The organism is Micromonospora sp. CPCC 206061, from assembly GCF_036906915.1.
GTDB lineage: Bacteria > Actinomycetota > Actinomycetes > Mycobacteriales > Micromonosporaceae > Phytohabitans.
In genome coordinates, this window is the sequence record NZ_JBAKHX010000001.1 from 229,127 (window position 1) to 286,797 (window position 57,671).

Annotated in this window: 46 protein-coding genes (2 of these 46 running past the window's edge); 31 read left to right on the plus strand and 15 right to left on the minus strand. The window is 71.5% G+C overall.

All coding sequences use genetic code 11. The features are described 5' to 3' along the window. The 5 genes from V6V89_RS01055 to V6V89_RS01075 form a co-directional block, all read left to right on the plus strand. On the plus strand, window positions 1-561 hold the end of the coding sequence (locus tag V6V89_RS01055) for a DNA-3-methyladenine glycosylase 2 family protein (RefSeq protein WP_334617202.1). 744 nt of this gene lie to the left of the window's left edge; the window shows 561 of its 1,305 coding nt (coding positions 745-1,305); its start codon lies beyond the left edge, outside the window; its stop codon occupies window positions 559-561. Next, window positions 562-1,776 (plus strand): MFS transporter, encoded by a 1,215-nt coding sequence (locus V6V89_RS01060; protein ID WP_334616937.1) that lies wholly within the window; start codon window positions 562-564, stop codon window positions 1,774-1,776. A gap of 266 nt (window positions 1,777-2,042) precedes the next feature. Next, window positions 2,043-3,086 (plus strand): LacI family DNA-binding transcriptional regulator, encoded by a 1,044-nt coding sequence (locus V6V89_RS01065; RefSeq protein WP_334616938.1) that lies wholly within the window; start codon window positions 2,043-2,045, stop codon window positions 3,084-3,086. A 293-nt stretch (window positions 3,087-3,379) separates the two neighbouring features. Continuing rightward, a complete protein-coding gene (locus V6V89_RS01070; RefSeq protein WP_334616940.1) occupies window positions 3,380-4,714 on the plus strand; it encodes an extracellular catalytic domain type 1 short-chain-length polyhydroxyalkanoate depolymerase in 1,335 nt (444 codons plus the stop codon). A 269-nt stretch (window positions 4,715-4,983) separates the two neighbouring features. After that, a complete protein-coding gene (locus V6V89_RS01075; RefSeq protein WP_334616941.1) occupies window positions 4,984-6,081 on the plus strand; it encodes a S1 family peptidase in 1,098 nt (365 codons plus the stop codon). Here V6V89_RS01075 and V6V89_RS01080 read toward each other — a convergent pair. Then, window positions 6,078-7,007 carry a DMT family transporter gene (locus V6V89_RS01080; protein ID WP_334616942.1) on the minus strand — a complete coding sequence of 310 codons (930 nt, stop codon included), beginning with the start codon at window positions 7,005-7,007 and terminating at the stop codon, window positions 6,078-6,080. The genes V6V89_RS01075 and V6V89_RS01080 overlap by 4 nt on opposite strands. Before the next feature lie 35 nt (window positions 7,008-7,042). Between V6V89_RS01080 and V6V89_RS01085 the strand changes: the two genes are divergently transcribed. Genes V6V89_RS01085 through V6V89_RS01095 form a run of 3 tightly spaced genes read left to right on the plus strand, consistent with a single transcriptional unit; the run spans window position 7,043 to window position 9,352 of the window. Further along, window positions 7,043-8,041: a LysR family transcriptional regulator gene (locus V6V89_RS01085; protein WP_334616943.1), complete on the plus strand. Its 999-nt coding sequence runs from the start codon at window positions 7,043-7,045 to the stop codon at window positions 8,039-8,041. Next, on the plus strand, window positions 8,038-8,535 hold the full coding sequence (locus tag V6V89_RS01090; RefSeq protein ID WP_334616945.1) for an SRPBCC family protein: 498 nt from the start codon (window positions 8,038-8,040) through the stop codon (window positions 8,533-8,535). Before V6V89_RS01085 ends, V6V89_RS01090 begins: the two co-directional genes overlap by 4 nt. 25 nt (window positions 8,536-8,560) lie before the next feature. Further along, window positions 8,561-9,352, plus strand: a complete 792-nt coding sequence (locus V6V89_RS01095) for a class I SAM-dependent methyltransferase (RefSeq protein ID WP_334616946.1) — start codon at window positions 8,561-8,563, stop codon at window positions 9,350-9,352. On the opposite strand, the gene V6V89_RS01100 is transcribed toward V6V89_RS01095, so the two are convergent. From V6V89_RS01100 to V6V89_RS01115, 4 genes are read right to left on the minus strand one after another with little or no spacing between them, the layout of a single operon-like run. After that, window positions 9,342-10,166, minus strand: coding sequence for a carbohydrate ABC transporter permease (locus tag V6V89_RS01100; RefSeq protein WP_334616947.1), 825 nt, complete (start codon window positions 10,164-10,166; stop codon window positions 9,342-9,344). The two genes, V6V89_RS01095 and V6V89_RS01100, sit on opposite strands and share 11 nt — an antisense overlap. Continuing rightward, the gene (locus V6V89_RS01105) at window positions 10,163-11,104 is read right to left on the minus strand and encodes a carbohydrate ABC transporter permease (RefSeq protein ID WP_334616948.1); all 942 of its coding nucleotides are present in this window, start codon (window positions 11,102-11,104) and stop codon (window positions 10,163-10,165) included. The genes V6V89_RS01100 and V6V89_RS01105 overlap by 4 nt, the downstream gene beginning before the upstream one ends. Further along, complete coding sequence (locus V6V89_RS01110) at window positions 11,097-12,398, minus strand: ABC transporter substrate-binding protein (protein ID WP_334616949.1); 1,302 nt, start codon at window positions 12,396-12,398, stop codon at window positions 11,097-11,099. The genes V6V89_RS01105 and V6V89_RS01110 overlap by 8 nt, the downstream gene beginning before the upstream one ends. Window positions 12,399-12,435: 37 nt before the next feature. After that, window positions 12,436-13,602, minus strand: a complete 1,167-nt coding sequence (locus V6V89_RS01115; protein WP_334616950.1) for an ROK family transcriptional regulator — start codon at window positions 13,600-13,602, stop codon at window positions 12,436-12,438. A gap of 51 nt (window positions 13,603-13,653) precedes the next feature. Here V6V89_RS01115 and V6V89_RS01120 point away from each other — a divergent pair, with 51 nt between their 5' ends. The 6 genes from V6V89_RS01120 (at window position 13,654) to V6V89_RS01145 (ending at window position 19,234) form a co-directional block, all read left to right on the plus strand. After that, window positions 13,654-15,705: an alpha-N-acetylglucosaminidase gene (locus V6V89_RS01120; RefSeq protein WP_334616951.1), complete on the plus strand. Its 2,052-nt coding sequence runs from the start codon at window positions 13,654-13,656 to the stop codon at window positions 15,703-15,705. Between the two features lie 12 nt (window positions 15,706-15,717). After that, window positions 15,718-16,617: an N-acetylmuramic acid 6-phosphate etherase gene (locus tag V6V89_RS01125; protein WP_334616952.1), complete on the plus strand. Its 900-nt coding sequence runs from the start codon at window positions 15,718-15,720 to the stop codon at window positions 16,615-16,617. Beyond that, on the plus strand, window positions 16,607-17,542 hold the full coding sequence (locus tag V6V89_RS01130) for an N-acetylglucosamine kinase (RefSeq protein ID WP_334616953.1): 936 nt from the start codon (window positions 16,607-16,609) through the stop codon (window positions 17,540-17,542). Before V6V89_RS01125 ends, V6V89_RS01130 begins: the two co-directional genes overlap by 11 nt. 294 nt (window positions 17,543-17,836) lie before the next feature. Continuing rightward, window positions 17,837-18,334, plus strand: coding sequence for a hypothetical protein (locus V6V89_RS01135; protein WP_334616955.1), 498 nt, complete (start codon window positions 17,837-17,839; stop codon window positions 18,332-18,334). A 70-nt stretch (window positions 18,335-18,404) separates the two neighbouring features. Further along, on the plus strand, window positions 18,405-18,950 hold the full coding sequence (locus tag V6V89_RS01140; protein ID WP_334616956.1) for a hypothetical protein: 546 nt from the start codon (window positions 18,405-18,407) through the stop codon (window positions 18,948-18,950). Between the two features lie 5 nt (window positions 18,951-18,955). Continuing rightward, window positions 18,956-19,234: an SCO4848 family membrane protein gene (locus V6V89_RS01145; protein WP_334616957.1), complete on the plus strand. Its 279-nt coding sequence runs from the start codon at window positions 18,956-18,958 to the stop codon at window positions 19,232-19,234. On the opposite strand, the gene V6V89_RS01150 is transcribed toward V6V89_RS01145, so the two are convergent. After that, window positions 19,199-20,167, minus strand: a complete 969-nt coding sequence (locus V6V89_RS01150; protein ID WP_334616958.1) for a phosphotransferase — start codon at window positions 20,165-20,167, stop codon at window positions 19,199-19,201. The two genes, V6V89_RS01145 and V6V89_RS01150, sit on opposite strands and share 36 nt — an antisense overlap. Window positions 20,168-20,305: 138 nt before the next feature. Here V6V89_RS01150 and V6V89_RS01155 point away from each other — a divergent pair, with 138 nt between their 5' ends. After that, a complete protein-coding gene (locus V6V89_RS01155; RefSeq protein WP_334616959.1) occupies window positions 20,306-21,112 on the plus strand; it encodes an alpha/beta fold hydrolase in 807 nt (268 codons plus the stop codon). On the opposite strand, the gene V6V89_RS01160 is transcribed toward V6V89_RS01155, so the two are convergent. Beyond that, window positions 21,059-22,705, minus strand: a complete 1,647-nt coding sequence (locus V6V89_RS01160) for an ABC-F family ATP-binding cassette domain-containing protein (protein ID WP_334616960.1) — start codon at window positions 22,703-22,705, stop codon at window positions 21,059-21,061. The two genes, V6V89_RS01155 and V6V89_RS01160, sit on opposite strands and share 54 nt — an antisense overlap. A 198-nt stretch (window positions 22,706-22,903) precedes the next feature. On the opposite strand from V6V89_RS01160, the gene V6V89_RS01165 reads away from it, so the two are divergent. Beyond that, window positions 22,904-24,331, plus strand: coding sequence for a cellulase family glycosylhydrolase (locus V6V89_RS01165; RefSeq protein WP_334616961.1), 1,428 nt, complete (start codon window positions 22,904-22,906; stop codon window positions 24,329-24,331). 18 nt (window positions 24,332-24,349) lie between these two features. Here V6V89_RS01165 and V6V89_RS01170 read toward each other — a convergent pair whose 3' ends face one another. Genes V6V89_RS01170 through V6V89_RS01180 form a run of 3 tightly spaced genes read right to left on the minus strand, consistent with a single transcriptional unit; the run spans window position 24,350 to window position 28,408 of the window. Further along, entirely contained in the window at window positions 24,350-24,994 is a 645-nt protein-coding gene (locus V6V89_RS01170) for a response regulator transcription factor (RefSeq protein WP_334616962.1), read from the minus strand. After that, window positions 24,982-26,214 carry a sensor histidine kinase gene (locus V6V89_RS01175; protein ID WP_334616964.1) on the minus strand — a complete coding sequence of 411 codons (1,233 nt, stop codon included), beginning with the start codon at window positions 26,212-26,214 and terminating at the stop codon, window positions 24,982-24,984. The genes V6V89_RS01170 and V6V89_RS01175 overlap by 13 nt, the downstream gene beginning before the upstream one ends. A 58-nt stretch (window positions 26,215-26,272) precedes the next feature. Continuing rightward, window positions 26,273-28,408, minus strand: a complete 2,136-nt coding sequence (locus V6V89_RS01180) for an MMPL family transporter (protein WP_334616965.1) — start codon at window positions 28,406-28,408, stop codon at window positions 26,273-26,275. Between the two features lie 118 nt (window positions 28,409-28,526). Here V6V89_RS01180 and V6V89_RS01185 point away from each other — a divergent pair, with 118 nt between their 5' ends. The 3 genes from V6V89_RS01185 to V6V89_RS01195 all read left to right on the plus strand — a co-directional run bounded on the left by V6V89_RS01185 (window position 28,527) and on the right by V6V89_RS01195 (window position 32,770). Continuing rightward, complete coding sequence (locus V6V89_RS01185; RefSeq protein WP_334616967.1) at window positions 28,527-29,096, plus strand: AAA family ATPase; 570 nt, start codon at window positions 28,527-28,529, stop codon at window positions 29,094-29,096. Between the two features lie 66 nt (window positions 29,097-29,162). Continuing rightward, entirely contained in the window at window positions 29,163-31,310 is a 2,148-nt protein-coding gene (locus tag V6V89_RS01190; protein WP_334616968.1) for a serine/threonine-protein kinase, read from the plus strand. A 215-nt stretch (window positions 31,311-31,525) separates the two neighbouring features. Next, window positions 31,526-32,770, plus strand: coding sequence for a hypothetical protein (locus V6V89_RS01195; RefSeq protein WP_334616970.1), 1,245 nt, complete (start codon window positions 31,526-31,528; stop codon window positions 32,768-32,770). A 56-nt stretch (window positions 32,771-32,826) separates the two neighbouring features. On the opposite strand, the gene V6V89_RS01200 is transcribed toward V6V89_RS01195, so the two are convergent. Continuing rightward, on the minus strand, window positions 32,827-34,005 hold the full coding sequence (locus tag V6V89_RS01200) for a hypothetical protein (protein WP_334616972.1): 1,179 nt from the start codon (window positions 34,003-34,005) through the stop codon (window positions 32,827-32,829). Between the two features lie 109 nt (window positions 34,006-34,114). Between V6V89_RS01200 and V6V89_RS01205 the strand changes: the two genes are divergently transcribed. Beyond that, complete coding sequence (locus V6V89_RS01205; protein WP_334616973.1) at window positions 34,115-35,530, plus strand: serine hydrolase domain-containing protein; 1,416 nt, start codon at window positions 34,115-34,117, stop codon at window positions 35,528-35,530. A 201-nt stretch (window positions 35,531-35,731) separates the two neighbouring features. Beyond that, on the plus strand, window positions 35,732-36,157 hold the full coding sequence (locus V6V89_RS01210) for an ester cyclase (RefSeq protein ID WP_334616974.1): 426 nt from the start codon (window positions 35,732-35,734) through the stop codon (window positions 36,155-36,157). A 19-nt stretch (window positions 36,158-36,176) separates the two neighbouring features. On the opposite strand, the gene V6V89_RS01215 is transcribed toward V6V89_RS01210, so the two are convergent. The 4 genes from V6V89_RS01215 to V6V89_RS01230 all read right to left on the minus strand — a co-directional run bounded on the left by V6V89_RS01215 (window position 36,177) and on the right by V6V89_RS01230 (window position 39,076). Further along, window positions 36,177-37,169 carry a YihY/virulence factor BrkB family protein gene (locus V6V89_RS01215; protein WP_334617203.1) on the minus strand — a complete coding sequence of 331 codons (993 nt, stop codon included), beginning with the start codon at window positions 37,167-37,169 and terminating at the stop codon, window positions 36,177-36,179. A gap of 73 nt (window positions 37,170-37,242) precedes the next feature. Then, on the minus strand, window positions 37,243-37,656 hold the full coding sequence (locus V6V89_RS01220; protein ID WP_334616975.1) for a DUF3618 domain-containing protein: 414 nt from the start codon (window positions 37,654-37,656) through the stop codon (window positions 37,243-37,245). Next, on the minus strand, window positions 37,653-38,072 hold the full coding sequence (locus V6V89_RS01225) for a phage holin family protein (RefSeq protein ID WP_334616976.1): 420 nt from the start codon (window positions 38,070-38,072) through the stop codon (window positions 37,653-37,655). Before V6V89_RS01225 ends, V6V89_RS01220 begins: the two co-directional genes overlap by 4 nt. A gap of 170 nt (window positions 38,073-38,242) precedes the next feature. Continuing rightward, a complete protein-coding gene (locus V6V89_RS01230) occupies window positions 38,243-39,076 on the minus strand; it encodes a fumarylacetoacetate hydrolase family protein (protein ID WP_334616978.1) in 834 nt (277 codons plus the stop codon). Window positions 39,077-39,273: 197 nt separating this feature from the next. Between V6V89_RS01230 and V6V89_RS01235 the strand changes: the two genes are divergently transcribed. From V6V89_RS01235 to V6V89_RS01280, 10 genes are all read left to right on the plus strand, one after another. Next, window positions 39,274-39,645, plus strand: coding sequence for a hypothetical protein (locus V6V89_RS01235; RefSeq protein ID WP_334616979.1), 372 nt, complete (start codon window positions 39,274-39,276; stop codon window positions 39,643-39,645). 306 nt (window positions 39,646-39,951) lie between these two features. After that, entirely contained in the window at window positions 39,952-40,551 is a 600-nt protein-coding gene (locus V6V89_RS01240) for a D-sedoheptulose-7-phosphate isomerase (RefSeq protein ID WP_334616980.1), read from the plus strand. Further along, complete coding sequence (locus V6V89_RS01245; RefSeq protein WP_334616981.1) at window positions 40,548-41,588, plus strand: putative sugar O-methyltransferase; 1,041 nt, start codon at window positions 40,548-40,550, stop codon at window positions 41,586-41,588. The genes V6V89_RS01240 and V6V89_RS01245 overlap by 4 nt, the downstream gene beginning before the upstream one ends. Then, window positions 41,585-43,273 carry a condensation domain-containing protein gene (locus V6V89_RS01250; protein WP_334616982.1) on the plus strand — a complete coding sequence of 563 codons (1,689 nt, stop codon included), beginning with the start codon at window positions 41,585-41,587 and terminating at the stop codon, window positions 43,271-43,273. The genes V6V89_RS01245 and V6V89_RS01250 overlap by 4 nt, the downstream gene beginning before the upstream one ends. A 1-nt stretch (window position 43,274) precedes the next feature. Further along, window positions 43,275-44,579: a glycosyltransferase family 2 protein gene (locus tag V6V89_RS01255; protein WP_334616983.1), complete on the plus strand. Its 1,305-nt coding sequence runs from the start codon at window positions 43,275-43,277 to the stop codon at window positions 44,577-44,579. Continuing rightward, a complete protein-coding gene (locus V6V89_RS01260; RefSeq protein ID WP_334616984.1) occupies window positions 44,576-45,304 on the plus strand; it encodes an HAD family hydrolase in 729 nt (242 codons plus the stop codon). The genes V6V89_RS01255 and V6V89_RS01260 overlap by 4 nt, the downstream gene beginning before the upstream one ends. Further along, complete coding sequence (locus V6V89_RS01265; RefSeq protein ID WP_334616986.1) at window positions 45,297-48,383, plus strand: condensation domain-containing protein; 3,087 nt, start codon at window positions 45,297-45,299, stop codon at window positions 48,381-48,383. The genes V6V89_RS01260 and V6V89_RS01265 overlap by 8 nt, the downstream gene beginning before the upstream one ends. After that, window positions 48,380-53,851 carry a non-ribosomal peptide synthetase/MFS transporter gene (locus V6V89_RS01270; protein ID WP_334616989.1) on the plus strand — a complete coding sequence of 1,824 codons (5,472 nt, stop codon included), beginning with the start codon at window positions 48,380-48,382 and terminating at the stop codon, window positions 53,849-53,851. Before V6V89_RS01265 ends, V6V89_RS01270 begins: the two co-directional genes overlap by 4 nt. Continuing rightward, window positions 53,848-55,323 carry a class I adenylate-forming enzyme family protein gene (locus tag V6V89_RS01275; protein ID WP_334616991.1) on the plus strand — a complete coding sequence of 492 codons (1,476 nt, stop codon included), beginning with the start codon at window positions 53,848-53,850 and terminating at the stop codon, window positions 55,321-55,323. The genes V6V89_RS01270 and V6V89_RS01275 overlap by 4 nt, the downstream gene beginning before the upstream one ends. Beyond that, window positions 55,320-57,671, plus strand: the 5' portion of a protein-coding gene (locus V6V89_RS01280; RefSeq protein ID WP_334616993.1) for a non-ribosomal peptide synthetase. Its footprint extends 630 nt past the window's final position; only the first 2,352 of its 2,982 coding nucleotides appear in the window; it begins with the start codon at window positions 55,320-55,322; the stop codon falls past the right edge of the window. The genes V6V89_RS01275 and V6V89_RS01280 overlap by 4 nt, the downstream gene beginning before the upstream one ends.

Below are 57,671 nucleotides of genomic sequence, written 5' to 3' on the forward strand. Positions count from 1 at the left end.
CTCGACGACCTTCGCGACGTGGGCACCGCCGTCCAGCGTTGCCGGGAGTTGTTCGACCTGGACGCCGACCCCGCCACCATCGACGCCGCGCTCGGGTCGCTGGCGCATGCCCGGCCCGGGCTGCGGGTGCCCGGCTGCGCCGACGGGTTCGAGCTGGCGGTGCGAACGGTCCTGGGCCGCGCCCGGTCAGCGGAGTTCGCCGCCCGCGAGGGCGGCATCCCTGATGCCGAGACGCTGTCCATCCACGCAGGCGACGCGACCGTCCGGGCGCTCGCCCGCGCCGTCTGCGACGGCGCGCTGTCGCTCGACCGCGGTGCCGACCGCGAGGCGACCACCGAGGCGCTCCGCGCGATCCCCGGCATCTCGCCGTGGGCCGTGGCCACCATCGCCATGCGTGCACTGGGCGACCCGGACGCCTTCCCCGCCGACGACCCCCGCCTGCGACGGGCCGCGCGCCGGCTCGGCATCGCCGCAGACAAGAGCGAGCTGATCGGGTACGCCGAACGGTGGCGGCCCTGGCGTTCCTACGCCACCATGCACCTCTGGGCGGAGAGCGAGTAGATGCGCCAGTACCTTCGCGTCCTCGGCCACGGCGACTTCCGTCGACTGTGGACCGGTGCCACGGTGTCCACATTGGGCGACGGCATGACGTTCGTGGCGCTGTCCTGGCTGGTTCTCTCGGCTCCGGACGGCGCCGCCCGGCTCGGCTTGCTCGGCGTTTGCTACACGGCACCGGTGCTGCTGGGCGGTCTCGCGGTGGGCCCGCTGTTGGACCGGTTCGACAAGCGCACGGTGCTGGTCGCCGACAGCCTGCTGCGCGCCGCGGCGGTGGCCTCTATCCCGCTCACCGCCGCGCTTGGCACGACGCCCGGCTGGCTGCCGTTCCTGGTCGCCGCGACCTACGGCCTGCTCAAGATGGTGCCCCTGGCCGGGTTCCCGGCTGCGATCCCGCAGCTCGTCGACGAGTCCGAACTGGACACCGCGAACGCGCTGGAGTCGTTGAGCTTCAGCGTCGCCGGTGTCGTCGGGCCGGCCGCCGCCGGGCTGCTCGTGGCGTGGATAGGAGCGGCCAACGTGCTGCTCGTCGACTGTGCGTCGTTTGTGGTGTTCGCGGTCGCGGCGGCCCGCGTGCGCCGGCCGCTACGCCCACCGGCGGCCCGCAGTTGCGCCCGGAAGGCGAGCGGTGCGCTCCGGGCCGTCATGCGGGACCGGGCCATCGTGGCCACGACGCTCGCGTTCATGGCGTTCAACGTCGCCGAGGGCATGCTCATGGTGACCGCCCCCTGGCTGGCTCGAAACCACCTGTCCGGTGGCGCCGCCGCGCTCGGCGTACTGCTGTCAGCACTGGCAGCGGGCGAGATCGTCGGTGCGACCTTCGCAGGGCAGCGGCAGCCGCGCGGCTCCCGGGTTGTCGCGATCGGCCTGGTCCAGGCGGCGGCAGCGGCGGCGTTCCTCTGCCTGCTGGCGGCGCCGCGCCAGCTTCCGGTCGTCGCGGGGTTCTTCGTCATCGGCGCGCTCAGCGCGCCGATGACGGTGTGGGCGCAGTCGCTGCGGATGCGCCGCATCCCGCCCGAGCTGCACGGCCGCGCGTTCGCCGCGCTGCGCACGCTGATGCAGGCCACTCCGCCGGTCGGCTCTGCGCTCGTGACGCCGCTGCTGGTCGGTGGGCATCTCGCGGCCGCCGCGGTCACGATGACCGCGATCGCGGGCCTGCCCGCGATCTACCTGGTGAGGGCCGTGCCCGAAAGGGATCCGGTGGCCAGCGAGCGGGGATAGGGTGCGTCCATGGCGACGCTCGACGACGTGGCACGGATGGCGGCGGACCTCCCGGAGGTCGTCGAGGGTGAGCGGTACTGGCGGAGAGCCGCGCGGGTTTCTTCACGATCTCGCACTTCGACGGGTTTCCCGCCGTATTGATCCAGCTGAGCGCCGTCGACGACGGCAAGCTCCGCCAGGCGGTCGTCGACGGCTGGCTGGCACAGGCTCCGGCGGCGCTGACGCGGCAGTACCTCGAAACGCTCGATGGCACGTAAACTGCGCGCGTGACGGCGAACGGCGCGAGTGCGGCGCGGCGGGGACGGCGCCGGGGCGAGCTGACGGTCGCCGCGATCGCCCGCCTCGCGGGCGTGTCGGCGCCCACGGTTTCCCGGGTGCTCAACGGCCGGTCCGGCGTGGCGATGGAGACCCGCCGGCAGGTCGAGGCGCTGCTGCGCGAGCACGGATACCGCCGGCCGGACGCCATCGCGCCGACCGCCGCCATCGAGGTGGTCTTCTACGGGCTCGAGGGCCACCTGGCCATCGCGATCATGCGCGGCGTGGAGGAGGTCGTGCGGCAGCACGAGCTCGCCGTCGGGTTCACCGACGTGGTGGGTCGGGCGTCGGCCGGGCGCTCGTGGGCCGAGCAGCTGCTGGCGCGCCGCCCCGTCGGGGTTATCGCCGTGCACTCGGCATTCACGGTGGAGCAGCACGCGCTGCTCGCCGCGAGCCGGATCCCGCTGGTGGCGCTCGACCCGACCGGGGAGCCACAGCACACCACACCGTCGGTCGGCGCGGCGAACTGGAACGGTGGCGTTGCGGCCACCCGGCACCTGCTGGAGCTGGGGCACCGGCGCATCGCCGTGATCAGCGGCCCGGCCAGGTACCTGTGCGCCCGCGCCCGGCTGGAGGCGGCCCGCGCGATGATGGACACCGCCGGTGTGCCGCTCGACGAGCGGCTGGTGCGCACCGGGCGGTTCTTCTTCGAAGACGGCTTCGAGCTGGGCCGGGAGCTGCTCAGCCTGCCCGACCGGCCGACCGCGATCCTGTGCGGTGACGACCTGCAGGCGCTCGGGGTGTACGAGGCGGCTCGGCAGGCCGGGCTCACGATCCCCGACGACCTGAGCGTGGTCGGCTTCGACGACATGGAGTGCACCCGCTGGTGCGGGCCGCCGATGACCACGGTGCGGCAGCCGTTCGACGAGATGGGCGCCGCGGCGGCGCGACTGGTGCTGTCGCTCGCGGCTGGTGACGCGCACGAGCAGGCCCGGATCGAGCTGGCGACCACGCTCGTCGTGCGCGGCAGCACGGCACCGCCCTACCGAAACTGACTCGAAACCTTTCAGGGCTATTTCCGCAGGTAGAGCGCTGCCGATCGGCGCCATGTAGCTAAGTGTTTCAAGCGTTGCTTGCCAACGTTCCGGTCGTTTGACATCCTGGCGATACCGATGGACAGCGGTCGATCCATGCGCTGCCGCGCGGCCGTCTGCCCGGCCACGCGACAGGGGCTCTGGTGAGCCCGATCGACGACGTCCGCGATGCGCTAGAGCCGGACACGGTCGGGCGACGGGCCGCCGCGATCAGACTTCCGTCCACGTGCCACGTTTCGGAGGACCCACGCCTCATGAGAACGAAGTTGAAAGTCCTGTGCGCCGGTCTCGCGGCCGCGGCGATCACCGTCGTCGCGGCGGTGACGTTCGCACCACCGGCGTCGGCGGCATCGCTGGTCGAGGTAACCGGCTTCGGCACGAACCCCACCAACCTGCGCATGCACCTGTACGTGCCGGACCAGGTCCAGGCCCGCCCGCCGATCCTGCTAGCCATCCACTACTGCTCGGGCTCCGGACCGGCGTTCTACTCCGGCACCCAGTACGCGCAGCAGGCCGATCGGTACGGCTTCATCGTGATCTACCCGTCGGTGACCCGCAGCAGCCTGTGCTGGGACGTCTCGTCGGCGGCGGCGCTGCGTCGAGGTGGCGGCAGCGACCCGGTCGGTCTCATGTCGATGGTCACTTACGTGCAGCAGCGGTACAACGCCGACGCGGGCCGCGTCTACGCCACCGGCACCTCGTCCGGTGCGATGATGACCAACGTCATGCTGGGTGTGTACCCCGATGTGTTCAAGGCGGGAGCCTCCTTCGCCGGCGTACCGTTCGCCTGCTTCGCCACCACCAACGGCTCGGAGTGGAACAGCACGTGCTCCAGCGGCCAGCTCATCAAGACCCCGCAAGAGTGGGGTGACCTGGTCCGCAACGCCTACCCCGGTTACACGGGCGCGCGCCCGCGGATGCAGATCTGGCACGGGACCAACGACGACACCCTGCGCTATCCGAACTTCGGCGAGCAGGTCAAGCAGTGGACCAACGTCCATGGGCTGAGCCAGACGCCCAGCTTCACGGACACACCGCAGTCTGGGTACACCCGCACGCGGTACGGCGGCACCGGTGGTCAGGCGCCGGTCGAGGCGATCAGCATGCAGGGCGTCTCGCACAACCTGCCGGTCGACGCGGCCCAGGTGATCCGCTTCTTCGGCCTCGACGGCAGCAGCACGCCGCCACCCACCACGCCTGCGCCTTCGACTCCGCCACCTTCCAGCCCGCCGCCCACGACGCCGCCGCCGAGTACCCCGCCGCCCACCTCGGGCGCGTGCCGGGTCGGCTACACGGTCAACGCGTGGAACACGGGCCTGACCGCCAGCGTCACCATCACGAACACCAGCACCGCGGCGGTCAACGGCTGGACGCTGGGCTTCACGCTCCCCAGTGGACAGACGATCACGAATGGCTGGAACGCCACCTACTCCCCGAACAGCGGCGCGGTGACAGCCCGTAACGTGTCCTACAACGGCGCCATCGCGCCGAGCGCTTCGGTGAGCATCGGCTTCCAGGCCACACATGGCGGCGACACGGCGAGACCGACCTCGTTCACCCTCAACGGGACGGCCTGCACGGTTGCCTGAGCACCTCTGGTAGGGGCGCCGTCCGCGGCGCCCCTACCGCTCACCCGTCGCTGTTAGCGTTGACTACTCTTTCAGCGGCACCGCGTGGACGCGCGACATCAGCCACGGCGAGATGATCCGCACCGGTAACGATCAGACGATGCCTATCTGTAGGAAACCTTCGGTGAAGGCATCCTCTCCGGCGGACGCCTTCACCTTGTGGTTACCTTCCGTTCACTGTGGACCTCATTGCCGATGCTACGTTTTCCGCCCCCTACCGGAAGGAAGACGTGGAAACCACACGTTCTTGGCGCCGCGTCGCGGTCGCCACCGTGGCTGCCGGCGTGGTCGCCACCGCTCTCACTGTCCCCTCCACCCCCGCAGGCGCCCAGCCCGCCGGCATCAGCGCCGCGGCCGCCGACTCACTGGTCGAGAAGCTCGGCGTGGGCCGCACCGCCGGCACCTGGCTCGACACCAAGAGCGGTCGCATGGTCGTCGCGGTCACCGACACCGACGCCCAGAAGGCGGTCGTGAGCGCGGGCGGGGTCGCCAAACTGGTCGCGCACAGCGACGCGGACCTGGCGACCATCAAGGCCCAGGTGCGCGCCACGGTCGACTTCGCCGGCGTGGCGTGGGGCGTGGAGGCCGAGAGCAACCGCGTCACCATCGAGGCGGACAACACCGTCACGGCCGCCAACTACGAGCGCCTCACCGCGATCGCCAGGCAGCACGGGGACGCCGTCCAGGTCCAGCGGGTCAATGCCCAACTCAAGCCCTTCATCCAGGGGGGCCGGTTCATCACTCCGAACAAGGGCAGCGTCTACGGGTCGTGCTCGGTCGGCTTCAACGTCCGCAAGAAGAACAACCCCAACTCGCTCTACATCCTGACCGCCGGCCACTGCACCAAGATGGCCGTCGGGGTGCGGGACTGGTTCGACAAGAACGGCGAGTACGTCGGCTACGACGCGGGCGGTGACTACCCCGGCAACGACTTCGGGCTCATCAAGCACAACAACGCCGGTCTCAGCAAGCCGGGCAACGTCTGGCTCGACAGCGGCGACGCGGTTCGCGACATCGTCTACTCCCGGGACTCCCGCGTCAACGAGACCGTGTGCTCCAGCGGCTGGCGCACCGGCTACCGCTGCGGCAAGGTTTTGAGCAAGAACTGGGAAGCCAAGTACTACGACTGGGACCAGGACGGCAACCTCGACTACGTCTGGGAGCTGGACCGCACCGACCTGTGTACGCTCGGTGGCGACAGCGGCGGCTCGGTCTTCCACCAGGACGCCGCGCTCGGCCTGGTCTCCGGCGGTCCCGAAAACCAGTGCATCACCTACGTCCAGCCGGTCAACGAGGCGCTCGCCCACTACGGCGTAGAGGTCTACTAGACCGCGCTCCCGGCCGTCTTCCGCTCCACTGTGGAACGGGAGGCGGCCACTCCGGCCAGCACGACCACCATGCCCACCACGACGCGCGGGCCGACCTGCTCGCCGAGGACGAGGGCGCCGAGAGCCACCGACACCACGGGCAGCAGGTAGCCGACCGTGGCGGCGCTAGTGGGGCCCTCGTCCTCGATGAGCCGGTAGTTCAGGTAGAACGTGGCACCAGTACCAAAGATGCCGAGCACCACGACCGCGAGCAGGCCGACCGGCTGGACCTCGGCGGAGGCCGTGCCGTCGACCGGCAGGGCGAGCATGGCGGAGCCGGCGAGGCCCGCCGCGAGGCCGAGCTGCACGGCGGAGAGCGCGGCGGGCGCGCCGCGCCCGGTCAGGTAGCGCCCCATGTAGGCGAACGCGACCGCGTAGCTGGCGGCGGCTCCCAGCAGTGCCAGCGCGTCCCAGCCGAACAGACCGGACTCCCGCCAGGGCGCGAAGATGAGCAGTACACCGGCGAACCCGAGCAGCAGCCCGCCGAGCCGCACCGGCCGCATGCCGCGCTCCGTGCCGACCGCTAGCCCGATCAGCAGTGACCACAGTGGAGTGGTGGCGTTGACGACGCCGGCCACGCCGGAGTCGACGGTGCGCTGACCGAGGCTGAAGAGCAGGAACGGCAGCGCGTTGCAGAACAGGGCGGCCACCGCGAGGTGCCCCCAGGTGGCGCGGTCGCGGGGCAGGCGCTGGCGCGCCCACAGGGCCAGGACGAGCAGCACCGCCGCGCCGAGCGCGGCCCGCGCGACGGTGATCTCGAACGGGCCGACGCCGTTGTCGAGCGCCACCTTGATCCACAGGAAGGCGGAGCCCCACAGTAGCGCCAGGAGACCGACGCGCAGGTTGACCATGCGCCCACCCTGCCCGAGCCAACCTGGTAGAAACAACGAAAGATGCTACAGCGAGTGTTAAGCTGTGCTACATGCTCGACGTACGGCGCCTCATGGTCCTGCGGGCGGTGGTGACCAGCGGATCGGTCACGGCGGCGGCCACCCACCTCGGCTACACCCCGTCCGCCGTCAGCCAGCAGGTCGCCGCGCTGGAGCGCGAGGCCGGCACCGCCCTGATGGAGCGGGTCGGCCGCGGCGTGCGCCCCACGGCGGCCGGCAGGCTGCTCACCGAGCACGCCGGTCTCATCGGCGAGCAGGTCGCGGCGGCCGAGACCGCCCTCGCCGACCTGCGCGCCGGGCGCACCGGGCGGCTCGCGATCCGGTACTTCGCGACCGCCGGCGCACCCCTCATCGCGCCCGCGCTGGCCCTGTTCCGCGAGCGCCACCCGGGCATCCGGGTGGACATCCGCATGACCGACCCCCACGACCCGCTGCCGGACGTCGAGGCTGGCCAGGCCGACCTGGCGATCATCGTGCGTCCACCCGGCGGCCGGCACCACGGGCTGCGCCTGGTGCACCTGCTCGACGACCCGTACCGCGCCGTGCTGCCCAAGGGCCATCCGCTCGCCACCCGCCGGGCGTTGCGCCTCGCCGAGCTCGCCGACCAGCCGTGGGTGGGCAGCGAGCGCCCCGGGCCATGCCTCGATGCGGTGCTCTCCGCGTGCGCCGCCGCCGGCTTCCACCCCAACTCCGCCGTCACCAGCGAGGACTACGCCACCGCTCAGGGCTTCGTCGCGGCGGGCCTGGGCATCAGCCTGATCCCCGAGATGGGGCTCACCCAGCGGCATCCGGACGTCGTCGTGCGCAAGGTCCACGGTCCGGAGCCGGTCCGCGCCATCCACGCGGCGGTACGCGAGGCCGCGCTCGGCCAGCCGGCGCTGGACGCCCTGCTGACCGCACTCCGCGAGACCGCCACCGGCTCCCCCGGCTGGGAGCAGCGATTCGACGCCCTCGAAACCGAGGTTTACCGGACCCGCCGCGAGCGCCGCGCGCGCCCCGCGACGGACGACCCAAAGGAGAAAACGGCATGACGCGTACCCCGAACGGCCAGCTCTTCCGCACCGACAGCGGCGACGACCTGGTGCTCACGCGTACCTTCCGCGCGCCCGTGGCGGACGTGTGGGCGAGCCTGACCGAGCCCGAGCGCACGGCCCGCTGGTTCGGGCCCTGGAAGGGCGACGCCGCACCCGGCCGGACCATCCAGGTACAGACGGTCTTCGAGGAGGGCGAGCCGTGGATGGATGCGCGGATCGACGCGTGCGAGCCGCCGCACCGACTCGCGTTGTCGACGACCGACGCGGCGGGGACGTGGCACATGGAGCTACTGCTCTCCGAAGCGGGTGGGGTGACGGAGTTGCGCTTCGTCCACCACCTGGCGACCACGGACGGCATCGGCGACGTCGGGCCCGGCTGGGAGTACTACCTCGACCAACTCGTGGCCTCCCGGGACGGCTCACCCCTTCCGACGTTCGGCGAGTACTACCCGGCCATGAAGGCGTACTACGACGGGCTTCCCCACGCGTGACGCCATCGACAGGTATGGTCGGCGCGTGCACGATGTGTGGGCAATTGGTGACGCATACGAGATCTACGTCGGGCGGTGGAGTCGTCTCGTCGCGAGCGACTTCGTGCGGTGGCTGGGCGTGCCAGCCGGCCGCCGGTGGCTCGACGTCGGGTGCGGCACCGGTGCGCTGACCGAGGCTATCCTCGCCGGGGCCGACCCGGCGAGGGTGGTCGGCGTGGACCCGTCCGAGGGGTTCCTGGCCGAGGCGCGCAGACGGATCGGCGACCCGCGGGCCGAGCTGCGGGCGGGTGACGCCCAGGCGCTTCCGGTGCCCGACGGCGGCCAGGACGCGGTGGTCAGCGGCCTGTCCCTGAACTTCGTCGCCGACGCCGGCGCCGCGCTCGCCGAGTCCGTCCGGGTGGCCGCACCGGGTGGCGTGGTCGCCGGGTATGTGTGGGACTACAGCGGCGGCATGGCGATGATCCGTCAGTTCTGGGACGCGGCCAAGCTGCTCAACCCGGCCGCCGCCGAGCTCGACGAGGCGCGCCGCTTCCCGCTGTGCCGCCCCGAGCCGCTGCGCGCCTTGTGGACCGGCGCCGGCCTCGGCCACGTGGCGGTGGAGCCGATCGACGTGCCGAGCCGGTTCGAGGGCTTCGACGACTACTGGACGCCGTTCCTGGGTGGCCAAGGGCCGGCGCCCACGTACGTGGCGTCGTTGACCGACCGCCAGCGCCGGTCGCTGCGCGAGCTGCTGGCCACCCATCTGCCGAAGGAGCCGGACGGCGGCATCACGATGACCGCCCGTGCCTGGGCGGTGCGCGGCACGGTCAGCCCTTGATCGCGCCCTGCGTGATGCCGCTGACGAAGTTCCGCTGGAAGATCAGGTAGAGCACGACGATCGGCCCGATGACGATGAGGCTGGCCGCCGACAGCAGCGGGATGTTGGTCGAGTACTGGCCAACGAAGAAGCCCAGGCCACTGGGCGCGGTGCGCATGTCGGGGTCCTGCATGAGCACGATGACGAGCAGGAACTGGTTCCACGACCACATGAAGTAGAGCAGCCCCAGCGTGGTGATCGCCGGCCAGGAGATCGGCATGAGCACGCGGGCCAGGATCGTGAAGCTGCGCGCCCCGTCGACCCGCGCGGCTTCGAGCAGCTCGCCCGGTATCGACGCGAAGTGGGTCTGCATCCAGTACACGCCGAACGGCATGAACAGCGCGGCCTCGGCGAGGATCACGCCCAGGTACGAGTTGGTGAGCCCGAGCTGGCGCAGGTCGAAGTAGAGCGGGATCACGACGAGCTCGATCGGGAGGGTCAGTCCCAGCACGAACCCGACCGAGATCGCCCGGCCACCGAACGGGTTGAGCGTGGCCAGCGAGTACGCCGCGAAGGTGGCCAGCACGAGCGCCAGCGGCACCACGCCCGCGGCGATAATCAGGCTGGACATGACCAGGTTGCTGAAGTTGGCCGCGCGCCACGCGTCGGCGAAGTTCGACCACGACCAGGACTCCGGGATGCTGAGCCCGGAGATCTGCGCGCCAGACGGGTGCAACGCGGCCAGCACGATGCTGACGAACGGCAGCAGTACCGCGACCGCCATGCCGGTGAGCACGAGGTAGCGCGCGGTGGCCGCCGTGCGGGTGGTGTTCACGGCTTCTCCCGGGTCAGCCGGCGGATGGCGGTGACGAACACGATGACGACCAGCGTCAGCACGACCGCGAGCGCGGCGGCGCCGCCGATGTTGCTCTCGTTGAAGGCCAGCCGGTACACGAGCAGGCCTGGCACGGTGGTCTGGTTGGCCGGGCCGCCGTTGGTGGTGACGAAGACCAGGTCGAAGCTGGCCAGCGCCGCGATGGTGGTGATGACGCTGGCGATGGTGATCTCGCCGCGCAGGGCCGGCAGGGTGACGGCGAAGAACCGCCGCACCGGCCCGCCGCCGTCGATCGCGACCGCCTCGTACAGCGAGGTGTCGATCTTCTGGGCGCCCGCGAGAAACAGCACCATGCACAGGCCGCTCATCGCCCACGTGCCGATGAACCCGAGGGCGATCAGCGCGAGGTTGTAGTCGCCGAGCCACGCCCGGGTGACGCCGTCCAGCCCGATCGCGCGCAGGCCCTGGTTGACGAGCCCCTCGTCGTTGTACAGCCAGCGCCAGGTGATGCCGACCGCGACCAGCGGGAGCACCTGGGGCAGGAAGAAGATGACCCGGAACGTGGTCATGCCGCGGGTGGTGCCCTGTAGCAGGGCGGTCATGAACAGGCCGAGCGCGCACGGGATGACCGCGAAGAAGAGGATCAGGACGATCGCGTGCCACACCGACGGCCCGAGCATCGAGTCGGTGAAGATGGCCCGGTAGTTGTCGAACCCCGCCCACGTCGCCGGGAGGATGCCGTCCCAGTTCAGGAACGAGAGGTACACGGTGTGGATCGCCGGCCAGATCGCAAAGCCGAGGTAGACGAGCGCGGCGGGCGCGATGTAGAGAAGGGCGATCAGCCGGCGCGACCGGCGGCCCCGGCGGCGCACCGGCGAAGCCCCGCCGGGACGGACGGGCGTCCGTCCCGGCAGGACCGCGGTGTCGGTATCAGCCATGGTATTGAGTCCACGACTCCTGCAGTGAGGTGAGGAACGCATCGGGGGTGCTCTGCTTGCTGAGCAGACCCTGCACGCCGGAGGTCAGCCGGTCGATCATATTGGGCGAGGCGAAGTCCGGGAACGGCACGATCCCGTTGTCGCCGACCACCTTCTTGAACTCGCCCGCGATGTCGCCGCGCAGGCCGGTCGCCTGGATCGGCGCCTCGCTGTTGACGGGCATGAACCCGGTGTCGAACTGGATGGTCGCAGCCTTGGCCGAGCGCATGAAGTCCAGGAACGCGGCCGCCTCGTTGGGGTGCTTGGTCTTCGACGATATGGAGAACGCGACGCTCGCGCCGGAGGCCACTGTGGAGTCACCGGCCGTGGCCTGCGGCAGCAGGAAGAAGCCGACGTTGTCGCCCATCCCCTCTTCGATGACCGACGCGGCCCAGTTGCCGGTGATGAGGTACGCGCTCTTGCCGTTGACGAAGTTGGCCTGCGCGTCGGCGTCCGCCGTGGCGTTGGCGGACGCCGGGATGTAGCCCGCGCCAACCCAGTCGACGACGGTCTGGGCGGCCTGCTTCGCGGCGTCGGTCTGGATCGTCGAGCCCGGCTTGCCGTACACCCAGTCGCGGTACTGCTTTTCGTCGCCGAGTGAGTTGGTCAACGCGTTCCAGAGCTGGAAACCACCGACTTCCAGACCGCCGAGGCTGAACGGCGTGGTGCCCTTCCCCTTGACCGTGGCCAGGTTGGCCTTGAACTCGTCCAGCGTAGACGGTGGCTTGGTGACACCGGCCGCCTGGACCAGCTGCTTGTTGTAGTACACGCCGAGCACCGACAGCGCGCCCGGCACCGCGTACAGGCCACCGGTGCCGTACTCCTTGGCCTCGGAGTTGGAGCGCAGCACCTCCAGGCTCGCCGCCGGGAACCCGTCGTTCCAGCCGTACAGCTTCTCGTACGCCGTCAGGTCGTAGATGAGCCCGGCGGGCACCAGCGAGCGCATCGCGCCGGGGTTGTACTCGGCGATGTCCGGCGGGGTGTCGGCGGCCATCGAGAGCTTGATGGACTTGACGTAGTCCGAGAACGGTGTCTGCTGGGCGTCGATGGTGATGTTCGGGTGCTCGGCCTCGAACGCTGAGATGAGCGCCTTGCTGGGCGGGTCGTCCGTGTACGCCAGCTTCAGCGTGATGTTCTCCTTGGTCAGTTCCTTGGAGACGTCGCTGGGCGCGGCGGATTCGCCCCCACCGGACTCCGCGCAGGCGGTGAGCGCCAGCGCGAGTGCGAGAACGGCTGCCAGTGGCCTGGTTCGCATGTATGTCTCCTCGATTCTGTCGGGGGGAGCAGCCGGGTCAGACCCGGCGGATGGCGGAAACGTCGAACCGCTCGCGTTCGACCCAGGACAGCGAATGGCGCACCGCGCCGTGGATGATCGCGTCGGCGCCGAGCGCGGATATCTCCAGCCGGGGCTGGGCGAGCTGCTCCGCACGCAGCGCGTCTGTGATCGCGTCGAGCAATCCGGTGCCGAGCTGCGCGATGTCTCCCCCGATGACGATGACGTCAGGGTCGAGCAGGGCCCGGATCGCAGCCACGCCCTTGGCGAAGCGCGCGCCGACGGTGCCGATGGCGGAGACCGCCCAGTCTTCGCCGCGGCCGGCGGCGACGGCCAACTCGGGCAGCGTGGCCGCCCGGCCCGTGAGGCGCAGCAGCTCGCGCGTGCCCACCCAGCGCTCAAATGGCCCCAGATCATCGTCCCCTTCGGACGCCGCGGGTGCGCACAGATCGAGGTAGCCGATGTCGCCGGCGTCGTTGGAGGCGCCTCGATAGAGCTGGCCGTGCAGCACGATGCCGGCGCCGATCCGCTCGCCCCAGTCGATGAAGATGAGCGAGTCTTCGGCATGCGGGGCGCCGCGCCAGCGCTCGCCGGTGGTGGCGAGCTTGACGTCGTTGTCCACATAGACCGGTGCGTCGACGGCGGCCCCCAGTCCCGCGAGGATGGTGTCGCCGACGATTTCGGGCATGCTGACGCTGAGCGTGAAGTGGCCGGTGGCGGGGTCGACGATGCCGGGCGCGGCGGCCGACACGTGCCAGATGTCGCCGGGGTGCACGCCGGCGCGGTCGAGCACCTGCCCTACGGCGGCGGTCAGCGCGGCGCCGACGCCCTTGCGCGGCAACGGCGCGGTGGTCTCGGCGGTGACGTCGCCGGCGAGGTCGGCGACGACGATCCGGGCCTGGCCCGGCTGCACGCTGACGCCGAGCACGTGGCCGGCCTCGGCGCGGAAGCGCACCATCTGCGGCGGCCGGCCGGTCGGGGTGGCGGCACGGTCGGGGGCGGAGATCTCGACCAGGCCCATCGACTCGAGCACGGCCAGCGAACGCGACACCGCCTGCCGGGAAAGGCCCGCCTGCTTGGCGAGCGCGGAGACGCTGGCGCGGCCGGCGGAGCGCAGGTGCGTGAGGATCGCGGAGGCATTCACCTCCAGCATGAAGGTGGTGCCGACCGCGACGGTGCGTTCCATGATCGGACGCTAACATACTTACGGACCGTACGGAAGTAATAGGATGGGCGCATGACACCGCACTGGGCAGCGGCCGTAACCGACCTCTGGACCCGCGTCGCCGGCGGCGTCGGGGAGCTTCGGCTCGCCGAACTGCCCGAGCCGCGGACGTTCGAGGTGCGCGCGCGGGACGGCGTGCTCGAGGTCGCCGCCGGCGACGCGCTGTCCGCGTGCGTCGGCATCCACCGGTACCTCCGGGATGCCGGTGGCGTGCGGGTCACGTGGGGCTCGGACCCGCTTTCGTTGAGGCACCTGCCCGACGCTTCGGTTTCTGGACGCGCACGGGTGCGCGAGTTCTACTACCTGAACTTCTGCACGTTCAGCTACTCGACCGCCTACTGGGGCTGGGACGAGTGGCAGCGCGAGATCGACTGGATGGCGCTGCACGGCGTGACGATGCCGCTCAACCTGGTCGGGCACGAGGCCGCGCTGGCGCTCGCGTACGGGCGACTCGGCATGACGGACAAGCAGATCCTCCAGTTCCTCGGTGGCCCCGGTTACCTGCCGTTCCTGTACCTGGGATGCCTCGACTCGTTCGCCGGGCCACTGCCGGCCAGCTGGATACCGCGGCACCTCGACCTGGCGCGGCAGATCCTCGCGCGACAGCGGTCCTTCGGCATGACGCCGGTGCTGCCGGCGTTCACCGGGCACGTGCCGGCAGCCTTCGGCGGGCGCACGCGGCACTGGCAGGGCATGCCCACCACGGTCATCGACCCGAGCGACCCGCTGTTCCGGCGCTTGTGTACGAGCATCGCGCAGGCTCAGGCGGAGCTCTTCGGCACCGACCACCTGTACGCGGCCGACCCCTTCATCGAGATGCCACCGGACGAAGTGGACGGTGACGCCGGGTACCCGGCCGCCGTCGCCAGCGCCATCGTGGACGGCCTACGGGCCGCCGATCCGGACGCCACCTGGGTACTCCAGTCGTGGCCGTTCTCGTACCAGTCCGGGTACTGGACCAAGGAGCGGGTCTTCGCGTTCCTCGACGGCATCCCCGCCGACCGGCTGCTGATCCTCGACCTCTGGGGTGAGGCCGATCCACAATGGCCCAAGCTCGACGGGTACGCCGGCCGCCCCTGGGTGTGGAACGGCCTGCTGAACTTCGGCGGCCGCGCCGAACCGGTCGCCGACCTCGGCTCCACCGACCGCAACATCGAGGCCGCGCTCGCGTCCGACCGGCCGCCCGTCGGGCTCGGCCTGACGATGGAGGCCATCCACACCACCCCGGCGTTCTTCGAGCTGATCGCCGACCGGGCCTGGTCTTCCACACCGCCCTTGGAGGACTGGGTACGCGACTTCGGCCGGCAGCGGTACGGCTCCTCAGCGCCCGCGGTCGACCAGGCGTGGCGGGCGCTGCGCGTGTCCGTCCTGGACGGGCACGCCAAGGCGATCTTCCCGGAGCGCTTCATCTCGCTGGCCATCACCCGGCCGCACTACGGCCTGCTCGACTCCTCTGTCGACAGTGACGTTCGCACGGCACTCTTCTACCGGCCAGCCGACCTCCTCGCCGCCTGCCAGGCACTACTCGCCTCCCCACCGTCCCGCGCCGCCGACGACGACCTGGCGCTGGCATGCGCGGCGCTGTTGCTGCGCGTCATCGACAACCGCTTCGGCCACTGGGACTCCTTCCTAGACCCTTTCGACGACCTCGACGACCTCGTCGGGACGCGGCCCACACTGCGGCTCTCCACGTGGGTCGAGGCCGCGCGCAGGTGGACCGACGACGACGAGAGCGAGCGGGTATTGGAAGACAACGCCCGCCGGATGCTCACCGTCTGGAACACCACCGACAACGAACGGCTCCACGACTACTCGGCGCGGCTCTGGAGCGGGCTCGTGCGCGGGTACTACAAGCGGCGCTGGGAGCTGTGGCTGCGATACCTGCCCCAGGCCCTCGAACCAGGTGGGCGCGCCCCCGCCCAGTCCACACTCGACGCCGCCCTCGACGACCTGGCGACAGACTTCATCGCTCACGGCCCCGCCTCCGAGGCGGCTCCCGGTGATGTCCGGACGGTCGCCGCCGGCGTGCTCGACCGTTACGGCGACGAATTCCTCGCCCTCTAGGAAGGACCCCGCGTGCCGCCCCTCACCCGCACGACCGAACAGCGCAACCCGCGCACCGTCGACATCGACCTGTGGCCGACCGCCCGCATCGTGGCCGCGGTGCTCACGGAGGACACCGCGGCCGTACAGGCGGCGCTCGAGGCGGCGCCCACGCTCGCCGAGGCCGTCGACCGCGCGCTGGACCGCCTGGCCAAGGGCGGACGCGTGCACTACTTCGGCGCGGGCGCATCCGGCCGGCTCGCCGTGCTCGACGCGACCGAGGTGACTCCCACCTTCGGGGCGCCGCCCGGCCTGTTCACCGCGCACTACCCCGGCGGCGCGGATGCGCTCGTCGACCCGTCACTCGACCACGAAGACGCCTATGGCCTGGCGTACGACGACGCGAGCGTGCTGACCGCACACGATGTGGCGGTCGGGGTCACCGCGTCAGGCACGACCCAGTATGTCGCCGGGGCGCTCGACCGGGCCCGTTCGGCCGGCGCGCTGACCGTGCTGATCACCTGCGACGGCGGTTCGCCGCTCGCCGCCGACATCACCGTCGTGGCGGCCACCGGTCCGGAGGCGGTCACCGGTTCCACCCGGCTCAAGGCGGGCACGGCGACCAAGGTACTGCTCAACGCGTTCTCCACCGCGCTGATGGTCCGCTCAGGCCGCACGTACTCCAACCTGATGGTCAACGTCGTCGCCACCAACGAGAAGCTGAACGCCCGCGCGGTCACCATCGTCGCGATGGCCACAGGACTCGACGAGGCGTCGAGTGCGGCGGCGCTGTCGGAAGCGGGCGGCGAGGTGCCGGTCGCGGTGCTGCACGCGCTGTCGAGCAAGGCGGCCGCTGAGTGCCGCAACGCGTTGCGGGCCGCCGGCAGCGTCCGCGCGGCGCTAACTCTGCTGGGAACCCTCGATGGACGCTGACACGCACATCGGCGTCGACGTCGGCGGCACCGGCATCCGGGTACGGGCCGTGCTGGCCGGGGCGCCAGCGGCGGCTCGCGACAATGGCCCGGTACCCCGCGTGGCCGGCAAGATCGACCCAGCGGCGCTGGCGGCACGCATCGCCGGTCTCGTGTCCACACTGGACGCGTCGGTGCGCGCGTCGCGGGTGGCCGTTGGCCTGACCGGCATGCCAGGGTTACTGGAAAGCCCCGCCGAGTTGGCCGCCCACCTGCACCGGCGCGTCACGACCGGCACCGTCGTCGTGGCCAGCGACGCCCTGACCACCCACCTCGGCGCCCTACAGGGCATGGCCGGCTGCGTGGTCGCCGCCGGCACCGGCGTCATCGTCCTCGGCAGCGACCACAAGGGAACGTGGCACCGCGCCGACGGCTGGGGACACCTGCTCGGCGACGACGGCAGCGGCGCGTGGATCGGCGCCGAAGGGCTGCGGGCGGCGCTCCGGCACCACGACGGGCGAGGCGGCAGCTCCCCCGCGCTGTACGCGAGGCTGGCGGACCGTTTCGGCGACACCGAGGCGGCTCTGCAAGCGGTGTACGGATCGGCGTCGCCAGCGCACGAGCTGGGAGCGTTCGCGCCCGACGTGGCGGGTGCGGCACACGACGGCGATGAGGTCGCGCGCGACATCTGGCGGCGGGCGGGCGCTCATCTGGCGGAGGCGGCCCACGCGGCCGGGCGCGGCCTGCCACCGGAGTTCTCCTGGGGCGGCCGCCTCTTCGACGCCGGCCCGCTGTTGTTGGACCCGTTCCGCGCTGAGCTGACCCGCCGAGTACCCGAGGCCCGCCTGGCCGCCCCGGCGGGCCAAGCGGCCGACGGCGCCCTACTCCTAGCCCAACGCGGCCTCCCCCAAGCCCCACCCGCTTACGTTTCCGAATTCCCACCCTAGGCCGCCGTCGAGTACGCCGGCGCCGGCTCCCGCGTCTCGCGATCCGCCATCAGGTCGACGCCCAGCAGCAGGCCCTGGCCGCGCTGCTCACGCCGCTGGCGCGCGCACCGCGCCTGCTCGGCGTCGCATCGCAGACTTCCGGCCCGACCTGGACCCCACCGGGGCGCTGGCCGGTCGCATCGCGGCTCTGCTCGCGGACGTACTGCCGTAGGCCGCCCGTACGCTGCCGGACGTACACCGAGATGAGTGCGGCGACGGACGACCGCGCGGCCGTCGAGCCGAAGCATGGACGGCATGGCATTCCGGCTCGGCGGGCGCTCCCGCAAATGGTTCCTCCTCGGGCACATCGTCTCGGCGGCGCTGTGGTTCGGCGTCGACATCGCGCTCGGCGTGCTCGTGTTGACCGCGATCCTCACCGACGACCCGCAGACCGCCGGCACGGCCCTGCAGGCGGTGCGGATGTTCGCGATCTGGCCGATGTTCGGCGCGAGCGTCGCCACGCTCGCGACCGGTGTCGTGCTGGGGCTCGGCAGCAAGTACGGCCTGGTGCGGTACTGGTGGGTCGCCGTCAAGCTGGCGACGAACCTGCTGATGTCGTTTCTGATCGCGGGCTCACTGCGACCCGGCGTCGACGAGGCGGCTCGGATCGGCCGCGGCCTGGTGGCGGGCGGCGTGAGCGAGGTGCCCACCGACCTGCTGGCCCCAGTGATCGTCGCACCGACCCTGCTGGTGATCGCGTTCGTACTGTCGGTGTTCAAGCCCCGCACCCGCCTCACTGCGCGGCGTTCCTGAAGATCTACAGTCGGGTGGCGCCCCGCCCCCTCGGGGCGCTGCCCATCCATCGCCACCCGGAAAGAGTCACATGCGACGCACCCTGGTCCTCGCCCTCGTCACCCTGATCGCCGCCAGCGCCTGCGGCAAGACGGACGACACGGCGGCAACGCCAACGACCACCCCGGGCGCGACCGCGACCGCCGCCCCGAGCGGTCCGGCCACGTACGCGGGCGGAGAGTTCGAGGGCGGGGACAACCCCGAGGGCGCGTACACACCAGCGCAGGCGTGCGAGATGACGGACATCTCGTACCCGCTCAGCGAGAGCGCGCAGGCGGATGTGCGCGCCGGCTACGCCGCGGAGCAGCGTGGCGACAAGGCAGGCGTCAGGAAGGCCCTGGAAGCGCTCCAGCCGGTCTTCACCAGCACCGCCGCCACCTTCGCGGACACGGCCAGCAAGGTGGCCGACCCAGCCCTGAAGACCGCGCTGACCAGCCTTTCCGAGGCGGCCGCGAAGGCCACGAAGTTCACCTCGTTCGCCGAGTTCGACAAGATGGAGGAGCTCACCGCATCGGGTGAGGCCATCCTGAAGATCGAGTGCCCGAAGGCCGGGTACCAGCTGAAGAACATCGAGTAGGCGGCATGAGGATCTCGCGCGGCTGGGCCGCCTTCCTGACCGGCGTCGGCGTGTGGACCTGGGTGATCTGGCCGAGGTTCGGGCTGGCCATCTGGAAGGACGGTCGCTCGTGGTCCACCGGCCAGGTCGGCGAGGGCGCGCCGACGAGCTTCCTGTGGGTGCACGCGCTGCTGATCGCGGCGTCGCTCGCCATTGGCACCGCCGTCGGTGTGCTCGGCGTCCGCGCTTGGCTCGCGACCCGGCACCGCTCAGCCGAGCGCCTCCCGGAACCACGCGACGACTAGCTCCAGCGGGCGGCGCCGTCCGGCGAACATGGCCACCGCGTCGCGGCCGTCGTAGGCCTGGCTGATCGGTGCCGGCCCCGACGCGACCCGGTTCAGCATCATGGGCGCCAGCCAGAAGTACTTGGCGGCGCCGGTGAGGCGGATCGCCCTGCGGACGGCGGCGTCACCTTTCGCGTACCCGTCGGTGACGAGCTCGACCACCTCGTCGAGCAGCGCCACGTCGACCAGACCGTCGAAGAACGTGTCGAGCACGAGGTTCGCGGCGTCCTCGCCCACCGGGCCGGGGCCGACGAAGCTCCAGTCGAGCAGCACCGGCCCGCTGCCGTCGAAAATCAGGTTCATGGGCCAGACGTCGTGGTGGCACAGGGTTTGGGGCAGTGCGTCGGAGGCGCGCAGCACCTCGTGCCGCCGCAGCCACAGTTCCCGCAGGCCGGCGCGCAGGTCGTCGGGCCACGCGGCGACGGCGGTGGGATGGTCCCAGGGGATCGGCTCGCTGACCGGACGGGTGGTGGTGTACGCGCGCAGCCAGTCCCGGGACAGCCAGGATTCCGATGTGGACCGGTCCACCCGGGCCGCGTGTGCCGCGCCCAGCCGCTCCGCGAACTCGCCCAGCATCGCGGGGGTGGCGGCGGTGCCGGGCGTACCGTCGACGTACTCCAGCCACAGCGCGACCGACCCGTCCGCCCGCGCCTCGTAGTCCAGAAGGGAGGGCGCTCGGATGCCGCTGTACACGCTCCCCGCGAAGCCGTCGCGGTACGCGAGCGCCTCGCGCCGCCAGTAGTTCCAGTGCCCGGGGTCGCTGCTCGTTTCCCAGTGTGCGGGCACCCCGGCGCGGCCAGGTGGTGTCGCGATCTTCAGGACGGCGGGCCGGCCGTCGCGCTCCACCCGCCAGATGCCACCGGTCGCCCCGTTGAGTGGGTTGTAAGCCAGCACGTAACCGATGCTAGACGGGCGCCAGCACACTGAACGCGTGATCTTTCTGCCGTTGGTGCGCCCGCACCGATGAGTTTGCCTCGGTAGCGCCGTCATACCCGGCGTAACCCACTGACGAGAACGCAAGGAGCACTCACGATGAGCACGACCGGCAACTACGCGCAGGTCAACGGTCTCAACCTGTACTACGAGACGCACGGCGAGGGCCGGCCGCTGATCCTGCTGCACGGCGGGCTGATGTCCGGCGAGGCGTTCGGGCCGATCATTCCGGCGCTGGCCGAGAAGCATCAGGTCATCCTCGTCGACCTGCAGGGCCACGGCCGCACCGCCGACATCGACCGGCCCATCGACCCGGACCTGATGGCCGACGACATCGCCGCCCTCATCGACCACCTGGGCCTCGACCGGCCCGACCTGGTCGGCTACTCGCTCGGCGGCGGCGTCGCCCTGCGTACCGCGATCAAGTACCCGGAGAAGGTCGGCAAGCTGGTCTCCGCCTCGGCCAACATCCGGCGCGACGCGATCTACCCGGACATGCTGGTCCAGCAGGGCCAGGTCAACGCCGAGGCCGCGGAGTTCATGAAGGAAACCCCGATGTACCAGAACTACGAGCGGGTCGCGCCCCGGCCGGAAGACTTCGGCCAGCTGCTGCAGAAGCTCGGCGACCTCATGGCGAAGGACTACGACCTGACCGAGGAGGTCCGGGGCCTCCAGGTGCCGACGCTGGTCATGGCCGCCGACGCCGACATGGCGCCGCCGAGCCACTACGTCGAGGTGTTCAAGCTGCTCGACGGCGGCGTGCGGGACGGCGGCTGGATGGGCGAGGGCCGGCCCAAGGGCGGTCACGCGCTGGCGATCGTGCCCGGCACGACGCACTACAACCTGGCCGACTCACCGCTGTTCACCGCGATCACGCTGGCGTTCCTCGACGAGCAGGCCGCCTGACAGGTGCAGCTGCCGCCCGGGCCAGCGGGCGCGCAACCAGCGGTCGTGGCTGGCCACCACGACCGCACCCGGCCCGGTGCCGAGGGCCTCTTCCAGCTCGTCGCACAGGCGCGGCGAGAGGTGGTTGGTGGGCTCGTCGAGCAGCAACAGTTGCGGCGGGTCCGCTACCAGCATGGCCAGGGCCAGCCGCCGCCGCTGGCCAACCGACAGCTGGCCGACCGGCCGTCCCAGGTCGCGCGGTGCCACCAGGCCGAGCGACGCGAGCGGTACCAGATCGGCACGCTCGACCCCGACGGCGCGCTCGTAGATCTGGTGGGCGGTGCGGTCCGGACGTTCGAAGGTCGTGTCCTGCGTCAGCAGGCCGACATTCAGCCCGCGCCGGCGGTGCACCTGACCGGTGGCGGCCAGCCGCCCCGCCAGCACCGCGAGCAGCGTCGACTTGCCGGACCCGTTGGGCCCGGTGACCAGCAGCCGGTCGGTGACGGGCAGGTCGAGGTGGTCGAGGGCGAGGCGCCCGGGTACCCGAATGTCGCGCAACGCGACCAGGAACCCGTCGGCGGCGGCCGTGCTGGCGACGGCGCCGGCTTGGAAGCGCAGCGGCTCCGGCGGCTTGCGTACCTGGGTCTGCTCCAGCTCTTCGAGGCGCCGGGCCGCGTTGCGGACCCGCCGGGAGATCTGGCTCTGCACCCGGCCGCCCTTGTAGTCGTACCCCATCTTCTCGTTGTCGCGCCGCGGCCGGCCCGGCGCGACCCGGTGGGCGGTCACGGCCACCGCGCGGCGCAGCGCCGCGAGTTCGTCCTGTTCCTCCTCGTACCGTCGCTGCCAGCGTTCCCGTTCGGCGCGCTTCTGTTCCTGGTACGCGGTGTAGTTGCCGCCGTATCGGGTGGGCCCGTCGACGGCCGGGTCGAGGTCGATCAGGTCGGTGCACACGGCGTCGAGGAACGCCCGGTCGTGGCTGGCGAGCACGACCACCCCGGGCAGCGCCCGCAGCTGCTCCTCCAGGAACGCGGCCGCGCCGTCGTCGAGGTGGTTGGTGGGCTCGTCGAGCAGCAGCGCGGTGGGGCGCCGGATCAGCAGGGCGGCGAGCGCGAGCCGGCCGCGCTGCCCGCCCGACAGCGTTCCCAGGGAACGGTCGAGCGCGATCTCGGCCAGATCGAGGCCAGCGAGGACTATCTCGGCGCGCCGGTCGGCGTCCCAGGCGTCCGTCTCCTGCGCGCGGTCGAGCCGTTCGCCGTACTCCGCCAGCAGTTCATCCGTTGGAGCGGCGGCGAGCGCGGCGCTGAGCCGGTCGAGGGCGGCGAGGTCGTCGCGCGCCTCGCGCAACGCGTCGTCGAGCACGTCGGTCACCGTGGCGTCCGGCGCGAACGGCACCTCCTGATGGAGGATGCCCAGGTTGGCTGGGCGCACGACCGTGCCGGCGTCGGGCTCGTCCGCCCCGGCGAGCAGCCGGAGCAGCGTGGTCTTGCCGGTGCCGTTCTCGCCGATCAGGCCGATGCGATGGCCGGGCGCGGCGGTGAGGGAGACGCCGTCGAGCACCCGGCGGGTGCCGAGAGTGCGGACGAGGTCATGGGCGAGCAGAGCGGATGCGGGCATGCGACACCACCGTCGAGGAAAGAAGTCTCCGCCCGCCGGGCAGTGCCTCGGGCGCGGGCGCGGGTGGCATCAGCGACTCACATCCCCGCAACCGTATCCATGAACTGTTCGGGGGCGCCAACCGTTTTCTTGACAAAGGACGATCGACCAGGGAGTCTGGGAGCGCTCCCAGTTATAGACGTCGATACAGGAGGGTTTATGAAACGCTCCGCCGCCGCCATCCTCGCGGCCGGCGCGGTGGCCATCGGTTCCGCGGCACTCGTCCTGCCGCAGGCGTTCGCCGCCGCCGAGGGATGCCGGGTCCAGTACACCGTCGCCAGCCAGTGGCAGGGCGGCTTCCAGGCCAACGTGCAGATTACCAACCTGGGCGACGCCATCAGCAGCTGGTCGCTGGGCTTCGCGTTCCCCAACTCCGCGCAGCGGCTCACCCAAGGGTGGAACGCGACGTGGAGCCAGTCCGGCGCGACCGTAACCGCCGCCAGCGTCGGCTGGAACGGCAACCTCGCGACCAACGGGTCGGCGAATATCGGCTTCACGGGCTCGTGGAGCGGCAGCAACCCCTCACCGGCGTCGTTCACGCTCAACGGCGTGGCGTGTACGGGTGGCGTGACGAACCCGACCACCGGACCCACCACCGCGGCGCCGCCGACCACCCCCGCGGCGACCACGCCTGCCCCGCCGACCGGCACCACGCCGGTCGCCATCAACGGCCAGCTCCGGGTGTGCGGCGTCAACCTGTGCAACCAGTACAACCGGCCGATCCAGCTGCGCGGCATGAGCACGCACGGCATCCAATGGTTCGGCAGCTGCTACAACAACAACTCGCTCGACGCGCTGGCGAACGACTGGAAGGCCGACCTGTTCCGCGTCTCGATGTACGTGCAGGAGCAGGGGTACGAGACCAACCCGACCGCGTTCACCAACCAGGTCAACAACCTGGTCGACATGGCGACCGCGCGCGGCATGTACGTGCTGATCGACTTCCACATCCTGACCCCGGGTGACCCCAACTACAACCTGGAACGGGCCAAGACGTTCTTCGCCGCCGTGTCCTCCCGGCACGCCAACAAGAACAACGTGATCTACGAGATCGCCAACGAGCCCAACGGCGTGAGCTGGGGATCCATCAAGAGCTACGCCGAGCAGGTCATCCCGGTGATCCGCGGCAACGACCCGGACGGCATCGTCATCGTCGGCACCCGCGCCTGGTCGTCGCTCGGCGTCTCCGAGGGCTCCAACGAGACCGAGGTCATCAACAACCCGGTCAACGCGCAGAACGTCATGTACGCGTTCCACTTCTACGCCGCCTCGCACCAGGGCAACTACCGGGACGCGGTCAGCCGGGCGGCGAGCCGCATCCCGCTGTTCGTCACCGAGTTCGGCACCGTCGACTACACCGGCAGCGGGCCATTCGACCAGGCCAGCAGCACGACGTGGCTCAACCTGCTCGACTCGCTGAAGATCAGTTACGCGAACTGGACGTTCTCCGACCACACGGAGAGCAGCGCCGCGCTGCTGCCCGGCACCTGCAACGGCAGCAACTACTCCGGCAACGGCGTGCTGAAGGCGTCGGGCCAGTTCATCCGCAGCCGCATCATGACTCCGGACAACTTCCCCACGAGTTGACGGCTGCGCTGGCGGTGCTCACGTACCCAGGTACGCGAGCACCGCCAGCACCCGCCTGTGGTCGTCGTCGGACGGCGGCAGGTCGAGCTTGGTCAGGATGCTGTTGATGTGCTTGCTGACCGCCTTCTCGGTGACGACCAGGCGGTCGGCGATCGCGGCGTTCGAGCGCCCCTCGGCCATCACCGCCAGCACCTCCCGCTCCCGCGGGGTCAGCGCGGCGAGTTGCGCGCGCCGCCGACCGCCGCCCAACAACTGGGCCACCACGTCCGGGTCCATCACGGTGCCTCCCGCGGCCACCTGGCGTACCGCCTTGACGAAGTCGCCCACCTCGCCGACCCGGTCCTTGAGCAGGTATCCCACCGCACCCGCGCCGTCGGAGAGCAGCTCGCGGGCGTACACCGGCTCGACGTACTGGGAAAGGATCAGGACCGGCAGCGCGGGCACCGCGCGCCGGGCGGCGATCGCCGCCCGCAGGCCCTCGTCCGTGAACGTCGGCGGCAGCCGCACGTCGAGCACCGCGACGTCCGGACGCAACGCGACCAGCGTCTCGGCGAGCTCGTCGCCGCGCTCCACGGCCGCGACCACATCGAAGTCGTACGCGGACAGCATGCGCACCATCCCGTCGCGCAGCAACACGAGGTCTTCGGCGATCACGACGCGCACGGCAACTCCATCTCGATGACTGTGGGACCGCCCACCGGGCTGCTGACCCGGACCGTCCCGTCGAACGCGGCCAGCCGCCGCTCCATGCCACGCAACCCGGTGCCCCGGCCAGGATCGGCACCACCCCGCCCGTCGTCGCTCACCCGAAGAACCACAGCGGACCCACGGTCCGTGGCGGACAGTGTGATCCGCTCGGCGTGGCTGTGCTTGATGGCGTTGGCCACCGCCTCCGACAGCGCGAAGTACGCCGCTGACTCGACCGGCGCGGGCAGCCGGCGCTCCAGCCGCAGGTCCAGGTCGATCGGGATGGAGCTGGCCATCGCCAGGGCCTGCATCGCCCCCGGCAGGCCGCGGTCGGCGAGCATCGGAGGGTGGATGCCGCGTACCAGGTCGCGCAGCTCGCCCATCGCGTCGCGCGCCCCGGCGCGGGCATCGGCCAGCATCGCCCGCGCGGTGTCCGGGTCGGTCTCGAACAGGTCCTCGGCCATCCCGAGGTTCATGGTCAGGGCGACCAGCCGGGCCTGCGCGCCGTCGTGCAGGTCGCGCTCGATCCGGCGCAGCTCGGCGGCGGACGCGTCGACCACGGCGGCCCGGGTCTCGGCGAGCCGCTCGACGCGGGCGGCCAACTGATCCGCCAACTGGGCGGCGGTCGGCGCCAGCAGCCACCGGGCCAGCCACGCCTCGCCAGCGAGGTACCAGCGGGGCAACGCGTACGCCACCAGGCCGATGAGGATGCCAAGCGGGATCACCAGCCAGGCGGTGCGCTGGTCGTCGATCGGGATGCCCTGGTAGGACAGGTCGTCGACGCTCGGCGGCAGCAGCCAGTGCACCAGCGGCATGAGCACGCCCTGCACGGCCGCGGGCCACAGCCCGAACGCGATCATGCCGATCAGCCCGACCGGGCCCTGCACCACCAGCCAGCCCAAGTCGCGCCAGGTGGCGGGCTCGGTCAGCAGAGCGCGCACCTTGCGCAGCAGTCCGTCCGGCAGCGGCGCGTACGGCACCGGAATGGGCGGGCTGCTCCGGCGGCGTTGCACCCCGGCCAGCCGCCGGACCAGCCCGATCACCTCGACGAACACCGGCAGCCCGATCCAGGCCAGGCTGAACAGGAGCGCCGCGACGGTTGCGAAGAGCAGGAAGAAGGCGGCCAGCCCGAGCCCGACGCTGACCAGCACCCGCCGGAACTCGCGCCACGCCCGTCCCCAGATCTCGTTCACCACCGCCATTCTCCCTTCCCGGTGGTTGCTGGGGCCTGCCGGCTGGCGGGCCCCAGCACGGTCATGCGTCGCGCGCGCCGACCAGTTCGCGCTCGGCGGGGGCGGGTTCGCGAGCCGACCGGACGCGTGCGGGCCAGAACGCGGCCCGGCCGAGCAGGGCGGTCAGGGCCGGCACCAGCAGCCAGGACAGCACGAACGTGGAGACGAGGATGCCGAGCGCCACCGCGAAGCCGACCTGGGCCAGCGCGGGCGACACCACGAGCGCGCCGAACGACGCCGCCAGGATCACACCCGCCGCGGCGACCGGCGGACCCGCGTGGCGCAGGGCGCGCGCCGCCGCCTCCCGGGCGCTGTTTCCGGCCTTCATCTCCTCGCGGATCCGCGCGATCATCAGGATGTTGTAGTCGGTGCCGATCGACGCGACGAACATGTACACGATCAGCGGGAGCGTGAAGTCGAGGCCGGGCTCGCCGGCCATACCCTGGAAGATCACCACCGAGGCGCCCAGCGTGGCAAGGAACCCGCCCACCACCGCGCCGAGCAGGTACGCCGGCGCGAAGACACCGCGCAGCATCAGCAGCAGCACCAGCCCGATCAGCGCGCCCGCCGCGGGGAAGATGACCCGCATGTCGGCGCTGACCACGTCACGCACGTCCGCGAACGTCGACGTCTCCCCACCCACGTACGCGGTCACGCCGGGCGGGACCGCCTCGTGCGCGGCCGGGCGCAGGTCGCGTACCACCTCGTCGAGCGCCTTCTCGCTCAGCGGATCCGCCGAAAGCAGCAGGTCGACGCGGGCCACGTCGCCTTCGACCGCCACACCGCCGACGCCTCCGACGATCGGCACGCCGGTCAGCTTCTCCGCGTACGCCGCGACGCTCTGCTCGGTCAGACCCGGCCCGGCCAGGTACACGGAGGTCGGGCTCAGCGTGCCGGCCGGGAAGCCGGACTCGAGCTGCGCCAGCGCGCGGGCCGACTCGGTGCCGCCCGGCATCGAGCCCATGTCGTAGCTGGCCTTGTAGCTGAGCGCCCCGAGGCTCATCACCGCCAGGATGCCCGCCGCCACCAGCGCGACCAGCGCAGGCCGCCGGCTCACCAGCCGGCCGGTCCGGGCCGCGAGCCCTTCGCGCGGCTCGCGCCGCCACGCCTTCGACGGCCAGAACGCCCGGTGGCCGAGCAGCGCGAACACCGCCGGGATCAGGGTCAGACCCGCGAGGACCATCACGAGCACCGCCACCGCCAGCGCCGGACCCAGTACCTGGAACGAGCCGAACCCGGACAGCAGCAGCGCGCCGAACGACACCGCCACGGCCAGCGCGGACACCGCGATCGCCTCGCCGACGCGGCTCATCGCGGCCACCATGGCGACCCTGCGGTCCTCGCCCAGACGCAGCCGTTCCCGGTACCGGAACAGCAGGAACACCACGTAGTCAGTGCCCACGCCGAACAGCACCACCGGTAGCAGGCCGGTCACCGACGGGTCGAGCTGCGTGCCGGTCGCCTTCGCGCCCAGCGCCAGCAACGCCACCACGCCCTGCCCGACCGCGGCGATGATGAAGATGTTGAGCAGCGCCACCCACGGGCTCCGGAAGATCACCACAAGCAGCGTGACGATCATCACGAGCATCCCGGCACTCACCAGGACGTCGAGGATCTCGGTGTCCTTGACGGCGGCCGCCTCACCCGTGTACCCGAAGCGCAGGTCGCTGCCGCGTACCAGATCCTTGGTCCTCTCGCGCAGGTCGCCGACGGCGCGCAGGGTACGCTCGTGGCTGGCGCTTTCGGTGAACGCGACCTCCGCCAGCTGCACCTTGCCGTTCGGCGACACCAGGTCAGGTGAGGTCGCGAGGCCCTCGACGCCGGCGACGCGGGCGCCGTCGAGCGCGGCCACCAGCTCTCCCGCCTTCTCCCGGTCCGCGGCGCCGAGCGCCGCACCGTCCACTCTCGACAGTACGAGTATCGCCGTCGCGCCTGCCTTGTCCGCCTGCGGGAAAGCCTTGTCGGCGAGCTTCTGCGCCTGCGCCGATTCGTAGCTGTCAGGCAGGAAATCGGCTTCGTTGCTGCCCTCAACAGCCGCCGGCCCGTCCGGCCCGAGCACGGCGAAGCTCAACCCGCCCAGCGCGATCACCGCCACCAGCCACGCCAGGATCACCCGCACGGGGTGCCGCACCACGGCTCCACCGAGTCTCTCGAACACGTTTCGCTCCCTTCACATCGACAAGATCGACGCTAGGGAACGGGGCGACAGCGTTCGAGGGTGCGCGAACGCCTCTTGATGGTGGTGCCAGCACCACCCTCCGTGAGAAAGGACCCATATGACCGACCACCTGATCGTCATCGCCGGTGGCCCCGGCGCCGGCAAGACCACGCTGATCGAGGCGCTGCGCGCGGCCGGATACGCCACCGCGCCCGAGGCCGGCCGCGCCATCATCCAGGACCAGGTCGCGATCGGCGGCCCGGCGCTACCCTGGGTGAATCCGGCGCTGTTCGCCGAGCTCGTGCTGTGTTGGGACCTGCGCTCGTACCGGTGGGCACTGCGGCACGACGGGCCGGTGTTCTTCGACCACGCGCTGGCGGGCATGGCCGGGTACTACCGCCTGATCGGACGCGAGGTGCCGGCGCACGTGTCGGCCGCCGTGGCCGCCTTCCGGTACGGCACGCGGGTGTTCGTGGCGCCGCCGTGGAAGGAGATCTACCGCACTGACGCGGAACGGCGCCAGAGCTGGGACGAGGCGGTGCGGACGCACGAGGTGGTGGCGCAGGCGTACGTGGAAGCGGGGTACGAACTGGTGGAACTGCCCCGCGCGCCGGTTTCCGAACGGCTGTCGTTCGTGCTGCGGGAGGCGTTTGCCGTCCAGGAGCAGCGTATTCAACGGCACGGATGAGCACGCCGTCCTGGTGTGGGAAATCGGGTGATGCCACAGGGGCTCGCGTAAGGCAGACTGTCGCGAGTGGAGGCTCAGCAACTGTTGAATGGCCGATACCGCTTGGAGGCGCGGATCGGCCAGGGCGGCATGTCAGTGGTCTGGCGGGCCAGCGACGAGGTACTGCGCCGGCACGTGGCGGTAAAAGTGCTGGCAGGCGCGCTCGCGACCGACCCGGCCGCCCGGTTGCGCATCCAGGCTGAGGCGCGCGCCGCCGCCCGCCTGGCGCACCCGCACGTGGCGAGCGTCTACGACTACGGCGTCACGACCGGTGACGACGGCGAGCCCGAGCCGTTCGTGGTGATGGAGCTGCTGCGCGGGCCCACCCTCGGCAAGCGTCTCGCCGGCGGGCCGATTCCGGTGCGCGAGGCGCTACGCGTCTGCGCCGAGGTCGCCAGCGGCATCGCGGCGGCGCACGAGGAAGGCCTGGTACACCGCGACATCAAGCCCTCCAACGTCGTGCTCGCGCCGTCCGGCGCCAAGGTCGTCGACTTCGGCATCGCGGCCGCGGCCGGGCCCCTGGAGGATCTCGACGAGAGCAGCCGCATGGTCGGCACCCCGGCCTACCTGGCGCCCGAGCGGGTCGTCGGCGGCGACGTCATGCCCGCCTCCGACGTGTACGCCGTCGGCCTGCTCCTGCACGCGGTGCTCACCGGCCGCCTGCCGTGGCGGGTCGAGACCACGACGCAGATGCTCAAGGCGCACGTGTACGTCCAGCCGGAGCCGATGCAGCCCGTCCCCGGCGTCCCGCGGCACGTCATCGAGCTGTGCGAGCGGTGCCTGGCCAAGGAGCCCACCGACCGGCCTTCGGCGGCCGAGGTCGCGGCCGTACTGGCCGACGCGGCGGGCATCCCGCTGCCCGGTGCCGGCGTCGGCACCACTCCCCCGCCGTTTTCACCCGACGCCGGCCCTGACCCCAGCCTCCGTGACGATGCTGGCCAGCGCGGCTCGCACCGCCGCGACACCGGAGGGTCCAGGGGGTCCGGGAGTCGCGACGGCTCGCATGGGAGCGCCGCAGGGCATCCGGGCTCGGGCGCCGTGGGTGGAGTTGCTGGCGCGGGTGGTCTCAGCGGCGGACTTGGCGCGGGCGCAGGCGCAGCGGGCGACGGCGGAGCTGGCGGGCCGGGTGCGGAGGGCATCGGCGGGCCTGGCGCGGCCGGTAACCAGCGTGGCGCGGCACGGCGCGGCGGCAACCAGCGCTTTCCCGGCGGAGCTGGCGTGGCCGGATCTGGCGGGGCCGGCGCGGGCGAACTCGGCGGAGCCGGCGACGCGGGCGGGGCCGGCTCGGACCGGCTCGGCAACGACGGCCGGCCGGAGTCCGGCGCGGGCGGGCGTGACCAGCCAGGCCGGATGGCGTCGGACCCTGGCTCGGGCGGCCCGCCGGGCGCCGCCGGAGACGGCCCGTCCGGCGGGAGCGCGGGCGACGGCACCACGGACGAGCGCGGAGGCGGGCTCAGCACGGACGAACGCGCGCTGAGACGCGCGGCCGCAGGGCGTGCCGGGGGCGCGGCAGAGCCTGACGCCGGTGGCGCGGCGCGCGGTGCGGCCAACGAGCGCGGCATGGGCGCGTCGGACGGGGGCAACCAGCGCCGGCCCGGCGGCGGTGGCCGCGGCGGAAACGGTGGGAAGCGGTGGCGGTTCGGTGCCGTGGCCGGGGTCGTGGTGTTCCTGATCACCACGGTGGCCGCCGTGATCACGTTCGCCGACCCGGCCGGCAACGGCCTCGGCGCGGAGGCGCAGACGCAGATCTCGGCCACCGCACAGGGCGACGCCTCCCAGGACCCCGGCGACCCGGGCGGGTCACCTGCCAAGGCACCGCGCCCCGGCACGTCGCCTATCCCCGGGACGAACGGTGCCACCCGGCCGGGCGCGGGCGCCACAGCCGGCAGCCCGCCCCCGAACGGTGGCGGCGTCACGAGCGCGCGACCATCCACGCCGGTCGAGGAGACCGAGAACCCCACATCCGAGCAGCGCACCATCACCTCCGAGGGCGGCAACGTCGTAGCTGAGTGCACGGGCACCCTCGCGCGCATCGTGAGCACCGACCCCGCCGACGGGTGGACGGTCCGGAAGATCGACCCCGGCCCGGCGGCGATGGTACGCGTCTGGTTCAAGGCCAAGAACCAGGTGAAGGTCCAGATCCGCTGCGCCGGTGGCATTCCGACGCAGGACTGAGGCCGGGGGCGCTGGGCCTGCCACGTCGTCGATCAAGGAGATCTGCATCGATCATGGGCGAATACACGCGGAAAAGAGATCAAACCACGTGCATTTGCCCTTGATCGACGGAAAGAGCGCGGGGCGCCCGCGGAAAGAGACCAAGCGACAGGCGGGCGCGGAGATCGGCCGAATGGACATTGTTCGGCGTCGATGTCACGGCATATCGTGAGGGCATGGGTCGCCGGATTCTTGCCGCGTTGATCGTTGCCGTCGGGCTTGTCGCAATGCCGGCGGTGGCGGCCTCCGCGAGTGTCGTGTTTACCGAGGACTTCGAGGATGGCGATACCGCCGCATGGCAGTTCGCGGGCGGGCGGTGGGGATTGTCCAGTGACGGCTCGCGGGTGCTGCGCCAGACGCGCACCGCCGTCGAGCATGCCCGCGCCACCGCCGGTGACGCCACCTGGACCGGATACACCGCCTCGGCGCGGGTCAAGCCGACCTCGATCAGTTTCGGGCGGTCCGCGGCGGGCATCGTGGCGCGGGCCGGCGCCGGCGACAACGGATACCTGCTCGCGCTGCGCCCCGGCAACCGGGTCGAGCTGGTTCGCAGCCGGGGAGGGCAGCGCACCGTACTCGCCAGCGCCGCCCTGAACGTGCGCAACGGCACCTGGTACACACTGCGGTTGCGTGCGGACGGCGACCAGCTACAAGGGACGGTCAGCGGCGCCACCGGCGAGGTGACCCTCAGCGCGACCGACGCGGGGCTGGCTGTCGGTCCGGTCGCGCTCTTCACCGACCGCGCCGCCGCGACCTTCGACGACGTCAGCGTCGACACGATCCCGCCGCCACGCGACACGCAGCCACCATCCACTCCCGGGGTGCCGCAGCTGCTGGAGGTGACGCCGACGACCGCCACGATCACCTGGCCCGCCTCGACCGACAACGTCGGCGTGACCGCGTACTGGGTCTACTTTGGAACGCAGTTCTACGAGAACTATCCGGTGCGGCAGGTGCCGACCAACGCTCCGGTCACGCTGCCGATCGGCGGCACGACGGGGTACACGCTGCACTTCTCGGTGCTGGCGGTCGACGCGGCCGGCAACCAGTCGGCGCTCGGGCAGCGGGTCGCCTTCAGGCAGCCGCCCACGGTGCCGCGCACCGGGCAGGACACCGTGCCGCCCTCGGCGCCGGGCACCCCCGTCATCACCGGCATGGAGGGCGGCAGCGTGGTCATCACGTGGGCGCCGGCCACCGACAATGAGGGCGTCGTGGAGTACCACGTGGTGCACGCGTTCAACATCGACGAGGTGCGGGTGCGGGCCAAGGTGCCGGGGACTGTCACGTCGGCCGTGGTGCCGCCGGCCTCCACACCCAATCAGGTCTGGGTGATCGCTTACGACGCCTCGTGGAACAGCTCAGGGAGCGCGTCCATCATCGCGACACCGACCACCACGCCGCCAACGCCGCCACCGAACTGATCCAGTGCTCAAGGTGGCACACCGAAGCGGACGGGCGCCGCGCTGATCGCGCCGCACTACCGCAGTACGCGGTCGCGCACCGCCAAATAAACGGCGCGCACCGCCAGCGTGCGCTCGACCTCGTCGATGACCGGTGCGAAGAACTGGCGCCGGTGCTCGGCGTCGCTCATCGACGTAACCGCGAAGTACATGCTGCCGAAGCCGGCCAGCAACGTGGCGTTGCGCAGCAGGGCGACCGGCACCGCCGGCAGCAGGACCGAGCGTGCGGGCTCCTCACCGATCCACTGCTCAGCCGTCTCCGGCGTCACGACGAGCAGGCCCAGCACGAAGAACACCACGAACAGCGCGAGCCCGACGACCGCCGCCTGCACGAGTTGGCGGGTGGCGAGCATCAGCAACAAGTTGCGGACCTGGCGGCCGTTCAGTGGCACCGCCTCGACCGAGCCGCCGGGCGCGATGTCGTCGACCGGCAGGTCGGCGAGCGGCGTGCGCTCGCACGCGGCGGTCAACCGGGGCGCGCTGAGGTCCTGCTCGACGCGGCCGATCTCGTCGCGCAGCCGGGCAGCCGCCGCCAGGATGGTGACCGCCGCGAACAGGCCGACCACGAGCGCGAGCCGCCACCAGCCGAGGCGGTTCATGGCCTGCCACAGCTCACCGGTGAAGAACAGGAACGTGGTCACGAAAAGCAACGCGGGCAGCGCCCGCCCGAACAGCCGCACGCTGTTGCGCAGGTCAACAAAGGCGTGCCCGATCGCCCGGCGCAGCAAGGCGCCCAGCCCGTACGTGGTCGCGACCAGCGTCGCGACGAACGCGCCGGCGAAGAAGATGACGAAACCCAGGAAGCCGACCACGCTGCCGCCGGGCGGCGTGACAGCACCGTCGACCGCCAGCTGAAGCAGCGGTACCGCCAGCGGCATGAGCGCGTACGCGGCGAGAATGGGAACAGTGGCGCCGCGGGTGACCCGGGGCAGCTGCCGGACGAACCGGCCGATCGCGAACCGGACCGCGAGTACGGCCACCACGATCCCGGCTAGTAGGATCCAGCGGGCCGAACCGGCGGCGCGCAGCGGAAGGAGCCAGACCAGGCTGGCGACCGCCACGACGGCCAGCGACGGCAGCATCCGGGGCAGGACGTGCGTCGCGAAGGTGTACCCCTCGATCATCGTAGGGGTGCCGCGCCGGACGAACCAGCGTTCGGTCCGGCGCACGACGGTGCGCGCTGCGGTGAGTGCCACGTGCTGATCATGCACCTTCCGGGGTCGTCGCTGCGCGCTGACGCTTCCATGGATCACGTACGGCGTCACAGGACGGTTCCGCACCCGAGGGGGCGGTAATCTGCTGGGCATGCTGCCCACCGCTACCCCGGAAGAGCACGGCATCCCCTCCTCGGCCGTGATGGCGTTTCTCGACGCGGTCGAGGAGCGCGTCGATGCGCTGCACAGCGTCGTGGTGGTGCGGCACGGCCACACGCTGGCGCGCGGCTGGTGGGCGCCTTACCAGTCCGACCACCCGCACGCGCTGCTCTCGGTCAGCAAGAGCTTCACCTCGACGGCCGTCGGCCTGGCTGTCGAGGAAGGGCTGCTGTCGGTCGACGACCTGGTGGCGCCGCTGTTTCCGGACTCGGTGCCGACGCGGGTCGACGACCATCTGGCCGCCCTGCGGGTGCGTCACCTGCTGACCATGACCGCCGGCCACGCGGCCGACACCACCGACATCGTGTGGGCCGATTCGGACGATGACTGGGCGCGCGCGTTTCTCGCCCAGCCCTTCGTTCACGAGCCGGGCAGCACGTTCGTCTACGACACACCGGCCACGTACATGCTCTCCGCGATCGTGCAGCGGCTGACCGGCCAGACAGTCGTGGAGTACCTGAGGCCGCGGCTCTTCGAGCCGCTCGGCATCGCGGAGCCGATATGGGAGACCTGCCCGCGCGGCGTCACGGTCGGCGGATGGGGGCTGCGCCTGCGTACCGACGAAGTGGCGCGCTTCGGCGAGCTGTACCTGCGGGACGGGGTCTGGCAGGGGCGGCAGCTGGTGCCCGCATCGTGGGTGCGCGCGGCGACCGCGTCGCAGGTGCCGACCGGCGCACTGGACGATGTGGACTGGCAGCAGGGATACGGATACCAGTTCTGGAGGTCTCGCCACGGATACCGGGCAGACGGCGCGTTCGGCCAGTTCTGTCTCGTGTTACCGGAGCAGGACGCGGTGGTGGCGATCACCTCTGGCACCCCCCACACTCCCGCGGTGCTCGACCTGGTGTGGAAGCACCTGCTGCCGGCCATGGGCGACGGGCCCTTGTCGCTGGACGATGGCGCGGTCAAGGCGCTCACCGACCGGCTCGACGGTCTGCGCCTGCCGACCGTTTCGGGCCGCGCCTATACGCCACTGGCGGCCGAGGTGTCCGGCCGTTTGTACCATGTGGACGGTGGATCGGGCTCGATTACGCTCCACGCCGAGCCAGGCGGGGCCGCCCGGCTGGTCCTGAAGGACGAGCGCAGCGCGCACGACCTGCCGATCGGATACGGCGAGTGGCGGCCCGGCAAGGCGACGATCGCGGCCGGCCAGACCGTGGCGGTCTCGACGAGCGGGGCATGGACAGCCGACGACACGTATGTCGCGCAGGCGTACGCGACCGAGATGCCGTACCGGCGCACCCTCACCTACACATTCGCTGGCGACCGTCTGACAGTCGAGCACCGCGAAAACGTATCGTTCGGCCCAACCGAACACCCACCCGTCGTGGCCACCTGGCGTCCATAGGGGCCGAACCGGGACGACACGTCTCCACAGTGGACGGCCGAGCCGGCCCGGCCAGCCATCACGCCCTGCGCGCACCCGCCGCGGGCCACGGGCCCGCGGCCGGTATCGACATTCATCCGTACTCCGGCGCCACCCCCTGACCTGGGCAGATACTGGCGGCAAGAGGGCGCCGCCAGCGGCGCCGGACGGTTGGGGGAAACGATGAGTGTCGATGAGCTGAAGAAAGCCAACGCCCACTTCTACGACGAGGTCTTCCGGCGGCGCAACGTCGACGCGCTCGACGAACTGCTCGCGGACGACTTCGTGGAACACATTCCCGGGCCTGGCCAGTCGGCGGACCGGCAGGGCGTCAAGGAGTTCATCGGGCAGATCCTGGCCGCGTTCCCGGACCTGGACTTCGAGATCGTGCGCGAGGTCGCGGAGGGTGACACCATCGCCTCGGTACTGCGGTTCACCGGTACGCACCAGAACGAGTTCGCCGGCGTGCCGCCGACCGGCCGGCGCGTGACCGTTTTCGTGGCGGACGTCGGGCGCCTGCGCGAGGGCAGGTGGACCGACCACTGGGGCCTGGTCGACTTCGCCGGGCTGATGGGGCAGTTGGGAACGACCCCAGCCGGCTCGCGCTGACCGCGTCCACCTACCTCGCTCATCCCAGGTCGGTATCTTTTCCCTTCTTAATCTTGCGATCGTCCCGTAGCTCGACGAACGGCTCCTCGTCCTGCGGGTGTCCGGCCGCGATGGCCCGGCCGCGGTGCAGCTCGGCGTCGAACTCGGCGCCGAGCAGGACCGCGAGGTTGGAGATCCAGAGCCAGACGAAGAAGATGATGACGCCGCCGAGGGTGCCGTAGGTCTTGTTGTACGAGCCGAAATTGGCCGCGTAGAACGCGAAGCCGGCCGACGCGATGATCCACACGATGACGGCGAGCAGCCCGCCGGGCGTGACCCACCGGAAGCCGCCCTGGCGAGCGTTGGGAGACGCCCAGTAGAGAATGGCGAACATCAGGCTCACCAGCACCACCAGAATCGGCCACTTCACGATCCCCCAGGCGGTGATCAGCGCCGAACCGATGCCGAGCGCGTCACCGACGCGTTCGGCGAGCTCACCGGTGAAGACCACCATCAAGGCACTGACCGCCAGTATGACGCCGACCACGACGGTCACCGCCAGGCGGATCGGCAGCGTCTTCCAGATCGGCCGGCCCTCCGGCACGTCGTAGATCGCGTTGGACGCGCGCATGAACGCCCCGATGTATCCGGACGCGGACCACAACGCGCCGGCCAGGCCCACGATCGCGAGCAGCCCGGCCGTGTCTTGCCCCTCGGTGAGGCTCTCGGCGCCTCTGCTGAGGATCTCACCGACCGGGCCAGGCGCGATCGTGTCCATGTTGTCGATCAACGGTTGGAGCACCGCGTCGCCTGCCAGGCTGAGCACCGAGACCAGGACCAGCAGTCCAGGAAAGATCGACAGGACGGCGTAGTAGGTCAGCGCGGCGGCCCAGTCGGTCAGGTTGTCCTCACCGAACTCCCGCACGGTCCGGCGCAGCACCTGCCACCAGCCCCGGGCGCCCCAACTTCGTGGGCTGGTCGGGGCCGGCGCCGGCGCCGGGCGAGCCGGCCTCCGGCGCCGGTGGACGCCCATCGTCACGCCCGCTCTCGTCGCGATGCGCCCGATCAGCGCTGCGGTCGACCATGGTGAGCCACCTACCGTGCCATCAGCGCGACCACCACCGCCGGGCGCGGGCGGCCCGCGCCGCCCGGCGGCGGCGCACCAGTACGACGGCGCCGGCCGCGGCCGCCAGCCCGGCCACGGCGCCGGCGAACCGGCTCGGCCGCCGCCGCACGCTCTCGACGGCTTGCTGGGCCGTGTCCTCCACGCGCACCGTCGCCGTCTGCGCGGTCTCCTTCGCCCGGTCCTTGACCTGCGCCGCCTGGCCCTTGACCTCGGCGACCTTGTCCTTGGCACGGCCCTTCACGTCCGCCCGTTGCGCCAGCTCCTCCACGCTGTCACCAAGCTCGGACCGGGTCTGTTCGATATCGGAACGGATCGAGTCCGGATCGGTAGCCTGCGGCGCGCTCGCCGCGGCGCCGCGGGTTCGACCGCGCGGCTTGTCAGCACTCGTGCTCATCGGTGTGCCCTCTCCTTCACCTGCTCGATGTCGGCCTTGACGCTGTCGATCGCCTGCTCCGGCACCGGGGGCGTGGCCTGCTGGACGTGACGGCGACCGAGCAGGGCCAGCACCGCGGCCACCGCGAACAGCACCACCGTCACGATCAGCGCGGCCAGCCACGCCGGCATGGCCTCTGCCAGGGCCAGCACGACGGTGGTCAGCAGTCCGGCCACGCCGTACAGGGCGATCAGGCCACCGCCGCCGAATAGTCCGGCACCGATGCCGGCACGCTTGCCCTTCTCGGTCATCTCCGCCTTGGCCAGCGCCAACTCGTCGCGTACCAGGCGGGAGATCTGCTCGGCGGCATCGCGGACCAGCTCCGCGGTCGACGCTTGGCCCGGATCGGCCGAGCCTGCACGCGTAACGTCACCCATGTCGTCGGCTCCTTCCTCCACCGCAGTGGTATGCCCACCGCTTCGCCACCTCAAAACGCCTGGTAAATAGGATCAAGGCGCGCTCGGTACCGCTTCGGCAGGGACCAGCTACGCGTAGATGTCCTGGAGCATCAGGCGGACGTCGAGATGGGTGTAGACGCGCACCGCCGTCACGCGCTGGCGACGATCCGGTTGACGCAGCTCCCGAGCCCCTCCACGGTCGTGACGAGGCGCTGGCCGGCCCGCAGGTATCGCGGAGGCTTTCGCGCGTGGCCGACGCCGCCCGGCGTGCCGGTCGCGATCACGTCGCCGGGCCGCAGGGTGATCATCGTCGAGACGTACTCGACCAGGTCGACCGGGTCGAAGAGCAGGTCGCCGGTGTTGTCCCGCTGTACGGTCTCGCCGTCGAGCTCGGTGCTGATGTCGACCTTCGGGCGCACCCCGCCGGGCAGTTCGTCGGGGGTGACCAGGTGCGGACCGAGCGGCGTGGTGGCCTCCCAGGTCTTGCCCTGGAGCCATTCCTTGGTGCGAAACTGCCAGTCTCGGCAGGTCACGTCGTTGAGCACGGTGAACCCGGCGATGGCGTCCTCGGCCGAGGCTCCCCTGGCCCGGCGTACGGGCGTGCCGACGACGACGGCGAGCTCGCACTCCCAGTCGAACGCGCCGGTCTCGGGCGGCAGCACGATGTCGTCGCCGGCGCCGACGAGGGCCTCGGCGTACTTGGCGAACAGTGTTGGGTACCGCGGCAGGTCGCGGCCCATCTCGAGGATGTGGTTGCGGTAGTTGAGGCCGACACAGATGATCTTTCCCGGCCGCGGCACGACCGGCGCGTACTCGGCACCGCGGCGCTCGTGTGACGGCCCGTCCGCGGCCGCCCGCTCCCGCCATCCCGGTGCGGCCAGCAGCGCCCCGACGTCGGCGGCGCCCAGGTCGACCAGGCGGTCGTCATCGGCCCGTACCGCTCGGGTGGCGCCCTCGGCGGTGCGGATGGTGGCCAGTTTCATCAGTGCGGTCCTTCCACGCGACAGGCGAACAGCATGACGCCGGCGCGGTGGAGGTAACACAGAGTTCTTCAGAGCAGAACGCTGTGTTTCCCGCACCGCGTCGGCGCCTTGCGCTCCCGGCGGTGACACCCCGGCCCAAGCGCGCCCCTCTCCCCGCCGATCAATGGCTAACGCACGTGCTTTGATCTCCATTCCGCGTGCATTTGCCCCTGATCGAGGCGATACTCCTTGATCGGCGCCTGAGCAAGGAGGTGGCGGAGGATGACCCGGCAGGTTTGCTGCGCCCGTCACGCGGCGAGCCCCGGCAGCCGCACGGCGCGGCACCACCCACCGACAGCAGCGCGAGCCGTTCCGGGCCCTACCCGGACCTGGTGCTGCTCGACGGCGACACCTTCCTCATGTGCATCACCGATCCCGACCGCAACCGCCCCGAGGGCGGCGCCAGCTCCGCCGGCAACCTAGGCTTCCGCTGCGCCGCCACCGGAAGCGCAGGTTGCAACGACCACGCCAGGCTCCAGGTATCTGTCCTCCTCGAACACCGCCCAGTGCATCGATGGTCGACTCCTTAACGTCCACTATGGAAACGCTTGAGGAGTAGCACAAACACACGGCCAGCCTTTCGGGCAAGTGCTCCGGATTTGTTGTGTAGCAGGGCATCCGTCGCACATCGGCCACTACAAGATCGCGGGTTGCCGCACACATCGATGGCTGTTATCTTCCTCGCAAGCCACGGGGGAACGGCGACTCGACGCAGTGCAGCGGTCTGTCGCCGTCCTCGTCCCGGGTGTCGAGGAGGATCCTGTCTTGCTAATCTACAATGGACAGACTGAGAGCGCTCTCTCGGTCCAATTCGGACTCCAATCGACCCCTCCCCGATGAGCACGCCCACCGGCGCAGAGACCGTGGTCAAGCAGTACGTCGACGATCTCACCTTGGCCCTCGCCCAGCTCGAGACCGGCGCGATGACCGACGTGCTGGAGACGCTGGTCCTCGCGCTGCGCGCCGGCGACCGGGTCTTCGTGGCCGGCAACGGCGGCAGCAGCACGGCCGCCATCCACATCGCCAGCGACCTGACCGCGGCCTCAGACGGGCTCAGCGCCGCACCGCACGCCGTCGCGTTGACGGAAAACGTCGCCCGGGTCACGGCCATCGCCAACGACTTTTCCTACGACGAGATCTTCTCCCGCCAGCTCGCCGGCTGGGGCAGGCCCCGCGACGTGGTGCTGCTCTTGAGCGTCAGCGGCCACTCAGCCAACCTGGTGCGGGCGGCCAAGGTCGGTCGAGAACTGGGGATGACCGTGCTGGCGGCGCTCGGCAACGCCGGCGAGATCGCGCGGCTCGCTGACCGCTCCGTCATCTTCGGCCAGGCCGACTACGGCCTCACCGAGGATCTGCACGTGGCGCTCGGCCACATGGCGGTGCGGGTGCTGCGCGGAGGCGACGCTTGCCGATACACGGATGGGCGAGCCCGGTGAGTCATAACAGCTCCAGGGTTTTCCTCGCGATCCGCTACTTCGTCGGCCTCTTCGGGCTGACCCTGACGCGCACCTCGCCCAAGCTCACCAGCTACCGGATCCACTCCGGCAAGGGGCGCCACGACGAATCGCGGCCCCTCCCGGCCGGCATGGCCGAGGTGCTCGACGACCGGCACCCCGACCTCGTGGAGCTACGCACGCGGTACAGCAGCCTGGACTCACCGTTCAAGCCTGGCAGCTTCTGGCGGCGCAGCCGCCGCCTGCGCGATCTGAACCTCGCTTACTTCCGCGGCGACAACGCCTACGTCTGGCAGCTACGCCAGCTCGGCGACAATGCCCGCCTGAAGTTCTTCCTCTTCGCGCGGTACGTCAGCGCCCTCGACACCCACAAGCTCCTGGAGCGCACGAGCGAAGACGGCGCCTTCGGCTGCTGGAGCTTCGACTTCCACGCACTGCCGACCTCCAGCCGAGACCTCCTGGACTCCATCAACGAGATGTACTTCCTGGACCGGCACTGGGGACTGCTGTCCAGGATGGACTTCACCGTCGTCGACATCGGCGCCGGATACGGCCGCCTCGCCCACCGCATGGTCGAGAGCGTTCCCGACCTGAAGCGCTACCTGTGCGTCGACGCGATCCCGGAATCGACGTTCCTCAGCGAGCAGTACCTGAGGTACCGCGCGGTCGACCACAAGGCGACCGTGCTGCGGCTCGACGAGGTGGCCGACCGGCTGGCGGCGGAGCGGCCTGACCTGGCGGTCAACATCCACAGCTTCTCCGAGATGCCGGCCGCCGTGATCGAGGCCTGGATCGCCCTGCTGGCGCGCTCCGGCGTGCCCGCCCTCATGATCGTGCCCAACGAGGGCGACCAGCTGCTGAGCCTGGAAGACGACTACGTGCGGCTCGACTTCGGCCCGGTGCTGGAGCGCCACGGATACGTGCTCGCCGCACGCGAGCCGACCATCACCGACCCGGACGTGCGCGAGCTGGTCGGGGTCGGCGACTGGTTCATGCTCTATCGCCGAGCCACACCATGACCGAGAGCGTCCAGTTGACCTGGGGGCAGCGGTTCGTCTGGGACATCCTGGAGTCGCTGGCCCCGGTCAACCACTACATCAACCTCCGGTTCCGGGTGCACCTGCCCGGCGACGCCACCCTCGATGGTGTGCGAGGTGCCCTGCACACCCTGGTCCGTCGCCACGAGTCGCTGCGTACCCGATTCCCCGCCGGCGCGGACGGTGAGCCACGGCAGCAGGCCGATCCCGCGGGCGACCTGCCGGTGGAGATCCGCGAGACCGAGCCCGGCCGCGTACGCCGGCTCGCCGAGCAGGAGGAGGAACGGCTCTGGCGAGAGCCGTTCCGGCACGACATCCAGTGGCCGCTCAGGGTGAGCGTGGTCGTCGCCGACGGCCGCCCCCGGCAGGCCGTGTTCGTGTTCTCCCATCTCGCCGTCGACGCCTGGGGATGCGCGGTGCTTCGCAGGGAGTTCCTCGACCTGTTGCGAGGCGGCGGCGCCGAGCGGGCACTGGCCGGCTGGCAGCCGCGCGACCGGGCCGCGTTCGAGGTGTCCGCGCCGGGGCGCAAGGCCAACGACCTGTCCCTTGCCTACTGGCGCCGGATGCTCCAGATCGCGCCGCAGACCGCCTTCCCCACGCTGCGTGAGGCCGGCGAGACCCCGCTGTTCCCCGGCGTCGGCCTCCACTCGGTGGCGCTGGCGGCGGCCGCGCAGGCTCTCGCGACACGGCACCGGGTCGGACCGGCCGCCGTCCTGCTCGCCGCGCTGTCGACGGTCGTCGGCATCAGGACCGGCACGGACGCCGTGCCGCTGCTGCTCGCGACCGGCAACCGCTTCACGCCGGTCGACGCAGCCTCGGTGGGCACCTTCTATCAGGCCGCGCCGGCGCTGATACGGCTCGACGCCGGGTCGCTGGCCGGCACCATCCGCAGCGCGCACCAGGCGTCGACGATGGCGGCCCTGCGCGGCCAGAGCGACCCGCGCGACGTCGCGCGGCTTCTCGGCGCCGTGAAGACCCGGCGGGGCGTCGACTTCGACCTGCAGAGCACGGTCAACGTCGTGCCCGAGCCGGGAAGCGTGCGCATGCCGCCGGCCGTCCACGACGTCGCCGCGTTGCGGGAGATGACCGCGTCCACGCTCGTGTCCGACCTCGAGGGCCGAGACAACGAACGGCTGAAGCTGTACGTGCACGTCAAGGCCCTGCGCTCGCGCGCCGTCATCGAGCTGTTCTGCGACAGCCGCTACCTGTCCGCCTCCGGCGCGCGGAAGGTCCTGGCCGGGCTGGAACTGGTGCTGATCGAGATGCTCGACGCCGGCGACCTGACCATCGACCGCGTCGCCGACCTGGTCGGGATCGCGCCGCTCGGCCGGTCACCGAGCTGCGCCCTCGTCGACAACTGCTGGATCGACGTGGACGCCGTACGCCGGATGGTCGCCGGCCTGCCGGAGACGATCGCGTCACAGGTGTTCGTGGACAGTCCGGACGGCGGGCCCGCCCGGCTGGTGGCGTACGTAGTGGCGGCGAGACCCGCCACGCCCGAAGGGTTGCACGCCGCCTTGATGGGCAGGCTCGACGGGCACCTGACCATGACGCCGCAGTGGTACGTCATCTGCCACGACGCGCCTGCCCGGCCGGAGTCCCGCGCCGGCTGGGAGCGGCAGCCGGTGCTCGCGCAAGGCACCGGCCGAGACAGCGAGGGAGGCTAGCGTGCTGTCCGTCATCATGCCCACGTACAACCAGGTCAAGTGCCTGGAGCTGACCCTCGGCTCACTCGCCCGCCAGACGGCCGGTCGAGACCAGTTCGAGGTGGTCGTGGTCGACGACGCGTCCACACAGGATGTGCGGGCGGTGGTCCGCCGCTTCGAGTCGCGGCTGCGGCTACGGTACGTGCGGCACGAGTCCAACCGGGGCAGGTCGGCCGCGCGGAACTTTGGTGTGGCCCAGTCCCGGGCCGACTGGCTGCTGCTGATGGACGCCGACTCCTACGCCGCTCCGGACCTCGTCGAGCGGCACCTGCGCCACCCCGGCGACACCCATCCGGCGGTCGTGTACGGCCGGCGCGTCGAGCCCAGCTGGGGCACCTTCTCAGCTTTGCTTCAAGCGGTGCCCGACGAGGCCGACCTCCTGCCGATGGAGGGTGACCACCGCGATCCGCCGCTGCGGGACGGCGACGCGGGCTTCGACGTATACCGGCGCACCGCGTGGATGTTCGGCTTCACACACAACCTCTCACTCCCCCGCGACCTGTACCTACGGGTCGGAGGATTCGACGAGGCGTTCGTCCAATGGGGATACGAGGACACCGACTTCACCTACCGGATCTACCGGCACTTCGGGCGCGACAACAGCCGCTTCCGCTACGACCCCGATGCCGTCTGCTACCACACGCCGCACTTCCGCGACTGGTACACCGAATGGGAGAACACCAAGCCTGTCCTGCCCTACCTGGTGCGCAAGTACCGGCACTACGACGTCGAGTTCTTCACCCATCCGTCCGGCGACCACCGCCGGGTCGCCCGGACCCTGCCGTTCTACGAGGACTGCCGGGAGTTCATCCGCGACCATCCGGCCCGGATCGCCGGCGACGCCGTCCGCAAGGCCATCGGCCTGCCAGACTCGGCGAGCAGCCTGTGGATCGGGTTCGACGTCGACTCGGCGGCGTCCGCCGGCCGGGCGACGAGCATCGACCACGCGCTGCCGTTCGGGCCCGACAACCCGCACCTGTTCGGTGTCCGCACGCCCTACCCGGACGGTTCCTTCGACTACGCCGTACACGTCGACCTGTGGCGCATGCTCACGCCGATCGACCTGTCCGCGCTGATCATCGACAGCCTCCGCGTGGCGGACACGGCGCTGCTTGTGCGGTCGAAAGGGCTCCGCCGGGATTCCGCCGACGGCATCGGGATGATCGACGACCTGGACTACTTCCTGTCCATCGTCGACCCGCGATACGACGCCTCGATCTCCTACGAAGACGACGAGATCGCCGTCGTCAGGCTGGGGCGGCGGTGACCGGCGGCCGGATCCGCGCCGTCGCCTTCGATCTCGACGGCACCCTCGTGGACCTCGAACGGTTCCACCACGAATCCCTGCTGCGGGCCGCGACAGAGGTCGGGGTCGAGCTCACCTGGGAGCGGGCGCGGCAGTGCATCCCGCATTTCATCGGCGGCCCCGACGCCGTGGTGGCGGCCGGCGTCGCTGCGCTGTCACCGGCCGAGGTCGCGCCTGCCGAGATACTCGCTGCGAAGCAGCGGTACTTCACGTCGGCGATCGGCGCCGTCGACCAGATCGTGCCGCGGACCGGGGTCGGTGAGATCCTGAACTGGCTGGCCAGCCGGGGCGTTCCGGTGGCTGTTGGCACCGTGACCGAGCGCGAGATCGCGCTGGGCATCCTGGGCCGGGCAGGGCTGCTGCCGCTGTTCGGGGAAAGCCGCGTGGTGACGTTGCGGGACGTGTCGCGGCTGAAGCCGGCACCCGACGTCTACCTGGAGACCGCGAGACGGCTCGACGTGCCGCCGGCGAACCAGTTGGTCTTCGAAGATTCGCTCACGGGCATGGCCGCCGCGCGGTCGGCCGGCAGCCCGTTCGTCGCGATGCCGACGGTGCGCGCCCCGGACTACCTGGCGTCGGTCGGTGCGGCCGGGGCGTTGGCGGTCTTTCCCGGCTGGTGCCACTCCGGCCTGCTGCCCTTGCTCGCACACCTGCTGGCCACACCGGGAGGTGTCTACTATGGATGAACGCGATCGCGGCCCGTTGACCGCCGCGCAACGACGCCTCTGGTTCCTCGACCGGCTCGACCCGGGCGACGCCGCCTACCACATCTCCCTCACGGTCCTGCTGCGCGGCGACATCGACACCGACCGGCTGATCCGCGCGTTCGACGCCGTCACCGCCCGTCATGAGAGCCTGCGGACCCGGTTCGTCGAGGCCGGCGGCGACCCGGTGCAGGAGGTGCTTCCCGCCCGGCCGACACCGGTCGAGCGGGCCGACCTGACGAGCGAGGCCGAGGCGCGGCGCGCCGTCGAGGAGCTGATCGCCCGCCCGTTCGACCTGGCCGCGGGGCACCTGCTCCGGGTCGGCCTGTACCGCCTCGGCCCGCGCGAGCACGTCCTGTGCACTGTCACGCACCACATCGTCGGTGACGGCTGGTCGATGAACCTGCTCTACGTCCAGCTCGCCGAGGCGTACCGGGGAATCGAGTCCGTCGAGGCCGGCCTGCGGTACCTCGACCATGCCCGCGCCCATCAGGGCACCGACGAGGCCGCGTTTGAATACTGGCGGGCGGCGCTGGCGGAGCCGCCCGTGCTGGAGTTGCCGCTCGACCGCCCCCGCCCGGCGGTGCGCACGTCGGCCGGTGTCTCGAAGACCCGGGTGTTCGACGGCGAGCTGTGGATGGCGGTGCGGCGCGTGGCCCAACAGCTGCGCTGCACCCCGTTCATGCTGCTGATGACGGTCTACCAGCTCACATTGGCGCAGGCCAGCGGGCAGGACGACATCCTCGTCGGCACCCCGGTCGCGGGACGCGACGACGTGGCGACCGAGTCGGTCTTCGGCTACTTCACCAAGATGGTGCTGCTGCGCGCCGACCTGTCCGGCGAGGTCACCTTCCGCGACCTGGTGCTGCGCACCCGGAAAAGCTGCATGAGCGCCTTCGCCCACCAGGAGATCCCGTTCGAGCGGCTCATCGCCGACCTGGACCTGCCGCGCGACCCGAGCCGTAACCCGCTGTTCCAGGCCGCCTTCACGCTCCACTCCACGATGGATGTGTCGGCGACCGGATTCCAGGGCTTCGAGGGTGTCGGAGTCGAGGAGTTCGGCGAAGGGGTGCGGCGCACCATCACCGACGTGGCGATGGACGTGTTCATCAGCTCGACCGTGATCGACACGTGGCACAACGAGGCCCGGATGGACGTCCAGCTCACGTGCAGCGCCGACCTGTTCGATCCGGCCACCGCCGGCGCGCTCGCCGACCGGTTCGCCGCCGTGCTGCACGCTGTCCTGGCCGATGTGGACACTCCGGTACGGGCGCTGCCGCTCGTCGACGAGACCGCCCATGCCGAGTTGCTACGGATCGGCACTGGGCCGGCCGTCCCCGACGGACCGCCGCTGCTGGCACGCATCGAGCGGGCGGTCACCAGTACACCTGACGCTGTCGCCGTGGTCTGCGGCACCGACCGGGTCAGCTATCGCGAGCTGTGGGCGCGCGCCGGCGAGCTGGCCGGCGCGCTGCGCGCCACCGGGGTCGCGCCCGGCCAGCTCGTGGGCGTAAGCGTGCCGCGCGGCCTCGGCCTGGTCGCCGCCCTGCTGGCGACGTGGCGGGCCGGCGCCGGCTACGTGCCCGTCGATCCGCGCCTGCCCGAGGGGCGCCGCGCCACGCTCGTCGAGCGGGCCGCCGTCGCCGCCGTTGTCACGGCGGACGGCGTCGAGCCTGGTGTAAAGGCGCCGGCGTCCGTGTCCGACCCCGCCTACGTGCTGTTCACGTCCGGCTCTACGGGTACCCCGAAACCGGTGCTGGTTGGCCGTGAAGCCCTCGACGACCGGGTCGCGTGGATGGTCGAGGCCTACCGGCTCACCACCGTGGATCGAGTAGTGCAGTTCGCCGAGCTCAGCTTCGACACCCACGCCGAGGAGATCTGGCCCACCCTCGCGAGCGGCGGCACGCTGGTGCTGCTGCCGGACGGGCCGCAGTCGCTGCCGGAGGTGTTGGCCGCCGACCCCGCCATCACAGTGCTCGACCTGCCGACCGCGTACTGGCAGGCGCTGCTGGATGTCGTGCCGGACTGGCCGGCCGCGCTGCGGCTGGTGATCCTGGGCGGCGAACAGGCCGACGCGGCCGCCGTCGCCCGCTGGCGAGCCCTGCACGGCGGCCGGATCCGGCTGACCAACACGTACGGGCCGACCGAGGCGACGATCATCGCCACCGCGGTCGACCTGGGCGCCGCCGACACCGGCCGGCGTCCGCCGATCGGGCGTCCGCTCGGCGGGGTCCGCGCCTACGTACTCGACCCGGCCGGGCGACTGGTGCCGCGCGGCGCGTCCGGTGAGCTGTGCCTGGCCGGTGCGGGGCTCGCCGACGGCTACCTGGGCATGCCCGACCTGACCGCCGAGCGGTTCCGCCCCGACCCGTACGGCGGCGGCCTGCTCTACCGCACCGGTGACCGGGTCCGGTGGCGCAAGGACGAGCCGACCCTGGAGTTCCTCGGCCGCCTCGACCGGCAGCTCAAGGTGCGGGGAGTGCGTATCGAGCCGGGTGAGGTCGAGGCCGTCCTGACCGGGCATCCTGACGTCGGCCAGGCGGCGGTCACCGCGTACGCGGACACCCTCGTCGCCTACGTGACCGGCACCGCCAGCGTCGACCAGGTGCGTGCCTACGCCGCCGACCGGCTGCCCGCTCTGCTGGTGCCGAGCGTCGTCGTGCCGCTGGCCGCGCTGCCGTTGACCCACCACGGGAAGGTCGACACCGCCGCGCTTCCCGCGCCAACGGTCACCGAGGAGGTCCGCACCGCCTACGTGGCGCCACGGACCGACGCGGAGGAGCTGGTCGCGGAGGTCTTCGCCGAGCTGCTCCAGGTCGCCAGGGTGGGCGCCAACGACGACTTCTTCGTCCTGGGTGGACATTCGCTGCTCGCCATCCGGGTCATCGCCCGGCTCCGGGCCGCCGTGAGCCTGGATCTGCCGGTCCGGCTGCTGTTCCAGTACCCGACCGTCGCCGGGTTCGCCCAGGCGGTCGAGACCGCGCTGATCGCCGAGATCGACCGGCTCACCGAAGACGAGGCAGCCGCACAGCTAGCCGCCGCTCAGGCGGAGGCACCGTGACGGCGGCACCGGACCAGTTGTCCGCGACGAAGCGGTCGCTGCTGGCCGCTCGGCTCAAGCGGACCGCTGCCCCGGTCGAGGCGATCGTGGCGCGGCCGGCGGGGACGCGCGTGCCGCTCTCGATGGCGCAGGAGCGGCTCTGGTTCATGGAGCAGTACGCGCCCGGCACGGCCGCGTACACGGTGCCGGTCGTGCTGCGGCTGCGCGGGACGCTGGACGCGGCGGCGCTCGGCGCCGCGTTGGACGCGGTCGCGGCCCGGCATGAGAGCCTGCGGATGCGCTTCGCCGCCACCGCCGACGGCCAGCCCGTGCTGGACATCGACGACGCGGTGTCGATCGGGCTCGACGTAGTGGAGGCGGAAGGCGCCAGCGTGGCGGCCCGTGAGGCGTGGGTGCGCGAGACGGTCCGGGCCCGGCTGGCCACACCGTTCGACCTGGCCCAGGGGCCGCTGCTGCGCGCCGCCCTGTTCGCCATCGGGCCGGACGACCATGTACTCGCGCTCACCGCCCACCACATCGTCTGCGACGGCTGGTCGGCCGACCTGCTCGTCGGCGAGGTGCTGGCGTTGCTGGCCGCCGACTCCCTGCCGCAACCGCCGCTACAGTACGGTGACTTCGCGGTATGGCAACGGGAACGCCAGCGGCAGCGGCTCGCCGACGGCACCCGGGACCGCGACGTCGCGTACTGGCGCGAGCGGCTCTCGGGCGTACCCCCTCTGGATCTGCCCACGGACCGGCCGCGCCCCGCGGAGCTGACGTTTCGCGGCGCGCCGGTCGGTGTGCGCTTGAACGCCGAGTCGACGGCGGCGCTCAAGCGCCTCGCGCTCGCGCACGGCGCCACCCTCTACATGGTGGTGCTCGCCGCGTACGCGGCGGTCCTGGCCCGGTACGCCCGGCAGGACGACTTCGCCGTCGGGTCGCCGCAGGCCGGGCGCACCCACGCGGAGCTGGAGCCGATGATCGGCATGTTCGTCAACATGCTGATCACGCGCGTCGACACGGGCGGCGACCCCACCTTCGGCGAGCTGGTCAGGCGCGTCCGGGACACCACATTGGACGGATACGCCCACCAGGAGCTGCCGTTCGAGGAGCTGGTCGCCGAGCTGGACGTGGCGCGCGACCTCGGCCGCTCCGCCATCTTCCAGGTGGCGCTGTCGATGCGCACCTACGCCAGCCGGGCCCCGGAGGCCCCTAGCACAGCTCCGAACGCCCCGCTGAGCGTGGAGCCGTTCGTCGTCGAGGCGGTGGCCACCCGCTTCGACCTGGAACTGGACATGTTGGACGGCGATGGGCTCGCCGGCGCGTTCATCTACAACCGCGACCTGTTCACCGGCGAGACGGTGCGGCGGATCGCCGACGCGTTCGTCGAGTTCGTGCGCGCCGTCGCGGACGATCCCGACCGGCCACTCAGCCGGCTGCTCACCGTCACCGGCCCGCCGTTCGCGTGGAACGACACCACCGCCGAGTTCCCCGGCGGTGTCACGCTGCACGAGCTGATCCAGGCCAGGGTCGCCGCCGCCCCGGACGCGCCCGCCGTCACCTTCGAGGGCGCCACGCTGACCTACGGCGAGCTGGCCGCGCGTGCCAACCAGGTCGCGCACCGGCTGCGCGAGCACGGCGCCGGGCCCGGGCGGCTCGTCGCGGTGTGCGCGCACCGGAGCCCGGACCTCGTCGTCGCCCTGCTCGGCGTGCTGATCTCGGGGGCGGCGTACCTGCCGCTGGATCCGGACCACCCGGCCGAGCGGCTCGGGTTCATGCTCGCCGACGCCGACGCGGTGGCCGTGCTGACCGCCGGATCAGCGCTGGAGGCGTTGCCGCCGACCGATCGTCCGGTGCTGGCCCTGGACGCCGCGGCCACCTGGGCGGGCGCCCCCACGGCCGCGCCCGAGCCGCTGGCCGGCCCCTGCCACCCCGCCTACGCCATCTACACCTCCGGTTCGACCGGCCAGCCCAAGGGGGTGGTCAACGGGCATCGCGGCGTCGTCAACCGGCTGCACTGGATGCAGCGCCGCTACGGCCTCACCGCTGCCGACACCGTGTTGCAGAAGACGCCGGTCGGCTTCGACGTGTCGGTCTGGGAGTTCTTCTGGCCGCTGCTCACCGGGGCGCGGATGGTGCTGGCCCGGCCGGACGGGCACAAGGACGCCGCCTACCTGCGCGACCTGATCGTGGCCGAGGGTGTCACCACCATCCACTTCGTACCGTCCATGCTGGGCATCTTCCTCAGCGAGGATGGGATCGAGCGGTGCGCCTCGCTGCGGCGGGTCATCTGTAGCGGCGAGGAACTCCCCGTCGACCTCGCCCTGCGCACCCTCGCCGCGCTGCCCGGCGCCGAGTTGCACAACCTCTACGGGCCGACCGAGGCCGCCATCGACGTGACCGCCTACCACTGCACGGTCGACGGCCTGACCGGCTCGGCCCGGGTGCCGATCGGCGGGCCGATCGACAACATGCGGGTGTACGTGCTGGACGAGCATGGCGAGCCGCTGCCGGTAGGCGTACCGGGCGAGCTGCATCTGGCCGGGGTGGGGCTGGCGCACGGATACCTCAACCGGCCGGAGCTGACCGCCGAGAAGTTCGTCACCGGTCTGGACGGGCAGCGCCTCTACCGCACCGGCGACCTGGCCCGGTGGCGGCCCGACGGCACGCTCGACTTCCTCGGCCGGATCGACGGGCAGGTGAAGCTGCGCGGCCTGCGGATCGAGCTGGGCGAGATCGAGGTGGCGCTGCGCGAGCATCCCAGCGTGCGCGAGGCGGCCGTGGTCGTGCGCGAGGACACGCCGGGCGACAAGCGGCTCGCGGCGTACCTCGTCGTGACCGCCCCGGTCGACTCCGCCGCCCTCCGGCTCGCCCTCAAGCGGCGGCTGCCCGACTACATGGTGCCGGCCGCCTTCGTCGAACTGCCCGAGCTGCCCCTGAGTCCGAGCGGCAAGCTCGACCGCCGGCGACTGCCGGCACCGCAGCGGGGCCGCGACGCCGGCACCCCGTACGAGGCGCCAGGCACGGCGACCGAGGTGATGGTCGCGGGTATCTGGGCCGAGGTGCTCGACGTACCACGGGTCGGCCTCGACGACGACTTCTTCGACCTCGGCGGGCATTCCCTGCTGGCCATCCAGGTCGTCGCGAAGCTGCGCCGCGCAGCCGGTGCGGGGCTGTCCATCATGGACCTGTTCAAGCACCGCACCGTGCGGGAGCTGGCTCATCTCATCGACGTGCCGCTCGACCAGCGCGCCCCGCGAGCGCTGCTGCACGAGCTGACCCGGCCAATGCTGAGCCCACCCGCGGCGGCGGAAGGCCGAAGCAACCCCGGAGGGCAGCGGGTGCGCAGTCTCGTCTGCGTGCCATACGGCGGCGGCAGCGCCGTGGTGTACCAGCCGCTGGCCGACGCACTGCCGGCCGGGCACCGGCTGTTCTCCGTCGCCATCCCCGGCCACGACATCGGCCTGGACGAGGCGGCGCTGCCCTTCGACACCCTCGCGGAACGCTGCACCACCGAGATCATGGAAAAGGTCGACGGCCCCATCGCGCTCTACGGCCACTGCGGCGTCGGCTCCGCGCTCATCGTCGAGATCGCCCGCCGGCTGGAGCAGCGCGGGCGCGAGCTCGACGCCGTCTACATCGGAGCGATCTTTCCGTTCGCCCGGCCGCGCAGCCGGGTCTGGAGCGCGCTGTCGCGGCTGACCCGGATGGAGTCGCTGCGCTCCGACAAGGTGTACACCAACTGGCTGACCTCGATGGGCGTCGACATGAGCGACATCGACCCCGGCCAGGCCCGCCAGATCATCCGCAACATGCGCCGTGACTCCGACAGCGCCGAGGCGTACTTCACGCAGCTGATGCACGGCGACAGCGGACGGCTCCGCGCGCCGATCATCACCGTGGCGGGCGAGCGCGACCCGGCGACCGAGTTCTACTCCGAGCGCTTCACCGAGTGGCACTTCCTGACCGACCGCACAGCCGTCGTCGTGCTCGACGAGGCCGGCCACTTCTACCTCAAGTGGCGCGCCGAGGAGCTCGCCGAGATAGTCACCACCGTTGACAAGGCAGTGGTGGCGGAGCGGCCCGCACGCGGTGAACAAGGGACGTGGTGGCTGCACGACACCTCCCGGTCGGACAGCCGGCCCGCCACCTCCGGGCCGCGGCCCAGCATGGGCCGGTTCCTGCTCGTCGCGCTCGCGCAGCTCATCTCCCTGCTCGGGTCGACCCTGACCGACGTGGCGCTGCCCCTGTGGGTGCTCAAGGAGACCGGGTCGCTGCTGAACTTCGCGCTGATCGCGGTCGCCGGGCTCGTGCCGGGCCTGCTGGTGCTGCCGTTCGCGGGCGCCATCGTCGACCGGCACAGCAGGCGCGCCGTCATGCTCTGCAGCGACGCCGGCGCGGGCGGCACGCAGCTGCTGCTCGGAGTTCTACTGTGGACCGGTTCGCTACAGACGTGGCACATCTATCCACTGATCGCGCTGCTGTCGGTGTCGTTGCAGTTCCAGCGGCTCGCGTACGCCTCAGCCGTCCCACAGCTGGTGCCCAAGCAGTACCTCGGCCACGCCAACGGCGTCGTGCAGATGGTTGGCGGCGTCGCCACCATCATGATGCCGCTACTGTCGGTAGCCCTCCTGGCGGTCATCGACCTGGGCGGCATCCTGGTCATCGACGTGCTCAGCTACGCCATCGCGATCACGATCGTGTTGCTGGTGCGGTTTCCGCGGACGCTGGCCTGGCGCTCGCGGGAGAGCCTGACCACCGAGATCCGCGAGGGCTTCCGGTTGTCGTGGGGACACCGCGGCTTCCGGTCCATGCTGCTGTTCTTCATGGGTCTCAACGTGTTCCTCTCGCCGCTGTTCCTGATGGTGACGCCGCTGGTGCTGGCGTTCGCGAGCATCGACCAGGTCGCCCAGGTCTCGGTCGCGGGCGGCATCGGGGCGTTCCTCGGCGGGCTGGCGATGAGCATCTGGGGCGGGCCGCGGCACCGGCGGCTGTACACGGTGCTCTGTTGCACGCTGGCACTGGCCGCCTTCTGCCTCGTCATCGGCCTGCGGCCGACCGTGTGGCTGATCGCGATCGGTGCCTTCGGCATGTCGATGTGGCTGGTGCTGCTCAACGGCGTTTACACGACGATCGTGCAGGTCAAGGTGCCGCAGCGGTTCCACGGTCGGGTGTTCGCCATCAACACCGTCATCGCCTGGTCCACGTTGCCTCTCGGCTGGACCCTGGTCGGGCCGGTCGGCTCCAGCCTCCTCGAACCGCTCATGGAGCCGGGCGGGCTGCTCGCCGGCACGGTCGGGCGGGTCATCGGGGTCGGCGACGGCCGCGGCATCGGCCTGCTCTACCTGGTGCTCGCGCTCGCAATCGCGGCCCTGGTCGTGGTGGCGATGCGGGTGCCACGCATCGCCAGGTTCGACGACGAGGTGCCCGACGCGCAGCCCGACGACCAGGCCGGGCTGGAGGCGCTACGCGCCAGGGGGTCCTTGTGAGCGCGACAACCGTGCCCCAACTGCTCGCCACCCGCGCCGAAGCCGAGCCGGCGCACGTCGCCGTCAGCCAGGGCGCCGGCACGCTCGACCTGGGGGCCTGGCAGGTCCGCACCCAGGCCATCGCCGCCGGGCTGCGGGCGGCCGGGGTACGCCCCGGCGACCGGGTCGGTTTGCTGTACGGGGCCCAGGACTGGATCGCGTACGTGTGCTCTTACACCGGGGTGCTCGCCGCCGGTGCGGTCGCGGTTCCACTGTCGACTCGCAGCGCCCCCGCCGAACTTGTGTACATGCTGGAGCACAGCGGTGCGGCCGCGCTGCTGCACGGACCGACCGCGCAGCCGCCCGAGGTGCCGGTGCGGCTGCGCTGGGACGCGTACGCCGTCGCGGAGCTGCCCGACGCGGAGCCGGTGCCCGGGCCAGGCCCGGGTGACGCGGCCCAGATCCTCTACACCTCCGGCACGACCGGGCGGCCCAAGGGCGTCAGCGCCGCGCACGCCAACCTGACCCACGGCTTCCGGCTCAACCCGCCGCTGCGACCGCTGGCCCACTCACGGCAGTTCCTGCACGCCTTCCCGATCGGCACCAACGCCGGCCAGACCATGCTGTTCAACGCGCTATACGCGCACGCCGGGATGCTGGTGACCGCCCGGTTCGGCCCGGACCACTTCGCCCGGCTGATCGAACGGCACGCGGTGGGCAGCGTTTTCGTGGTGCCCGCGATGGCGATCGAGCTGCTGCGGTCGGGCGCGCTTGCCCGCCACGACACGACGAGCGTGGCATTGCTCGGCTCGACCGCGGCCGCGCTGCCACCCTCCATAGCGGCCGGGCTCGCGACCGCGCTGCCCCGCGCCACGATCGTCAACTACTACACGTCGACCGAGGCCGCACCGACACAGTCCACAGTGGTCTTCGAGCCGGAGCGCCCGGCCGCGTTGGGCAAGGTCGTCGCCGGTGGCGCGCTGCGCGTGTACGACGAGACCGGCCGGCCCTGCCCCGCCGGGGTGACCGGCGAGGTGTGGATGCGCTGCGCGGGCACGGCACGGTTCTACCACGACGATCCGGCGGCCACCCGGCACGTGTTCCGCGACGGCTGGACCCGGATGGGCGACCTCGGCTACCTCGACGCCGACGGCTATCTCTACCTCGTCGACCGCGAGAGCGACGTCATCAAGAGCGGCGCGGACAAGGTGTCGACGGTCGCGGTCGAGGCGGCCCTGCACGAGCACCCCGAGATCGTCGAGGCCGCCGTGTTCGGCCTGCCCGATCCGGTGCTGGGCACGGCGCCCGCCGCCGCGCTCGTGGCCACCCGCCCGCTGAGCCTCGGCGAGGTGCGCCGGTTTCTCGCCACCCGGCTGGCCGGGCACGAGCAGCCCAGCCGGATCGTCCACGTCGACGAACTGCCGCGCAACGCGGGCGGCAAGGTCGTCAAACAACGGCTGCGCACGCTCTTCGACCGAGAGGCAGACTCATGACTGGCATCCCGATGAGCCTTGCCCAGCAGGGCATCTGGTTCACCGAACGGGCCGGCGGCGCCGGGGAGGCGTACACGCTGGCGGTGACGCTGACCTTGTCGAACGCGGTGGAGCCGGCGGTACTGGACGAGGCGTGGGTCGCGCTCACCCGGCGGCATCCGATGCTCAGCTCCACCGTGGTCGACGCGGACGGCGTACCGCTGCTGGCAGCCACGGACCCGTCGCCGGTCGACCACCGCGCGGTCAGTGCGGGCGCGCTCGCGGCCACCATCGCCGCCGAACTCGCCGCCGGCTTCGACCTCACCGCCGGCCCGCTCGCCCGCTGCGCGGCGCTGCGGGTCGACGACGGCCGCACGGTCGTGCTGGTCGTCGCCCACCACCTGGTCTTCGACGGCGGCGGCAAGGACGTGCTCGTCGCCGACCTGGCCAAGGCCATCGCCGGTCAAGCTCTCGGCGCCGGTTCGCCCGCCGCTCTGGCCGCATTGGTACAGGCACAGGCCGACCGCATCGCCGAAGCCCTCCCCGCGGCACGTGACTTCTGGTCCCAGCGCCCGGCACCGTCTGGCGAGGTCGTCCTTCCGGGACTGTCGGGTACGCCCACCGCGGCCGAGCCCGCTACGCAGCTTGGCATCGAGTGGGACGAGGAACTCGACGCCGCCCTGACCGCCGGGGCGGCGGCCCTCGGGGCGACCCGGTTCGAGCTGTTGCTCGCCGGCCTGCACGCCGTGCTCGCCCGCTACGGCAACACCGCCTCCTCGGTGGCCGTCGACCTGTCCACCCGACGCCCCGACACCGCCGGCGAGCTCGGCATGTGGGTCAACGAGCTGCCCGTCACCGTCGAGGTCGACCCGGAGGCGTCCTTCGCCGACCTGGTGCGCGCTGTGCGTGCCGAAGCGCGGGCCGTCTACGAACACCGTGAGGTGCCGCTCGGCCGCGCCCTGCCCGGCCTGCCACCCCGCCCGGCCCTGGCTCCCGTCTCCATCAGCTACCGGCGGCTGAGCACCGGGTCATCCACTGTGGACTGGTTGCTCGCCCCGGCGGCGGTCCGCAGCGCTCTGCACCTGCATCTGGTCGACGCGCTCGACGGCCTCACCGGTCGGGTCCACGTACCGGCGCGGCTGCTGCCCGCCGCCGACGCTGAGCGGATCGCCGGGCACCTGCGCGTCCTGCTCGCCGCGGCGCTGGCCGAGCCCGGCCGTCCGGTCGGCGACCTTGACCTGCTCGTCCCGGCGGAGCTGGCGCTGTTCGACCAGCTGAACGCCACCGCGCGCCCACGCCCTGCCACCACCGTGCTCGACCTGATCGAAGCCGCGGCACGGTCCACTCCGGACGCGGTGGCGGTGGTCGGCAACAGTGGCGCGCTCACGTACCGGGAGCTGGTCGCCGCCGCGCACCGTATCGGCCACGGGCTGCGCCGGCGCGGCGTCGCCTCCGGCGACGTGGTGGGTCTTTGCGCCCAGCGGGGCGTCGAACTCGTCGCCGGCGTGCTCGGCGTCCTCGCCGCCGGGGCCGCCTACCTGCCCCTGGATCCGACCTATCCGGTGGGCCGGCTGGAGTTCATCGCCACCGACGCCGGCATCAAGCTGATCCTGGGGCACGCCTCGGCCGCTCCTGCCGGGTTGCCCGCCGACCTGCTCCCGCTCGACGGCTTGGCCGCTTTCGCCGACGAGTCCGAGACCGAGCCGGTCGTTTCCGACCCGGACGGGCTGGCCTACGTCATCTACACCTCCGGCTCGACCGGCCGCCCCAAGGGCGTCGAGATCGGCCACGCCGCGCTGGTCAACCTCATCGCCGCGATGGGTGAGCTGATCGGCGCCGACCCCGCTGACCGGTGGCTCAACCTGACCACGCTCTCGTTCGACATCAGCGGCCTCGAACTCTTCGCGCCGCTCACCACCGGTGGCCGGGTCGTGATGGCCACCGACGCGGCCGTCCGCGAAGGCACAACCCTGGGCCGCCTCATCGGCGAAGCCGGGGTCACCCACGTGCAGGCCACCCCGTCCAGCTGGCAGATGCTGCTCGACGCGGGCTGGACCGGCGCGCCGATCACCGCTCTCACCGGCGGCGAGGCGCTGCCGCTTCCGGTCGCCCGGCGGCTGCGCCCGCTCGTCGGCCGTCTGGTCAACGTGTACGGGCCGACGGAGACGACCATCTGGTCCACCGCGGCCTTCGTGCCGATCGCCCCCACTCGAATCGCCATCGGTCGCCCGCTCGCCAACACAACGCTGCACGTGCTGGACGCCCGGCTGCGGGAGGTGCCGGTGGGCGTGCCGGGCGAGCTGTGCATCGGCGGCGCCGGGCTTGCCCGGGCCTACCGAGGGCGGCCGGAGCTCACCGCCGAGCGGTTC

Excerpts from the sequence above, each read along its gene's own strand:
- V6V89_RS01130 (WP_334616953.1), top strand. The coding sequence starts at position 16,607 with ATGGACGCTGACACGCACATCGGCGTCGACGTCGGCGGCACCGGCATC.
- V6V89_RS01210 (WP_334616974.1), top strand. The coding sequence starts at position 35,732 with ATGAGTGTCGATGAGCTGAAGAAAGCCAACGCCCACTTCTACGACGAG.
- V6V89_RS01140 (WP_334616956.1), top strand. The coding sequence starts at position 18,405 with ATGCGACGCACCCTGGTCCTCGCCCTCGTCACCCTGATCGCCGCCAGC.
- V6V89_RS01155 (WP_334616959.1), top strand. The coding sequence starts at position 20,306 with ATGAGCACGACCGGCAACTACGCGCAGGTCAACGGTCTCAACCTGTAC.
- V6V89_RS01195 (WP_334616970.1), top strand. The coding sequence starts at position 31,526 with ATGGGTCGCCGGATTCTTGCCGCGTTGATCGTTGCCGTCGGGCTTGTC.
- V6V89_RS01070 (WP_334616940.1), top strand. The coding sequence starts at position 3,380 with ATGAGAACGAAGTTGAAAGTCCTGTGCGCCGGTCTCGCGGCCGCGGCG.
- V6V89_RS01085 (WP_334616943.1), top strand. The coding sequence starts at position 7,043 with ATGCTCGACGTACGGCGCCTCATGGTCCTGCGGGCGGTGGTGACCAGC.
- V6V89_RS01165 (WP_334616961.1), top strand. The coding sequence starts at position 22,904 with ATGAAACGCTCCGCCGCCGCCATCCTCGCGGCCGGCGCGGTGGCCATC.
- V6V89_RS01220 (WP_334616975.1), bottom strand. The coding sequence starts at position 37,656 with ATGAGCACGAGTGCTGACAAGCCGCGCGGTCGAACCCGCGGCGCCGCG.
- V6V89_RS01090 (WP_334616945.1), top strand. The coding sequence starts at position 8,038 with ATGACGCGTACCCCGAACGGCCAGCTCTTCCGCACCGACAGCGGCGAC.
- V6V89_RS01135 (WP_334616955.1), top strand. The coding sequence starts at position 17,837 with ATGGCATTCCGGCTCGGCGGGCGCTCCCGCAAATGGTTCCTCCTCGGG.
- V6V89_RS01185 (WP_334616967.1), top strand. The coding sequence starts at position 28,527 with ATGACCGACCACCTGATCGTCATCGCCGGTGGCCCCGGCGCCGGCAAG.
- V6V89_RS01250 (WP_334616982.1), top strand. The coding sequence starts at position 41,585 with ATGACCGAGAGCGTCCAGTTGACCTGGGGGCAGCGGTTCGTCTGGGAC.
- V6V89_RS01110 (WP_334616949.1), bottom strand. The coding sequence starts at position 12,398 with ATGCGAACCAGGCCACTGGCAGCCGTTCTCGCACTCGCGCTGGCGCTC.
- V6V89_RS01215 (WP_334617203.1), bottom strand. The coding sequence starts at position 37,169 with ATGGGCGTCCACCGGCGCCGGAGGCCGGCTCGCCCGGCGCCGGCGCCG.
- V6V89_RS01205 (WP_334616973.1), top strand. The coding sequence starts at position 34,115 with ATGCTGCCCACCGCTACCCCGGAAGAGCACGGCATCCCCTCCTCGGCC.
- V6V89_RS01240 (WP_334616980.1), top strand. The coding sequence starts at position 39,952 with ATGAGCACGCCCACCGGCGCAGAGACCGTGGTCAAGCAGTACGTCGAC.
- V6V89_RS01060 (WP_334616937.1), top strand. The coding sequence starts at position 562 with ATGCGCCAGTACCTTCGCGTCCTCGGCCACGGCGACTTCCGTCGACTG.
- V6V89_RS01145 (WP_334616957.1), top strand. The coding sequence starts at position 18,956 with ATGAGGATCTCGCGCGGCTGGGCCGCCTTCCTGACCGGCGTCGGCGTG.
- V6V89_RS01120 (WP_334616951.1), top strand. The coding sequence starts at position 13,654 with ATGACACCGCACTGGGCAGCGGCCGTAACCGACCTCTGGACCCGCGTC.
- V6V89_RS01115 (WP_334616950.1), bottom strand. The coding sequence starts at position 13,602 with ATGGAACGCACCGTCGCGGTCGGCACCACCTTCATGCTGGAGGTGAAT.
- V6V89_RS01160 (WP_334616960.1), bottom strand. The coding sequence starts at position 22,705 with ATGCCCGCATCCGCTCTGCTCGCCCATGACCTCGTCCGCACTCTCGGC.
- V6V89_RS01265 (WP_334616986.1), top strand. The coding sequence starts at position 45,297 with ATGGATGAACGCGATCGCGGCCCGTTGACCGCCGCGCAACGACGCCTC.
- V6V89_RS01230 (WP_334616978.1), bottom strand. The coding sequence starts at position 39,076 with ATGAAACTGGCCACCATCCGCACCGCCGAGGGCGCCACCCGAGCGGTA.
- V6V89_RS01105 (WP_334616948.1), bottom strand. The coding sequence starts at position 11,104 with ATGGCTGATACCGACACCGCGGTCCTGCCGGGACGGACGCCCGTCCGT.
- V6V89_RS01225 (WP_334616976.1), bottom strand. The coding sequence starts at position 38,072 with ATGGGTGACGTTACGCGTGCAGGCTCGGCCGATCCGGGCCAAGCGTCG.